Below are 56549 nucleotides of genomic sequence, written 5' to 3' on the forward strand. Positions count from 1 at the left end.
GGCCGCCTGCTCCAGCCCCGCGGCGTAGGTGTCGACGGCCTCGTCGCCGTACTCCTCGGCGACCGGGTAGGAGGCCAGCGCGGGCGGTGGATCCACGCCCCGCTCCACCGCGGCCGCGTGCAGCGCGTCGCGCAGCGCCTTGTGCTCGTGGGCGGTGCTTCCCGCGTGGTCGCGGCGGCCCTCGTCCTCGGCGGCCCCGCCGATGAACTCGTACCCGTACACGGCCGCGTGTTCGGCGCGCAGCGCCTCGGCCAGCGCCTGGGGGCCGGGGTCCGGCTCCTCACCGGTGGACGCGGGGCTCTCGCTCACCTTGCTACCTGCCTTCCGTCTGGGGGTGTGCGCCGCTACTGCTCCTGGGCCAGCAGGTGGGCGTGCCCCGCCTCGCACGCGCCGATCGCGCTGATCAGCTGCGCCAGCGCGGAGTCGGTGACGGCGCCCGCCTGGTCCAGCCGGGCACCGGTCGCCGCGGCCTCCAGCACGCGCAGCGCCGCGGTCCCCGGCGCCGCCTCCGGAACGGGGGCCTCCTCGGGGGAGGAGGGGTCTCCCGAGGGCTCGGGGGAGGGGGACGGGGCGTCCTCGGGGAGGGACTCCAGCAGCGCGTCCAGGTGGGACAGGTGGTGTTCCAGGAACCGCTCCAGCAGCTCCACCCGACCCGTCCCCTCGGCGACGGCGGCCTCGTAGCGCGCGATCATCCGCTCCTTCTCCCGGACCACCGCACGCAGCACGTACACGTCCGGGGTCACGTCGGAGGGGTACCACTCAGCACCGCCGCACCCGGCCAGGCCCACGGCTCCCACAGCGGCCGTCGCGCCCAGCACCGTGCGACGGCTGACACGGCCGATCCCCACGCGCTCTCCCTCCCGTGCGGTGCGGGCCGCTCCGCGGCGGCCCCCCGGCCCCCCATCCTTCCACGTCCCGTACCGCGCGGGGGACGCCGCCTCGTGGGCGCGTCCCGGAGGGCACTCGCCGACGCGCCCCGGCCACCGACGGCGACCTGGAGGGGTTCCGGGTGTGGATACCCTTGCAGCACAACCGCCGTCGCACGCGACGCGCGGTCGGCCCGCGTCCCCGCACCAGGGGGCGGGCAGCTGAAGTCGAAGACTACGTACAGAGCTGGACCGCCCCGTACACCGGCCCGACGGCCGCGCGGGCGGGATCTTCGCCGTTGGAGGAGCAGGACCACATGGGAGCGCAGGCGCGCGAGGAGCGCATCGCCGAGCTGCTGGAGCCGGTACTGGCCGAGGCCGGACTGGACCTGGAAGCCGTCGAACTCACACCGGCTGGCAAGCGACGGGTGCTGCGCGTGGTCGTGGACTCCGACAACGGGGTCGACCTGGACACGGTCGGCGAGGTCAGCCAGGAGGTGAACACCCTGCTGGACTCCTCCGACGTCATGGGCGCGCAGCCCTACGTCCTGGAGGTCACCTCGCCGGGGGTGGACCGCCCGCTGACCCAGCCGAGGCACTGGCGCCGCTCCCGAGGCCGCCTGGTGATCGCCTCCCTCACCGAGGGCGGCAAGGTCACCGGGCGCGTCACCGGCGCCGACGACGACGGGGTCACCCTGGACGTCGAGGGTCAGCCCCGCACCTTCACCCACGCCGAACTCGGCAAGGGCAGGGTCCAGGTGGAATTCCGCCACGATGCCGACACCGACGCGGCGGACTAGAGGGGGAGCCCCGTGGATATTGACATGAGCGTTCTGCGCAGCCTGGAACGCGAGAAGGACATCTCCGTCGAACTCGTGGCCAAGGCCATCGAGGACGCGCTTCTGATCGCCTACCACCGCGAGGAGGGCCCCGAGAAGCGGGCCCGCGTCGAGCTCAACCGCTCCACCGGCCACGTGACCGTGTGGGTGGCCGAGACCGACGAGGACGGCGAGTCCGTCGGCGAGTTCGACGGCACCCCCACCGGGTTCGGCCGCATCGCGACCTCCACCGCCAAGCAGGTCATCCTCCAGCGTCTGCGCGACGCCGAGGACGAGCTGACCCTGGGCGAGTTCGCCGGACGCGAGCACGACATCGTCTCCGGCATCATCCAGCAGGGCAAGGACCCCCGCAACGTGCTGGTGGACCTCGGCAGGATCGAGGCGGTCCTGCCCCCGCAGGAGCAGGTGCCCACCGAGACCTACACCCACGGCGAGCGCCTGCGCGCCTACGTCGTGCAGGTCCGCAAGGGCCACCGCGGCCCCTCGGTCACCCTCTCGCGCACGCACCCCAACCTGGTGCGCAAGCTCTTCGAGTTGGAGGTCCCCGAGATCGCCGACGGCACCGTCGAGATCGCGGCCATCGCCCGCGAGGCGGGCCACCGCACCAAGATGGCCGTCCACTCCAACCGCGGCGGGGTCAACGCCAAGGGCGCCTGCATCGGCCCGCTCGGCAGCCGCGTCCGCAACGTCATGGCCGAACTCCACGGGGAGAAGATCGACATCGTCGACTACTCCGAGGACCCGGCCGTGTTCGTCGCCAACGCCCTGTCCCCGGCGCGGGTCAACTCCGTGGAAATCCTCGACATGGCCTCCCGTGTCGCCCGCGTGGTCGTGCCCGACTACCAGCAGTCCCTCGCGATCGGCAAGGAGGGCCAGAACGCCCGTCTGGCCGCGCGTCTGACCGGCTGGCGCATCGACATCCGCTCCGACGCCGAGCCCGCGGGGGAACCGGACCGGGAGGACGCAGTCGAGGGCGACGACACCGCCGCGACGGGCTGATCGGGTCGCGCGCATGCCTCGACGCGATAGGGTGGCCCATGGCGGTCCCGACCGCCCCGTGCGTACGTGCGTGGGGTGTCGGTCGCGGGCAGTCCAGTCCGACCTCGTGCGGCTGGTGGCCGAGGGCACGGTCATCACGCCCGACACCCGGGGTCGTCTTCCGGGGCGCGGCGCCTACCTGCACCACGATCGGCGGTGCTTCGAGCTCGCCGAACGCCGCAGGGCCTGGTCACGCGCCTACCGGAGGGGAGCGGGCGCCAACGGGTGGGACGTCTCACCCGTGGCGGCCCTGATCGACGCCGCCCCGCGTGGCGGATCGGGTCAGCGTTCCCGATAGGGTTGGAATGTCTGGGCCGACTTCTGGGTTGTACAGACCGAGGTCGGCGTCCAGTGCTGTGTCGGCACGGAGAAGCCGGCCCATTGTTGTGTAGCGATGAGGAAGCAGGTCGAGATTGCGATGAGCGCCTGATGAGTACGCAGCGATGAGTAACTCGAGCTAACGACGGTCCGGCACAAGCCCATGTCCCGGACCGAAGCTGAAGGAGAGTAGTGGCGAAGGTCCGGGTATATGAACTCGCCAAGGAGTTCGGTGTAGAGAGCAAGGCCGTTCTGGCCAAGCTCAACGAGATGGGTGAATTCGTCCGTTCGGCGTCCTCGACCATAGAGGCCCCCGTCGTACGACGCCTCCAGGAAGCTTTCAACAACGGTTCCGACGGCGGTCGCAAGGGTTCGGCTCCCAAGCCCGGCCCGCGTCCCGCCGCGGAGAGCGGCGCCGCCCCGAAGCCGGGTCCGGCGCCCAAGCCCGGCCCCCGGCCGGCTCCCGCGCCCAAGCCCGCCCCGCAGGGCGAGGCTGCCCCGCAGAGCGAGCCCGCTCCGCGTGTGAACGCGCCCAAGCCCGGCCCCAAGGCTCCCCGCGGCGAGGCTGGCGCCCGCCCCGGCGGCGCCCCCAAGCCCGGTGCCCAGGCCGGCCCCGCTGGCCGTCCCGAGGGCGGACGCCCTGAGGGCGGACGTCCCGAGGGTGGTCGCGCCGAAGGCGGTCGCTCCGAGCGTCCGCAGCGCGGCGGCGACCGCCCCGAGCGCGGCGAGCGTCCGCAGCGCGGCGGCGACCGTCCCGAGCGCGGCGGGCCCCGTCCCGGTCCGCGTCCGTCCGGTCCCCGTCCGGGCAACAACCCGTTCGCGTCCAACGCCTCCGGCATGGGCTCCAAGCCGGCCGCCCCGCGGCCCGGTGGCGGCGCTCCGCGTCCGGGTCCGCGTCCCGGCCCGCAGGGCGGCGGCGACCAGCGCGCTCCCCGTCCGGGTGGCGGCGCTCCGCGTCCGGGTCCGCGTCCCGGCCCGCAGGGCGGCGGCGACCAGCGCGCCCCGCGTCCCGGCGGCGCAGCGGGCGCTCCGCGTCCGGGCGGTGCCGCGGGTCCCCCGCGTCCCGGTCCCCGGCCCGGCGGTCCGCGTCCCAGCCCGATGAACATGCCCTCGTCCCGTCCGGCGGCGCCCGCGGGTGGCGGTCGCGGCGGTGGCGGCGGTCGTCCCGGCGGCGGCGGTGGCCGCGGTCGCGGGGGAGCCCCCGCGGGTACCGGTCCGCGTCCCGGTGTCGGTGGCGGCGGTCGTCCGGGTGGCTTCGGTGGCCGTCCCGGCGGCGGTGGCCGCGGTCGCGGCGGCGGTACGGCCGGTGCGTTCGGACGCCCCGGTGGCCGTCCCGGACGTGCCCGCAAGTCCAAGAAGCAGCGGCGCCAGGAGTTCCACGACTTCCAGGCCCCGTCGTTCGGCGGCGTCAAGATCCCGAGCGGCAACGACCAGACCATCCGTCTGTCCCGCGGCGCCTCGCTGTCGGACTTCGGCGACAAGATCGACGTCAACCCGGCGTCGCTCGTCCAGGTGATGATGCACCTGGGTGAGATGGTCACCGCGACCCAGTCCCTTCCGGACGAGACCCTGATGCTGCTGGGCGAGGAGCTCAAGTACAGGATCGAGGTCGTCAGCCCGGAGGACGAGGACCGCGAGCTGCTGGAGTCCTTCTCCATCGAGTTCGGCGAGAACGAGGGCACCGCGGAGGACCTGCGTCCGCGTCCGCCGGTGGTCACCGTCATGGGTCACGTCGACCACGGTAAGACCCGACTGCTGGACACCATCCGCAAGACCAACGTCGTCAGCGGCGAGGCCGGCGGTATCACCCAGCACATCGGTGCCTACCAGGTCGCCACCGAGGTGGACGGCGAAGAGCGCAAGATCACCTTCATCGACACCCCGGGCCACGAGGCGTTCACCGCCATGCGTGCCCGCGGTGCGAAGGTCACCGACATCGCGGTGCTGGTCGTGGCGGCCGACGACGGCGTCAAGCCGCAGACGGCCGAGGCCATCGACCACGCCAAGGCGGCCGAGGTGCCGATCGTGGTCGCGGTCAACAAGATCGACGTCGAGGGCGCCGACCCGCAGCGGGTCCGCGCGCAGCTCACCGAGTACGGCCTGGTGGCCGAGGAGTACGGCGGCGACGTCCAGTTCGTGGACATCTCCGCGCTCAAGGGCGACAACATCGAGACCCTGCTCGAGTCGATCGTGCTGACCTCCGACGCAGCGCTCGATCTCCAGGCCAACCCGGAGATGGACGCGCAGGGTCTGGCCATCGAGGCCTACCTGGACCGCGGTCGCGGTTCCATGGCCACGGTGCTGGTCCAGCGCGGCACGCTCAACGTCGGTGACTCGATCGTCTGTGGTGACGCCTTCGGCCGCGTCCGCGCCATGCTCGACGAGCACGGCCAGAACGTGCAGAGTGCCGAGCCGTCCCGTCCGGTGCAGGTGCTGGGTCTGACCAACGTTCCCAGCGCCGGTGACAGCTTCCTGGTCGTCAAGGACGACCGGGTGGCGCGGCAGATCGCCCAGCAGCGTGAGGCGCGCGAGCGCTTCGCCCAGCAGGCGCGTTCGGCCCGCCGGGTCACCCTCGACAACTGGCAGAACGCCCTGAAGGAGGGCGAGCGCTCCGAGCTGCTCCTCCTCATCAAGGGCGACATGTCCGGTTCCGTCGAGGCGCTGGAGGAGTCCCTGCTCAAGATCGACGCCGGTGGCGACGAGGTGAGCATCCGGGTCATCGGGCGCGGTGTCGGTGCGATCACGCAGAACGACATCAACCTGGCGGCCTCCGCCGAGGCGATCATCGTCGGCTTCAACGTTCGGCCCGAGGGCAAGAACAGCGAGCTGGCCGACCGCATGGGCGTGGACATCCGGTACTACTCGGTGATCTACCAGGCCATCGACGAGGTCGAGGCCGCGGTCAAGGGTCTGCTCAAGCCGATCTACGAAGAGGTCCAGCTCGGCAGCGCGGAGATCCGCGAGGTCTTCAAGGTGCCCAGGATCGGCAACATCGCCGGTTCGATCGTCCGCAGCGGCCTGATCCGCCGCAACTCCAAGGCGCGGCTCATCCGCGACGGGGTCGTCATCTCCGAGAACCTCAACGTGGACTCCCTGCGTAGGTTCAAGGACGACGCGACCGAGGTCCGTGAGGGCTTCGAGTGCGGTATCGGTGTCGGCTACAACGACCTGCGTGTCGAGGACGTCATCGAGACGTACGAGATGCAGGAGAAGCCCCGCGACTGATCCTCGCGGAGCATGACCAGACGGGGCCCCGGCCGTGCGGCCGGGGCCCCGTGTTTCGCGCCGCAGCCAGCGGCACACGACTCCACACACCACAGGTGATCACTTGTACGTTGGGGCGCTGACCCTGGACGTCCTTCTCGGTGACGTCCACTCGCTCAAACAGAAGCGTTCGCTGGTCCGACCCGTCATCGCCGAGCTGCGCCGCAAGTTCTCGGTCTCGGTCTCCGAGGCGGGCGACCAGGACCTGTACCGCCGCGCCAAGATCGGTGTCGCGGTGGTCGCGCCGACGGCGGCGTACGCCCGGGAGCTGATGGACTCCTGCGAGAGCTTCGTCGCGGGCCGTCCCGAACTGGAGCTGCTCTCCGCCAGGCAGCGGCTCTTCAACGAAGAGGAAGACTGACGATGGTTGACGCCGCACGCGCGCGCAAGATCGCCGACCGCATCCAGCGCATCGTCGCCGAGATGCTGGACCGGCGCATCAAGGACCCGCGCCTGGGATTCGTCACCGTGACCGACGCGCGCATCACCGCCGACCTGCGGGACGCCACGGTGTACTACACGGTGTTCGGCACCCCGGACGAGAAGGCCGCCTCCGCCGCCGCCCTGGAGAGCGCCAAGGGCGTGATCCGCAGCGAGGTGGGACGCCAGACCGGCATCCGGCACACGCCGAGCCTGACCTTCGTCGTCGACGAGGTGCAGGAGAACGCCCAGCACATCGAGGAACTGCTGCTCAAGGCGCGCCAGTCGGACGCGGAGCTGGCCGAGAGGGCCAGCGGCGCCCAGCCCGCGGGCGAGGCCGACCCCTACCGGGCGCCCCGCGAGGACGAGCGCGACGAGGACGAGTAACACCCCCGGCGGCGGCGCGGACCGCGCCGCCGCCCTTCACCCCGAGGAGCACCATGGCCGAGAGCGGCGTCGTGGTCGTCGACAAGCCCGCCGACTGGACCTCGCACGACGTGGTCGCCAGGACGCGCGGTCTCGCGCGCACCCGCAGGGTCGGCCACGCGGGCACCCTGGACCCGATGGCCACCGGTGTCCTGGTGCTGGGCATCGAGAAGGGCACCAAGCTCCTGGGCCACCTGACCCTGACCGAGAAGGTCTACGAGGCCACGATCCGCCTCGGCCTGACGACCAACACCGACGACGCCGAGGGCGAGCCCCTCGTGCGCACGGACGCCTCCGGAGTCCGCGAGGAGGCCGTGCGCGCCGCCGTGGACAGGCTCACGGGGCAGATCCAACAGGTTCCGCCCCAGGTCAGCGCGATCAAGGTGGACGGCAAGCGCGCCTACAAGTCGGCGCGTGAGGGCAAGGAGGTGGCCCTCAAGGCCCGTACGGTCACCGTCGCGGAGTTCACGGTCACCGACGTGCGCCGGATCCCCGAGGCCGACGGGGGGTTCGTGGACGTGGACGCCGCCGTCACCTGCTCCAGCGGCACCTACATCCGTTCACTGGCCCGCGACATGGGCGCCGACCTGGGCGTGGGCGGGCACCTGACGGCGCTGCGGCGCACCAGGGTGGGCCCCTACGACCTGTCCCGGGCGCGCACGCTGGACGAGCTGGCCGAGGAGTTCACGCAGGTCCCGCTCGCCGAGGCCGTCGCCGCGGCCTTCCCCGCGCGCGCCCTGAGCGAGGACGAGGAGCAGCGGATCCGGCACGGCAACCGGATCGACCCGGACGGGTCCGGGCACGGCCCGGTCGGCCTCTTCGCCCCGGACGGCCGCGTCGTCGCCCTGGGGGAGAACCGCCGGGACCACATGAAGCCCGTGGTGGTCTTCGAACCCGCCTGACCCCGCGCGGACCCGCCCGGTCAGGCGGTTCCGAGGAACCGGGCGAGGGCCGCGGTCAGCTCGCCGGGGCGCTCCACGGACGGCAGGTGGCCGGTGTCGGGCATCTCCAGCAGCCGCGCCCCGGGCACGCCCTCGGCGTACAGGTCCGCGACCTCCCGCACCTGTGCGATCTCCGACAGCCCCTTCACCACCAGCGTCGGCACGGCGATCTCGCCCAGGCGGTCGTTGGCGGGCCGCTCCGGCCAGCGGGTGGTGCGGACCGGCCCGGACCACTCACGGGCGAACAGCTCGCGCAGCATGAGCAGCACCAGGTCCCAGGCCTCCGGCGAGACGTCCTCGGGCACCCGCCCGGGACCCAGCACCATGAATCGGGCCTGGGCCTCGGCCATCGCTGCCACGTCCCCGGGGTCGGGATCGGCGCGTCCCGCCCGGTACACCTCCAGACGCTCGTGGGGGACGGCGCCCAGCACCATCTTGCGCGCCTCGCGTACGAAGACCTCAGGCCACTCGTGTCCCGACATCCCCGGGCACACCAGGGCCAGGGCCTCCACCCGCTCCGGGGCGGCCAGCGCCGCGTCCGCGCAGTAGGCGCCGCCGAAGGAGGCGCCGACCAGGGTCGCCCGGTCGATCTCCAGGGCGTCCATGAGGGCCAGCAGGTCCTCGTGGTGGTCGGCGGGGCCCTCGTGGTCGGCTGAGCCGCCGTGGCCGCGCCAGTCGTAGCGGACCACCCGGTGGGTCCTCGCGAACTCGGTGAACTGGTGGTCCCACATGCGCCGGTCGGCCACACCGGCGTGCACGAAGACGATCGCGGGACCGGAACCGGCCTCGTCGTACGCCAGTCGGGTCGTACCCGTGTCGATCATCGCCATCGGTGCACGGTAACCGCCCCGCGGACGTGTGCCAACCCGGTCCCGCCGCGGGCGGAGCGGCCGGACGCGCGCCCGGGCCTCAGCCGCGGCGGAGCCCGGCGTCCTCCAGTTCCTCACGGACGACGCGGCTTCTCCCGGCCATCACACAGAGAGAACGAGCTGTCGTGAATTGTGTACAACCAACGATATTGTTGGCTAGAATTCAAGCCATGACAACGCTTCCGCTGGCCGAGGCCAGGAACAACCTGTCCAAGATCGTCGACGAGGTGGAGAGAACCCACGACGCGGTCACCATCACCCGTAACGGTCGGCCCAGCGCCGTGGTGATCTCCGTGGACGACTACGAGTCGATGACGGAGACCTTCGCCCTTCTGGACAGTCCGGAAGAGCAGGCGAGCCTGGCCCAGGCGAAGGAGGAGTACGAACGCGGAGACGTGGTCACCGGTGACGAGATGGCCGAGCTTATGCGCGAACGGACGCGCCGGGAGACAGGGACGTGAGCGAGCAGTACGAGATCGTCCTGACCCGTACCGCGCGTCGTGCCTTGTGCGAGACGTTGCCTGACAAGGTGGCGGCGGCAGCATGGGAGCTGCTCCGGGGAGATCTCAGAGAGAACCCTCGGAGGGTGGGGAAAAGACTCAACCCTCCCTACGGTCAGGACTGGGTCGCCCGCCGTGCCACCTACAGAATCCGGTTCGGCGTGGACGACAACAAGAACGTCATTGTCATCTATGACATTCGGGGACGGGCTGACGCCTACCACTACTCGAGAAGGCGCTGACCTTCGAGAGCTCCTGGGGTGGTGGCCCGACGTGTGCCGGGCCACACGCCCCTTGTGTCGGTGGGGGACCCGCGGACGTGGCACCCTTGGTTCGTGCGGAACCCGGACACGCTGGGCGTGGCGGGGTCCGCGCGGACCACGAGGAGCGACGAGCAGGGGAGCCGGACGTGCGGCGATGGGACGGGCTGGAGGGCGTGCCCTCCGGATGGGGACGCTCCGTGGTGGCGGTCGGCGTGTTCGACGGGGTGCACCGTGGCCACCAGGCCATCCTGGAGACCGCGGTCGGGCACGGGCGCGAGCTCGGCCTCCCGGTGGCCGTGGTGACCTTCGACCCCCACCCCCAGACGGTGCTGCGCGGGACCACGCCGCCGGTGCTCACCCCCCTGGAGCGGCGGGTGGAGCTGCTGGCCGGGTACGGCGCAGAGGCCGTGTGCGTCCTGCCCTTCACCAAGGACCTGTCCTCCCTGACCCCGGAGGAGTTCGTCCAGCGCGTCCTGGTCGACCGCCTGCACGCCGCGGCCGTGGTCGTGGGCGAGGACTTCCGTTTCGGCCACCGCGCCGCGGGCGACGTCGCCGCGCTGGCCGCGCTGGGCGCCGAGTACGGCTTCACCGCCGACGGGGTCGCTCTGGTCGCGGACGGCGACACCATCACCTCCACGCGCGTGCGCGGGCTGCTCGCCGAGGGCGACGTGGCCGGGGCCGCCGAGCTGCTGGGCCGCCCGCACCGGGTCGGGGGCGAGGTCGTGCACGGCGCCGCGCGCGGCCGCGAGCTGCTGGGCTTCCCCACCGCCAACATGGACCTGCTCCCCGACACCGCCGTCCCCGGTGACGGCGTCTACGCGGGCTGGCTCCACCGCTCCGAGCCCGTCGCCGGGCAGGAGTCGCGCTGGCCCGCCGCCATCTCCGTGGGCAGCAACCCCACGTTCGACGGCGCCGAGCGCACGGTGGAGGCCTACGCCCTGGACCGCGACGACCTGGACCTGTACGGACTGCGCATGACGGTGGACTTCACGGTGCACATCCGCGGTCAGGAGCGCTTCGACAGCATCGACGAGCTGATCGTCGCCATGCGCCGCGACGTCGACCGCTGCCGCGAGGTCCTGCGCGCCGGGTAGGGGGCGGGGGAGACCCGACCCACGCCCGGCCGCGGTCCGCCACCTCGCGGTCTGCGGTAGGCTGATCGTTGTCCACGTGTGCCCACGGCCGGTCGCCTCCGCGCGTACCGCCGCCGGGGGAGCGCGGCGCACCCACGCCGTCGGCGGCGGGCCGCGCACCACACGCGACGGTGACTGTTCGTACGCGCGGTCACCGCGTCTGATCCCGGCCGCGCAACCGGGTTCCACACCGCGTACCGACTTTCTAGCGAAGGAGCGTTGTGTCGATCGACACCGCCACCAAAGAGAAGATCATCGCCGAGTACGCCACCGGCGAGGGTGACACCGGTTCCCCCGAGGTCCAGGTCGCGCTGCTCACGCACCGCATCACCGAGCTGACCGAGCACCTCAAGGGCCACAAGCACGACCACCACAGCCGCCGCGGTCTGCTGCTGATGGTCGGTCGCCGCCGCCGCCTGCTCAAGTACATCGCCAAGCAGGACATCACCCGCTACCGCTCGCTCATCGAGCGCCTGGGTCTGCGCCGCTAGGTTGTCGGCGGGAGTGGCTTCGGCCGCTCCCGCTTTGTTAGTAAGGTGTGACGCGACGGTGGTCACACACCGCCGTCCACCCTAATTCCACAGTGAGAACCACCCGCTCCCACCCCGGCGCAGAGCCGGGGCCGGTCCTCGGTAGTGGTCCCCGGACATTCCCGCGAGGGCATGCCGTGGGCTTCGATCGATGACCGGCCGTCATCAACTCCGGGGCACGGACGCGGGAAAAGAACCACGAGCGCCGGCACACCTTCCGTGTCCGGCGCCACGAACGCGAACACGTGTAGTAGGAGGTCGCCCATGGAGGGCGTGTACTCGGCCGAAGCCGTCATCGACAACGGCTCCTTCGGCACCCGCACCATCCGCTTCGAGACCGGTCGCCTGGCCCGCCAGGCCGCCGGATCGGCCACGGTGTACCTGGACGACGAGACCGTCGTCCTGTCCGCCACCACCGCCTCGAAGCGCCCCAAGGACAACCTCGACTTCTTCCCCCTGACGGTGGACGTCGAGGAGCGCATGTACGCCGCGGGCCGCATCCCCGGCTCCTTCTTCCGGCGTGAGGGCCGTCCCTCCGAGGACGCCATCCTCACCTGCCGCCTGATCGACCGGCCGCTGCGCCCGTCGTTCCGCAAGGGCCTGCGCAACGAGATCCAGATCGTCGAGACGATCCTGGCCCTGCACCCCGAGCACCTGTACGACGTCGTGGCCATCAACGCGGCCTCGATGTCCACCCAGATCGCCGGGCTGCCCTTCTCCGGCCCGATCGGCGGCGTGCGCGTCGCCCTCATCGACGGCCAGTGGGTGGGCTTCCCGACCCACGCCGAGCTGGAGAACGCCACCTTCGACATGGTGGTCGCCGGTCGCGTCCTGGAGGACGGCGACGTCGCCATCATGATGGTGGAGGCCGAGTCCACGGTCCGCACCCTCAAGCTGGTCGCCGAGGGGGCCGTCGGCCCCAACGAGCAGACCGTCGCCGAGGGCCTGGAAGCCGCCAAGCCCTTCATCAAGGTCCTGTGCAAGGCCCAGCAGGCCGTCGCCGACCAGGCCAGCCGCGAGCAGGGCGAGTTCCCGATCTTCCTCGACTACGAGGACGACGCGTACGCCGCCGTCGAGGGCGCCGTCCGCGAGGAGCTGTCCAAGGCGCTCACCATCGCGGACAAGCAGGACCGCGAGGCCGAGCTGGACCGCGTCAAGGCCTCGGCCGCCGAGAGGCTCGCCGAGGACTTCGAGGGCCGCGAGAAGGAGATCGGCGCCGCCTTCCGCTCCCTGAGCAAGCAGCTCATGCGCGAGCGCGTGCTGCGCGACGGGATCCGCATCGACGGCCGCGGGCCCAAGGACATCCGCCAGCTGAGCGCCGAGGTCGGCATCCTGCCGCGGGTGCACGGCTCGGCCCTCTTCGAGCGCGGCGAGACCCAGATCATGGGTGTCACCACGCTCAACATGCTGCGCATGGAGCAGACGGTTGACACGCTCAACCCGGACAAGACCAAGCGCTACATGCACAACTACAACTTCCCGCCCTACTCCACCGGTGAGACCGGCCGGGTGGGCTCGCCCAAGCGGCGCGAGATCGGGCACGGCGCCCTCGCCGAGCGCGCCCTGCTCCCGGTCCTGCCCGCCCGCGAGGAGTTCCCCTACGCCATCCGGCAGGTGTCGGAGGCCCTGGGCTCCAACGGCTCCACCTCGATGGGCTCGGTCTGCGCCTCCACCATGTCCCTGATGGCGGCCGGCGTGCCCCTCAAGGAGATGGTGTCGGGCATCGCCATGGGCCTGATCAGCGAGGGCGACGAGTTCGTCACCCTCACCGACATCCTGGGCGCCGAGGACGCGTTCGGCGACATGGACTTCAAGGTCGCCGGTACCCGTGAGCTCATCACGGCCCTGCAGCTGGACACCAAGCTCGACGGCATCCCCGCCGAGCAGCTGGCGCTCGCGCTCCAGCAGGCCCGCGGCGCCCGCCTGGCCATCCTCGACGTCATGCAGGAGGCCATCGAGCGTCCGGCCGAGATGAGCCCGAACGCTCCGCGCATCCTCACCGTCAAGGTCCCGGTGGAGAAGATCGGCGAGGTCATCGGCCCCAAGGGCAAGATGATCAACTCGATCCAGGACGACACCGGCGCCGAGATCACCATCGAGGACGACGGCACGATCTACATCGGCGCCACCGACGGCCCCTCCGCCGAGGCCGCGCGGGACACGATCAACCAGATCGCCAACCCGACGATGCCCGAGGTCGGCGACCGCTACCTGGGCACCGTCGTCAAGACGACCACGTTCGGCGCGTTCGTGTCGCTGCTGCCCGGCAAGGACGGCCTGCTGCACATCTCGCAGATCCGCAAGCTGCACGGCGGCAAGCGGATCGAGAACCTCGACGACGTGATCAGCATCGGCGAGAAGATCCAGGTCGAGATCCGCGAGATCGACGACCGCGGCAAGCTTTCGCTGGCCCCGGTCGAGGTCGTGGAGGCCGAGGCGGCCCAGGCCGCCCCGGCGGCTCCCGCAGCCGAGGACGAGGACTCCTCGGCCGAGGACGACGGCGGTGACAAGAACGGCGGGGACGCCCCGCGCCGTCGCCGCCGCCGCAGCTCGGGCGGGCGCTCGGAGAACACCTGATCCTGACCGACGCCGGGGCGGTCGCACCTTGGGTGCGGCCGCCCCGGCGCGTATCCTCGGCCGGAACCGCCGGGTGGACCGGCCGCCGACGTCCCGACGAAGAAGAAGGATCCATGAGCTCTGTCCCCATCGCCGCCGAGCAGGACCCGGGCACGACCGTGACGCTGCTGGAGCCGGACGGCGGTACCGGACTGGTGCGCCGCACGGTGCTGCCCGGCGGCCTGCGCGTGGTCACCGAGGCCGTGCCGGGCGTGCGCTCCGCCGCGTTCGGGATCTCGGCGACCACGGGTTCCCGTGACGAGGACTCCGCGCACGCGGGTTCGGCGCACTTCCTGGAGCACCTGCTGTTCAAGGGGACCAAGGAGCGCTCGGCGCTGGAGATCTCCGCGCTGCTGGACGGTGTGGGCGCCGACCACAACGCCTACACGACCAAGGAGCACACCTGCTACTACGCGAAGGTGCTCGACCGCGACCTGCCGCTGGCCGTCGACGTCGTCGGTGACATGGTGGCCAACTCGGTGCTCGACGAGGGCGAGGTGGAGACCGAGCGGGGCGTGATCCTGGAGGAGATCGCCATGTACGAGGACGAGCCCGCCGACCTGGTGGACGACGTCTTCGCGGCGCACTTCTTCGGCGACACGCCGCTGGGCCGACCGATCCTGGGCACCACCGACACCATCGAGGCGCTCTCCCGCGACCGCATCGCCGAGCAGTACCGCGACGCCTACGTGCCCGGCGAGCTGATCGTGACCGCCGCGGGCAGCCTGGACCACGACCGGGTGGTGGAGCAGGTCCGCAGGCTGTTCGCCGAGCACTCGGCCGCCGCGGGGGACGCCCGCCCCGCGCGCCCCCGCATCGGCGGCTCCCCGGTCACCACCTACGGCGGCACGGTGGTGCAGCCGCGCGAGACCGAGCAGGCGCACATCATCCTGGGGTCGGAGGGGCTGCGGCGCACCGACCCGCGGTGGTACGCGCTGCGGCTGCTCAGCGCCGCCCTGGGCGGCGGGATGTCCTCCCGCCTGTTCCAGGAGGTGCGTGAGAAGCGCGGCCTGGCCTACGCGGTGCACGCCTACAACGCCGACTACGCCGACACCGGCAGCTTCCAGATCTACGCGGGCTGCCTGCCGGAGAAGGCCGACGAGGTCATCGGGGTGTGCCGCGAGGAGCTGGCGAAGGTGGCCGCCTCGGGCATCACCGAGGAGGAGTTGATCCGCGCCAAGGGCCAGATCCAGGGGTCTCTGGTGCTGGGCAGTGAGGGCACCAACGCGCGGATGGGGCGGCTGCTCTCGCACGAGCTGAACCGGCCCGGGCACTACTCCATCGACGAGAGCCTGGCGCTGTTCGACGCGGTGACCGGCGCGGAGGTGGCCGAGGTGGCCGCCGACCTGCTGTCGCGGCCGCGCGCGCTGGCCGTGATCGGCCCCTACGCGGCCGACCGGGTCTTCTGACCGGCTGGCCGGAAGCGTTGCCGTTGCGACGCATGAGGTTCTGACCTGCGATCGGTGTGTGGGGCGGGTTGTGGGCCCTCTCCGGCCACCGCGCTCTGGAGGTCCTCCCATCCGAGGCCCCGGGCCGCCCGCGCACGCGGGCGGCCCGGGGCCTCGGTGGGTTCCGCCCTCAGGCGGTGAGCCCGCGCACTAGGTCACCGCGGGCCCGGGCGACCCGCGAGCGGATCGTGCCCACGGGCACGTCCGCCAGCCGGGCGGCCTCGGCGTAGGACAGGCCCTCCACCTGGGTGAGGACGAACGCCTGCCGCCGTTCGGCCGCGAGCCCGTCCAGAAGGCAGAGCAGGGCCACGTGCTCGTCGAACCGGACGGTCCGCGCGGGCAGCAGCTCCCAGTCGGCGGGGTGCACGCAGTCGGGGCGGGCCGCGTCGCGGCGGTAGCGGTCGGCGACGGTGTTGCGGGCGATGGCCAGCAGCCAGGTCCGCGCCGGGGCGCGCCCGGCGAACCGCGGCAGGCCGCGCAGGGCCCGCAGGTAGGTCTCCTGGCTGAGCTCCTCGACGCGGTCGGGGTGGACCCTGCGGGCGATGTAGCGGGCGACGTCGGGGCGGGTGCGGCGGACGAACGCGTCGAGCGCCTCGGCCGAGCCCTCACGGGCGGCGAGCGCCAGCCGGTCGAGTTCGCCGTCCCGCTCCCGGTGGCGCTCGTCCGCGTGCGGGGACTCCTCCGAACGGGTCGGTCCCTCCGAACCGGACGGTCCCTGGGGGCGAGCGGACCCTGCTGAGCGGGCGGGCTCCTGCGGGAGGGCGGGCCCCTCCGCTTCGCCCGGCGCGGGGGACCGTTGCGGATCGGTGCGGTGGTCGCGCCACGAGCGGCGCGCCGGGCGGTCGGGGTGGGAACGTCGCGCCCGTGCCGGGCGCTGTTCCTGGAAGACGGTGTCGGTGGGCATCGGTGCTCCGGGTTCCGGCGTGCACCAGCGGCCCGGCGGCCGGTGGCCTCGGGCGGTGGTGCGCGCGGTGACGGGAGCGTGCGCGGCCGGTCCCCGGCAAGGGGGACCGGCCCGGGCACGCGGGGACCGGACGCGCCTCCGGATGCCCGCGCGGGGCGCGGCGGTGCGGAGGTCGCGGCGGGGAGGCGCCGACCCCGGTACCCGTGTCCGCCCAGGCGGAGCCGGGACCGCGCGGCCGGTTTCCCCCTGGGCACGGCGCGGCGTGAGGACAGCTCAGGGCTGGTCCTCGCGGACGTCACCGTCGCGGTGGGAGGCGGCCCGGGAGCGCGGGCGCGGGTAGGGCTCGGGTCAGCGGCCCGGGGCGTGTTCGTGGGCGCCGACCGCCGCGCGGCGGTGCGGGTGCCGGTCGAACACGGCCTGTGCCGCGGGCGGTCCCCTCAGAACCAGGCTGTGCCGGAGGTAGGGCGCGGCCGGGGCGGGCGTCCCGCGTTCGGGGAGCGGGGCCGGGGGAACCCGCTCGGGTACCAGCCTCGGGACCGCGAGCACCAGGACGGGCAGCAGCGCGGCGGCGGCCAGGCGCAGGTAGGCGAAGAGCGCCGCCTCGCCCTGGCGCAGCCACCAGGCGCACACGGCGCCCGCCACGAGGTGGGCGAGGAGCATCTCGGCGCCGCCCGATGCGGCCTCCACGGCGGCGGGGTCGGCCGCGTGGGCGCCGTGGGCGCCCGCCGCCTGGGCCATGGAGAACACCAGGTGCAGGGCCAGCTGGCCCCACGCCATCCATCCGGCGATCGCGCCGAGTCCGCGTTCGCGGCCGGTCGCGGCCCAGGCGGAGGCGTAGACCAGGGCGGCGCCGACGAGCAGTCCGCCCAGTGGGACGGCGTGCTCGGAGGACAGCGCGTGGCCGCCCACGGACACGGCGGAGCACACCGAGGCGAACACCCCGGCGCGGGCCGCGCGCAGGGGTGGCCGCTCCGTCATGGGTTCATCGTCGCATCCGTTCCGGATCCCCGCCCAGGGGGGTGGGTCGGCCCGCGGGCCGTGTTCGCGGGAGGAGGCGCTCCCCTCCCTCATGCGGCCCCGGCGGCCGGATCCGGCCGCCGGGGCCGAAACTTCACCCCTCCAGCAGGGCCTGCCCCACGTACCCTCCCTCCGGGCAGCCCGGCGGGACGGCGAACACCGCCGAGCCCACGGCGGTCACCCACTCGTTGAGCAGGTCCAACTCGTCCAGGCGCCGTTGGATGGGCACGAACTGGCGCAGCGGGTCGGCCTGGAAGGAGGCGAACAGCAGCCCCGCCTCCTCACCGCCGGAGCCGCGCTCGTCGTAGTTGTAGGCGCGCCGGAAGATCCGCTGCTCCGGGTCGTCGGTGCGGGCCCGCCGGATGTGGGCGAAGTCCGCGATGACGGTCAGCCCGGAGCCGTCCGTGGCCTCCAGGTCCGCCTCGTCGTGCTCCTCGGCGCCGGTCAGCGGCGCGCCGTTGTCCAGGCGGCGGCCGATGACCGCCTCCCGGGCGGGCCGGTCCAGTTCGTCCCAGGTGTCCAGGTGGGTGGCGATGCGGCGCAGCACCAGGCTCGTGCCTCCCCTGAGCCACCGCGGTGGGTCCCCGCCCCACACCAGCCGGTCGAAGTCCCCGGTTCCCGGTGCGGGGTTGACGGTCCCGTCCACCTGTCCCATCAGGTTGCGCATGCTGGTGCCCTCGGGCTGGGAGCCGTGGGCCCGGCGGAACCCGCTCTGCGTCCACCGCACCCGCGCGAAGGCCCGTGCGTCCTTGAGCATCATCCGCACCGCGTGGGAGACGGTCACGGGGTCGTCCGCGCACACCTGGAGCAGCAGGTCCGCCTCGCCCCAGGCCGGGTTGAGCCGGTCGTGCCCGAACTCGGGCAGGGGCCCCAGCCAGTCCGGCACCGCGTCGGGGTCCACCCGTTCCACCAGCCCCCGCCCGAACCCGAACGTGGTGGTGAGCCGGGCCGGAACCCGGGCGAGCTCGGGCTCGGTGTCGGCCAGGGCGGGCTCGCCCCGGGACAGGCGGGCCGCGTCGTCGCTGAGCAGCCGCAGGAGCCGACCGACCGCGTCCGCGTCGGCCGCCGGTTCCAGGTCCAGCGCGACGAAGGTGCCGTGGGTCTGCGGCGGGGTCTCCACGCCCGCCTGCCGCGCGCCGTGGAACGGCACGGTCAGCGTGCCGTTGAGTGGGGGAGCCACGGGGGACGCCGCCGGTTCCGCGGCCCACCGGTGGGCGAGCGCGCCCCCGGCCGCGCCGACACCGGCGGCCGCGCCGCCCAGGAGGAGCCCTCTGCGGCTGAGCCGGGCCTCGCCGCCCATCAGTGGTCCCCGTGCCCTTCGTCGCCGTGCGCCTGGTCGCCCCCGCCCTCGGCGTCCTCTTCCCCGGTGCCGTGCCCCCCGCCGTGGCCGCCCTCCGTGTCGCCCCCGTACTCCTCGTTGGCCCCGGCGTAGTCCTTGACCGCGGCGGTGAACTCGGTGGTGGAGCCGTCGGAGAACTCCACGGTGACGGTCGCCTCGGCTCCCGGCCGGAGGTCCTCGGCCAGCTCCATGAGCATGATGTGGTCGCCGCCGGGCTCCAGGGTGGCGCTGCCCCCGGCGGGGATGGGGAACCCGCCCTCCTTCTCGCGCATGGTGCCGTCGGTCCCCTCGGAGACGACCTCGTGCAGCTCGACCACTCCGGCCGCCTCGTAACTGGCCGAGACGACGGTGATCTCCTCGCCGGAGCCGTTGGCCAGCACACCGAAGACGCCGGTCATCCCCTCCTCGGCGGTGACGGCCTTGACCCAGGGATCGGTCACGGAGAAGGCGTCGGCGGCCTCCTCCGCCGGGGCGGCGCCGCCCTCGGCGGCCCCGCCGCAGGCGGTGAGGGCGAGGCCGAGGCAGAGCAGTGAGGCGGCCCATGCGGTACGGCTGGTGCGGACGCGGTCCATGTTCCCTCCGGGGGTACGAGCCGCGTTCTCGCGGCTGTTCCCCCTACGGGTCGGATCACGGGACCGTCCGGTTCCCGGCAGCTGTGGGTGCCCCGCGCCACATCCGTCCTGCGCCGCGTCCGTCCCGCGGACGCCGACGGGGCGGGCCCGGCCGTGCCGGACCCGCCCCGTCAGCGGTGTCTAGGACCTCTTCGGGGTCCGTTTGCGGATGGTGATGCGCCGGGGCCCGCGGGCGTTGGCGGCGCCGTGCACCACCACCTCCAGCAGCCCCTCGCCGTAGCTGGCCTCGATGTCCTCCTCGTCCACCGCCTCCGGGAGGCTGATCTCCCGGCGGAACGTGCCCATGAACCGCTCGGAGGAGTAGTAGACGACGTCGTCCCCGTCCCGGCGGCGTTCGCCGCTGATGGTGAGGATCCCGTTGTTGAGGCTCACGGACACGTCCTGCTCCTGGACCCCGGGGACCTCGCAGCGCACGACCAGGTCGTTGCCCCGGGCCAGGATGTCGGTGGGCGGGCTCCACGCGTCGGCGTGCCCGCGCTCTCGCTCACCGGCGTTGCCGGTCTCCATCGAGGACATGCTGTCGGAGATGCGGTTCATCTCGGTGATCATGTCCACCACACCGTGGAAGGGGTTGTGGAACTTCTTCGGCGCCACGGCCGCCTCCTTTCCTCGTGCTGACGGGAACTGCGGGAACTAGTCGCGCGCCTGCTTCCCCGGGGAGCGGTCGGACCTTGGGCGGTCCTCGGCGCGCTGCTCCCTCGGGCTTCCGGGCTTGGGTTCCTCCGACAGGGCCTTGAGCAGGCCCCACACCATGAGGATCAGGATGATCGCGAAGGGCAGCCCGGTGACCACGGACGCGGCCTGGAGCGCCGACAACGCGTTCTCCCCGCCCAGCACCAGCAGGATCAGGGTGACCGCGCCCTCGCTGATCGCCCAGAAGGCGCGGTGGGCCTTGACCGGCTTGAGGCTTCCGCCGCTGGCGAGCGTGTCCACCACCAGGGAGCCGGAGTCGGAGGAGGTGATGAAGAAGACCGCCACCACGATGATCAGCAGGACGGAGATGACGCCGCCGATGAGCGGTCCCCCGGGCAGCAGCTCCAGCAGGCGGAAGGACCGGTCCTCCTCGCTCAGCGCGCTCAGGTCGGCGTTCCCGAACAGCTCGTAGTACAGGCCGGAGCCGCCGAACACCCCGAACCACAGGATGGACACGGCGACGGGGGCGAACAGCGCTCCGATGACGAACTCGCGGATGGTGCGGCCGTAGGAGATCCGGGCCAGGAAGATGCCCACGAACGGCGCCCAGGAGATCCACCAGCCCCAGTAGAAGATGGGCCACGCGGTGGTCCAGGCCGCCGCCGTCTCGTCGACGAGCGGGCTCGGGAAGGCCAGGCTCCACTCGACGATGTTGCTCAGGTACTCGCCCGCGCCCGTGGTCATGATGCTGGCGATCCACAGCTTGGGTCCCAGGGCGAAGACGACCACCAGCAGCAGGAAGGCCAGCCACAGGTTGATCATCGACAGGCGGCGGATTCCCTTGTCGATGCCCGAGAGCACGCTGGCCAGCGCGACCGCGGTGATGAGGATGATGATGATCGCCTGCACGGTGGCGTTCGAGGGGATGCCGAAGACGTGGTTGAGCCCGCCGTTGATCTGGAGGGTGCCCAGGCCCAGGGAGGTGGCCAGGCCGAAGATCGTGCCGAAGATGGCGAGGATGTCCACCACGTTGCCCGGCCATCCGAAGGCCCGGTCGCCCAGGAGGGGGTAGAGCGCCGAGGCGGGACGCAGGGGGAGGCCCTTGCGGAAGGCGAAGTAGCCCAGTGACAGGCCGAGCGCGATGTAGATGGCCCAGGGGTGGAAGCTCCAGTGGAAGTAGCTCAGGGCCAGGGCCTCACCCGCCGCCTCGGGCGGGGGCGGCTCGCCCTCGGGGGTGACGAACTCGGCCGAGCGCGGCGAGGTCAGGTGGTGGATGGGCTCCGACACCCCCCAGAACACCAGGCCGATGCCCATGCCGGTGGTGAACAGCATGGCGAACCAGGGCAGCGTCCCGAACTCGGGCCGGGAGTCGGCCGGGCCCAGGCGGATCTTCCCGAACCGGCTCAGCATGAGGAAGATCGCCAGCCCGAGGAAGAAGGTGGTGGACAGGACGTAGACCCAGCCCAGCTTCTCCCCGATCCAGTCCCGCGTGGCGGTTGCCGCGTCGAGCATCGGCTCGGTGGCGACGATGCCGACGATGACGAAGGCGAGGATCACGACTCCGGAAACCCCGAAGACCGTGGGGTTGGTGTGTTCTCGGATGTACTCGCGTAGGGATGAGATGCTGGCTCCTTCCCAGCCCCGGAGGATCGCTGTCCCTGGTCGGGGGATGAGGGGCCGGTGCGGGCACCGGTCCACGGACATGTCCCGTGGGATGGTAGGTGCCAGAAGCCGTTTCGTGAAGCAACCGCACAACTGCGGAGTGTTGGCTTACGAGCGGCGAAATATCCTTCGTGGTGCTATGGGCCTTTTTCGGACACATGACGGCATATGTCCGCACGTATCGGGGTAGGAGTGGTCACCCTCGCTTCACTCGACCCCTGCGGGTTCCATGCTCACGGCTCCGACCGGCGTCCCTCCGGCCTCACGGCTCCGTCTTCGCGGACAGCCGGTCCAGGGTCGTGCCGATCCGGTCCAGCCAGTCCGTGATCGTGGCCAGCTCCTCCAGCGAGTAGTCGGCGTGCGCGGCCGTCATCGCCTCGCGCATCCCGGGCGCGGTGGAGGGGCCCAGGCGCGCGGCGTCGCCGGTCAGCCGGACGGCGACCTTGCGCCGGTCCTCGGGGTGGCGGGTGCGCTCGGCCAGGCCGTGCGCCTCCAGGCGGTCGATCACCCCGGTCACCGAACCGGTGGACAGGCACAGGCTGTCGGCGATCTCGCCCGGTGTCATGGAACCGCCCACGCGCAGCAGCGTGTAGCACTGGAAGTCGGTCGGGTTCATCCCCGAGCGCTCCGCCATCCGGTGCAGCAGGCGGATGAGCCGTACGGCGAGTCGCTGCCCGTCGGTCTGCAACGCGTCGTAGAGTTCGGCCCGCGACCTGGCCTCGGAATCCGCGGTCCCGGACCCTCCGAAGTCGGGGGGAGAGGATGCGGCCGACGCGGTGTCCATGGTTCCTCTCTCGCGTTCGTGGCCGGTGGCTCCGGCCGTTCTTGGAAGTCTAAGCGCCACCGGGACGCGCACACCCTCTCCGGGAGGCGCACACCCCTCCGCCAGCGAAGGGTTCGACCCTCGCAGAGGGGGAAGTAGTTCGGTTGCCAAGATTCATGGAAACCGAGTCGCATTGTCCGGATGCTACCCGGGGAGGACACCGTCAATCCCATCCTGAACACCCACAGGCACCCGCACCCGCCGGACGCAGGAGTCGCCGACGAGCGCGCGTCCCTGGAGGAGTCGCTCAAGGACTACCTGGAGCGCAGGCTCCGCGACTCGGAGGACCTCGACGGAGAGTTCGGCCGGGACCTGGCCGGGACGACCGTCCGCTTCACCCTGGACGGCGGCAAGCGGATGCGGCCCCTGCTCGCCTGGTGGGGGTGGATCGCGGGCGAAGGCGCACCCTCGGGGGAGACGGCCCGCGCCGCCCGCCAGGCCTGCGCCGCGGTCGAACTCGTCCAGACCTGCGCGCTCGTCCACGACGACGTCATGGACGGCTCGCCCACCCGCCGGGGCCGCCCCTCGGTGCACGCCGCGCACGCCCTCGAACACGAACGGGACGGCCACGTCGGCGACCCCCGCCGGTACGGGGAGGCTCTGGCCGTCCTCGTGGGCGACCTCGCCCTGGTCTGGGCCGACGACATGTTCAACGAGGCCCTGCCGGGCGTGCCCGAACCCGTCCGGGCACGGGCCGTGTGGCGGGACCTGCGCACCGAGATCATGGCCGGGCAGTTCCTCGACGTGCGCGCCCAGGCGCGCCGGGAGCGCTCGGAGGAGGCCGCCCTGCGCGTGGACATGCTCAAGACCGCCTCCTACAGCGTCGAACGCCCCCTGCACCTGGGCGCGGCGATGGCCGGGGCCGATCCGGCGGTGGTGCGGTCCCTGCGCGGCTACGGCAGGGACGTGGGGATCGCCTTCCAGCTCAGGGACGACCTGCTCGGCGTCTACGGGGACAGCTCCCGGACCGGCAAACCCGTGGGCGAGGACATCCGCGAGGGCAAGTGCACGCTGCTGCTCGTGACCGGCACCCGCCTGGCGCGCGAGCGCGGGGACGGCGCCGCGCTGCGGCTGTTCGACCGCATCGGCCTTCCCGACGAGGACGTGGACCCCGCGGAGGCGGCCGACGCGCTGGACCGCATCGGCGCACGCGACCTGGTCGGCGCCAGGTGCCGTGAGCTCGCCGAACAGGGGCGGGCGCACCTGGAGGGGCTCGACGCGCCCGCGCACGTGCTGGAGGGGCTGGGCGGCCTGGCCTCCCGGATCGCGCGTGACCGTGTGTGACCCATCAGGCGGGGAAGCTGTCCGCGACACCGGAGAGGAGCACCACCGTGCCTGAGGAGACCTCCGAGCCGCCGACCCCGCCCCGGGCCGGAGCCGGGCCGCGCGGACGCGGCCCCGTGGTCGTCGTGGGCGCAGGGCTGTCCGGTCTGGCCTGCGCCCTGCACCTGCTGGGCGCGGGGCGCGAGGTCACCGTGGTCGAGCGCGAGGGGCACCCGGGCGGGCGCGCGGGGCGGCTCGACCTGGACGGCTTCCAGATCGACACCGGTCCCACCGTGCTCACCATGCCCGAACTCCTGGACGAGGCCCTGGGCGCGGTCGGCGAGACCGTGGCCGACCGGCTGGACCTGGTGCCGCTCAGCCCCGCCTACCGCGCCTCCTTCGCCGACGGCTCGGTGATCGACGTGCACACCGAGCGCGAGGCGATGGCCGCCGAGGTCGCCAGGGTGGCCGGGCAGCGCGAGGCCGACGGCTACCTGCGGCTGCGCGACTGGCTCACCCGGCTGTACCGGGTGGAGATGCGCTCGTTCATCGACGCCCGGTTCCGCTCCCCGCTGGACCTGGTCCGGCCCGACCTGTTCCGGCTCGCCGCGATGGGCGGCTTCGGCAGGCTGGCCCCGGCCGTGGGCCGCCACGTGCGCGACGAGCGGCTGCGCCGGATCTTCTCCTTCCAGTCGCTGTACGCCGGGGTGGCGCCGGAGAGCGCCCTGGCCGCCTACGCCGTCATCGCCTACATGGACACCGTCGCCGGGGTGTACTTCCCCCGGGGAGGGATGCGCGCCCTGGGCGACGCCCTCGCGGGAGCGGTCGCCAAGGCCGGGGGGACCGTCCGCTACGGGCAGGAGGTCGTGCGCCTGGAGCGCGCGGGCGACCGCGTCAGCGCCGTCGTCACCGGGGACGGGGAGCGCCTGGCCTGCGACCAGGTGGTGCTCACCGCGGACCTGCCCGCCGCCCACCGGCTGCTCGGCCACACGCCCCGGCGCCCCGTGGCCACGCGCTACTCGCCCTCGGCGGTCGTGCTGCACCTGGGCACCGACCGCACCTGGGAGCGGCTGGGCCACCACACCATCTCCTTCGGCGCCGCGTGGAAGCGCACCTTCACCGAGATCATCCGCGAGGGCCGCACCATGAGCGACCCCTCCCTGCTGGTCACCCAGCCCACCCTCACCGACCCGTCGCTGGCCCCGGAGGGGCGCCACCTGCTGTACGTGCTCGCCCCGGCGCCCAACCTGGCCGCGGGCCGCGTCGACTGGGACCGCGAGGGGCCGCGCTACCGGGACCGCCTGGTCGGGGTCCTGGAGGAGCGCGGACTGGACGGGCTGGACGCCTCCGTGCGGGCCGAGCACCTGGTCACCCCGGCGGACTGGGCGCGGCAGGGGCTCGCGCACGGCACGCCGTTCTCGCTGTCGCACACCTTCGCCCAGACGGGGCCGTTCCGTCCGCGCAACACCGTCCCCGGCACCTCCAACGCCGTCCTGGCCGGGTGCGGGACCACACCGGGGGTCGGCCTGCCGACCGTGCTGATCTCGGGGAAGCTCGCCGCGGCAGAGGTGGTCCGCAGAACCGGAGGAGGCCGATGAACGCGGGAACCGCGGAACTCGACGCCGCCGGGATCACCGGCGAGCCGCTGCGGGAGGCCTACCTCAGGTGCCGGGCCCTGCACGCCCGCCACGGGCGCACCTACTACACGGCCACGCGGGTGCTGCCGCCCGAGCACCGGCCCGGGGTGCACGCCCTGTACGGCTTCGCGCGGTGGGTGGACGACATCGTCGACGAACCGCCGCCGGGCGCCACGGTGGCGGACCAGACCGCCCGCCTGGACGTCATCGACGCCGACCTGGCCCGGGTCCTGGACGGGGAACCCGCGCGGGACCCCGAGACGGCGACCGTGCTGTCCGCCCTGGCGCACACGGTCCACCGGTACGCGCTGCCGCACGCCTACTTCACCGCGTTCATGGCCTCCATGCGCATGGACCTGACCGTGACCGGCTACCGCGACCTGGAGCACCTGCGCGAGTACATGTACGGCTCGGCCGCGGTGATCGGTCTCCAGGTGCTGCCGGTCCTGGGGACGGTGGCCCCGCGCGAGGAGGCGGCCCCGCACGCCGCCGCGCTGGGCGAGGCCTTCCAGCTGACCAACTTCCTGCGGGACGTGTCCGAGGACCTGCGGCGCGGCCGCGTCTACCTGCCGGAGGAGGCCCTGGCCGCGCACGGCGTGGACCGTGAGCTGCTGGAGCAGTGCGCGCGGGCCAGGGAGCCGCACCCGCGCGTACGGGAGGCCCTCGCCGACCTGGTGGAGGTCAACCAGGGCTTCTACCGGCGGGCCGAACCGGGCATTGCGATGCTCTCCCCCGTGGCGCGCCCGTGTGTCGCCACCGCCTTCCGGCTCTACCGCGCGATCCTGGACGAGGTGCGTGCGGCCGACTACGACGTGTGGAGCGTCCGGCACCGCGTCTCGGACACCCGCAAGGCGGCCGCCGCCGTACCCGCCCTCGCGCGGTCGCTGATCGCGCGCTCCCTGCGCGGCCGGGTGCCGCGCCCGCGGACCGGCTGAGGAGACGCGCGGTCCGCCCCGCCCCCCGACCGACGTACCTGGAGGACCCCGTGACACTGCCCGACCCGCGACCGCGGCGGCTCCCCCTGCGCCGCATGCCCGCCACCACGTGGAACACGCAGCAGCCGACCTGGCGGGAGGGCTCGCCCTCCGTCATCGGGTCGGCGCTCAAACGCGCGCTCGCCCGGCCCGCGGGGAACTGGTTCGTGCTGGCCGCGAGCACCGAGGTCCGCGCGGACCGGCCGTTCGGGCGCGTCGTGGCCGGAACCGAGCTGGTGGCCTGGCGCACCCCGGACGGGACCGCGCACGCGGGGCCGGGCGCCTGCCCGCACCTGGGCGCGCCGCTGTGCCGGGGCGCGGTGGACTCCGGGCGCCTGGTGTGCCGGTGGCACGGGCTGTCGCTGGACAGCGGCGGCTTCCCCGGGTGGGACCCCTACCCGGTGCACGACGACGGCGTCCTGGTGTGGGTGCGCCTGGACCGGGAGGGCGGGGAGGAGCCCCTGGACGCGCCGGTGGTCCCCGAGCGCCCCGCGCTGTCCGGGAGCCTGGTGGCGGTGGAGAGCCTGGCGGGTCGGTGCGAACCCGAGGACGTGGTGGCCAACCGGCTCGACCCCTGGCACGGCTCGTGGTTCCACCCCTACTCGTTCGTGGGGCTGAAGGTGACCGAGGTGCCCAAGGGAGCCGATCCCGACCCGGACCGCATGGTCGTGGACGTGGGCTTCCGGGTGGCGGGCCGGTGGGGCGTGCCGGTGCGCGCGGAGTTCCGCTGCCCGGACCCGCGCACGGTGGTCATGCGCATCATCGAGGGCGAGGGCCTGGGCAGCGTGGTGGAGACGCACGCCACCCCGCTGGGCGTGGACGACAGGGGCGTGCCGCGCACGGCGGTCATCGAGGCGACCGTGGCCAGCTCGGAGCGGATCGGCTTCCTGCTGGCCCGCAGGCTGGCGGGGCCGGTGGTGCGCCCCGTGATGCGGATGGCCGCCCGGCGCCTGTGGAAGGACGACCTGGACTACGCGGAGCGCCGGTACCTGCTCAGGAGCACCGGCCGCTGGCCCGGCTGAGCCCTCCCAAGAAGACTGGTGTCGCATCCCTGCAGTCGGAGGATCCGCCCCGTAGGGGGTCGAGCCCTCCGCAAGACCCAGCCGTGCACCCGTAGAGCTGACAGCGGCGGCCCGCCCCAGGGGGTGACCCTTTCCAGGCGACCCCACCCAGGCACCCGTAGAGCCCGGGCTGGCGGTGCGCCGCAGGGGTTGTTCCTTTCCAGGTGACCTCAGCCGGGCACCCGTAGAGGGTGCGGGTTCCCCGTCCGCCCGTGGGGGGTGGGCGGTCGTGGTGGGCACTGGCTCCAAGGTTCAGTGCTGGGGGCGGGGACCGACTGAGGGCAAGTTCGCCTAGCGAACTTGGCGAAGGAGATCCCTTGACTCCGGTCACTCCAGGGGCCTGGTGGGCGTCACGAAGGCGTTCGGAAGAGTGCCGGGTGGAACGCCCACCGGGAGTGACCCCTCAGCCATCCGGGGGCGGAGGTATACGGTTCAGACCAACATCAGCCACCAAGCCCCGCACGTGACCGCGCGTCGTAGGGGGCCCGCACGTTGTAGAGCGTCGCTGCGTCAGCAACCAGGCACCCGTAGAACCCGGGCTGACGCTGGAGACAGCGGGGTCGGCGTAGAACGGTCAGCACACCCCAGCCACGCACCCCTAGAACCCAGGCTGACGCTGGATTGATGGGACCAGCCGCCCTCCCACGGGGTCCGCCGGGACCGCCGGGACCGCCGGGTCCGCCGGGACCGCCGGGACCGCTAGGACCCCCGGGACCAGCGGGCGAGCGCCCGCAGGGGCGCCGACCGTCCCTGCCGGGGCACGGTCCACACCGTGTGCCCCGGCCGCCCCCACCGCGACAGCAGGGCGTTGGCCGCGAGCAGGCCGCTGGTGGCGGCGCGTTCCATGAGGGCCACGGGCAGATCGGTGCGCACGTGGTCGCCCGCGACCGTCACGAACGGGTCGGGCGTGGTCACACCGCACCGGTCCCGGTGGCTGCCGGGGGCGAACAGCGGACAGTCCGCGCGCAGTTCGTGCCGGGCGTCCACCGCGCGGGCCCCGCGCAGCTCCGGGTAGACGGACTCGGCCTGCTCCCGGAGCCGCTGCCGCTCGTACTCGGGGCTGCACCCCTCCTCCAGCGCGTAGGCGTGCAGCTCCACCACCGACCCGCCGGTGCGCCGGGCCCACGCGTGGGCCTCGTCCTCGTAGCGCTCCAGCACGCTGATGTTGTCCAGGGTGGGGTAGCCCGCCGTGCCCAGGAAGGCGGGACGGTGCGGGCGCACGGGCCGGTCCAGCCAGTAGCGCGACACCAGGAACGGGGGAGCCGTGCGAACCCGGGCCATCCGGTCGCGCCAGGCCGCCCCGCCCGGCTCCGCCCTGCCCGGCTCCGCCCTGCCCGGCTCCGGTGCGCCCAGCTCCGGCGAGGCCGCCACCAGGTCGCGGGTTCCGGCGGGGTCGGCGGCGAGCACCACGGCGTCCGCGTCCTCCGTGAAGGCCCCGCCCTCGTGTGTGCGCCCGCGCAGCGTGAACCGTCGCTCCTGTCCCCGGAGCTCCTCATCTCGGTGCTCCCGGCCCCGGCTCACCTCCTCGACCCGCACGCCGGTCCGCAGCCGGACCCCGCGCTTGGCCAGGTAGCGCTCCAGGGGATCCCACAGGGCCTGCGGGAACGGCGAGCCAGGCACGTCGAACACCAGGCCCTCGGACGAACCGAGGAAGTACACGTGGAACATCAGCGCGAGTTCGGCGGCCGACAGCACGCCGGGGTCGGCGAAGAAGCTGCGGGTGAACACCTCGAAGGCCAGGTGCCGCGCCGTGGGCGGGAAGCGCACCGCGTCCAGCAGGTCGCGGGCGCTGAGGTGGTCGAGCCGCTCGTACACGCCGGGCACGTCCACGTCGAGCAGTTGCAGGGCCGCGGGCACGTTGACCCGCGCCAGGTCGCGCGGGGGGAAGCTCGGGCTGGTCGCCGCCAGGACGGCCGCGTTCCACGGCGGGGTCGCGGGCAGCCCCGAGAAGCGGTCGCGCGGTCCGTCCCTGTGCACCAGCGGGTAGTCGGTGAGCGGGACCAGCGCGCCGAGTCCGGGGTCGCCGCGGCGCAGCAGGGCGCGCAGGTTGTAGTACTGCCGGAAGAACGCGTGGAACCCGCGGGTCATGGTCGCGGGCGAGCCGTCGGAGAGCGTCGTGGCCCAGCCGCGCAGTCGCCCCCCGAGCGAGGGCTCGCGCTCCAGCACCGTCACGTCCACGTCCCGCTCGGCCAGTGCGCAGGCCGCCGCCAGTCCGGCGATGCCGCCGCCGACCACGACGGCGCGGGGCCTCCCTTCGGTCGCGGGGCCGGTCGGCGGCGCGGGCGGGACAGCCTCGGCCAGGGGGTCGCGGGCGCCGGGGGGACGGCCGGGCCCGGCGGAGAGGACGCGTGCTCCGGAGCGTCCGTCGCCGTCAGCGCTCATCGGCGCGGCCCTTCCGGAGCGTCGTCCGGGAGGCCTGCCGGAACACCCTCCGAAGCTCCCCCCGGAACACCTCCCAGGGCGCCGATCGAAGCGCCGTTCGGGCGTCGTCCCACGAAGGTGTGCGTGACCCCGTACTGCCAGCCCGGCAGCGGCGCGCTGGCCACCGACTCCAGGCCCGCGCGGCGCATCCGCTCCAGCAGCGCCGTGCGGCCGTCGAACTCCAGAACGCTGCGCCACAGGTAGCGGAACAGGTCTGCGCGGCCGGTCAGCGCCTTGCCCGCAGGGATCACCACCCCCCAGCACACCGCCGACCACACCGCCCGGGCCGACACCGAGTCGGCCACGGAGTACTCGTGCAGGACGATCCGGCCGCCGGGTCTCAGCAGCGCGCGCACGGACGCGAGCAGGGCGTCGGGGTCGGGGGAGTTGCGGATGAGGTAGGCGCCGAACACCGCGTCCGCCGGACCCCCCAGGCACCCTCGGACCCACTCGGGGGTCAGGTCCTCGGCCCTGGCCTGGTGGAAGGAGACCGAGTCCGGCCACCGCTTGGCGCGGGCCGCCTCCAGCATCCCGGGCGAGGCGTCCACGCCCGCGATCCGGGCCCGGGGCAGGGCGCGCAGCAGGGCGGCGGTGGAGGCACCCGTACCGCACCCGAGGTCGAGCAGGCGCAGCCCCGTGCCGTCCCAGGGCAGGCCCAGCCGCCTGGCGGAGACGCGCAGGTGCGCGTGGTAGCCGGGGTTGGCGGACACGAGCCGGTCGTAGGCTCCGGCGGCGTGGTCGAACTCGCCGGTGACCGCGCCGTCCTTCATCGCGTGCGTCGTGGTGTCCACGTTCTCCTCCCGGGGGGTGTTCGCGTGCGGGCGCGGCCGTCCCCGTGCATGCTGGGGGCATGGCCGACTACGACGTGGCGATCATCGGCGGGGGAGCCGCTGGACTCACCCTGACCCACCAGCTCCGCGGGGTCAATGACCGACGTGGCCGACCGCTGCGGGTCGCCCTCGTGGAACCGCCCCCGGGGCCGCACACCCCTCCACCGCGCACCTGGTGCTTCTGGGAGCCCGACGGCGGGCCGTGGGACCACCTGCTGGCCGCCCGCTGGTCGGACCTGTCCGTGGTGGGGCCGGACGGGGCCGCCCACGCCTCCTCGGCGGCGCCCTACGCGTACAAGATGCTGCGGTCGGCCGACGTGGACGCGCACGTGCGCGCCTCGGCCGGTGAACACGTGGACCAGCTCCCGCTTCTGGTCAGCGAGGTCGTCGACGGCGCCCGGCACGCCGTGGTGCGGGGCGCCGGGCCGGGCGGAGCGGATCGGGAGCTGACCGCCTCGTGGGTGTTCGACTCGCGTCCGCCCCGGCCCGCCCCGCGCGGGCGCACGCACCTGCTCCAGCACTTCCGCGGCTGGTTCGTGCGCGCGCCCGACGATGCCTTCGACCCTTCCTCGGCCGTGCTCATGGACCTGCGCCCTCCCCAGCCCGCCAACGGCGTGGCCTTCGGTTACGTGCTGCCGCTGTCACCGCGCGAGGCGCTGGTGGAGTACACCGAGTTCGGCCGCGAGGCGCTCACGACCCCCGAGTACGAGCGCGCGCTCAAGGACTACTGCGGCCTGCTGGGGCTGGGGGACGTGGAGGTGACCGCGGCCGAACAGGGCGTCATCCCGATGACCGACGCGCGGTTCCGACCCCGCGCGGGACGGCGCGTGTTCCGGGTGGGGACGGCTGGCGGCGCCACCCGGCCCTCGACCGGGTACACGTTCAGCGGTGTGCGTCGCCAGACGGCCGCCGTGGCGCGGTCGCTGGCCCGGGGGCGGGTCCCGGTGCCGCCGGTGCCCCACCGGCGCCGCCACCTGGCGATGGACGCGGTCATGCTGCGGGCCCTGGACACGGGGCGGGTGCGGGGAGCGGAGTTCTTCGCCGGGCTGTTCGCGGCCAACCGCCTCGGGGACGTGCTGGCCTTCCTGGACGGGGGCTCGCGCCTGTCCCGGGAGCTGGCGATGGGCCTGAGCACGCCGGTCGCGGCCATGTCGCTGACCAGTCTGGACCAGGCGTGGCACTACGCGCTGCGCGGGGGCGTGGGGAGAAGCCTCAGCCGGGGACCAGGGCCCGCACGGCGTCGGTGAGCGAGCCCAGGTGCCCGGCGGCCAGCCCCGGCGCCGCGCCCAGCGTCCGCCAGCCCGGCCCGGCCGTGTACACGGCCGTGGCCTGCACCGACCCGGCTGCCTCGCGCACCACCGCCCGCAGCGCCGCGACGTCGTCGGCGTTCCCCGCGTGGGACCACAGGACCACCGCGCGCGGACCCGTGCGGCGCACCGCCCGCACCGTCGCCGCCACGGGCGTGCACGGGCCCAGCACCCGGCGCGGCACGCCCCGTTCGCGCAGCGCGGCGGCCAGCGCCTCCATCGGAAGACTGTGCATCTGGCCGGGGCCGCAGGCCAGGACCGCGGGACGGCCCGTCGCGTCCGCGGGGGCGGCCACGCGGCGCAGCGCCGAGGACACGCACCACGACAGAAGGTGCTCCACCTCCACGTAGCGCCGGGTGTCCTCCCACTTGCGGCCCATCCCGTACAGCAGCGGCATCGCCAGGTCCTCCCAGGCCGCCACCACGCCGTACCCGTCCAGCGCCTCCTCCAGCAGGCGCTCCACGAGTTCGGCGTCCATGCGCATGGCGGCGCGGGCGATCCCCTGGAGGGCGGGCCCGGCCGCACCCAGCGGCAGGGTGTCCCCGCCGGGACGCCAACGGGACCGCGCGCCCTCCCCGGCGCCCCGCTGCCGGGGAACGACCGGCGAGGCGGGAGCGGGCGCGCGGCCCCCGGGAACCGGGTCGAGCACGCGCTCCGCCGCCGAGGCGGGCGGCAGGCCCTCGCCGACCAGGCGGCACAGTTCCCGCAGCCGCGCCACGTCGGCGGGGGAGTAGCGGCGGTGCCCGCCCGGACTGCGCTCGCGCGGCCCCACGCCGTAGCGCCGGTCCCAGCTGCGCAGCGTGGAGGGCGAGACTCCGAGCAGGCGCGCGGTCGCCCCGGGAGTCAGTGCGTCGGCCATGGCGCCCCAAGCGTTGCGAAAGCGGTGCGTCTTGTGTCGCGCACCACACGCGTAGAACTCTAGCTGGGAGAACACCGGAAGGGGCAGCACCATGGACCTGGACACCAGGCGTCCGGCCGACCGCCGTCTCAGCGTGGTCTACCGCGTCGGCGCAGGACTCACCGGACTCGTGCTCATGTGCTTCGGCATCGCGGGGCTGGTGCTCAGGCTCCCGCTCTTCGACACCCAGGGGGAGGTCGTCGCGGGCCTGTCCACCAACGGTGCACTGAGCTTCGTGTCCGGTGCGACCAGTGTGACCGGTGCGACCGGATGAGGCCGTCCGTCCTGGTCACCGGTGCGACCGGCTACATCGGCGGACGTCTGGTGCCCGAGCTGCTCGCGGCCGGGTACCGCGTCCGCTGCCTGGCGCGCACCCCGGACAAGCTGCGCGACCAGCCCTGGCGCGACCGCGTGGAGGTGGTCCGGGGTGACGTGGTGAGCGGCGAGGGCCTCGACGAGGCGTTCACGAGTGTCGACACCGCCTACTACCTGGTCCACTCGATGTCGGGCGGGCGCGACTTCGCGGGCACCGACGCCCGTGCCGCCCGCAACGTCGCCCGCGCGGCGGAGACGGCGGGCACGACCCGCCTGGTCTACCTGGGCGGGCTCGCGCCGCACGGGAACGGCCTGTCGGCGCACATGGCCTCGCGCGAGGAGGTCGGCCGGATCCTGCTGGAGTCGGGCGTGCCCACCGCAGTGCTGCGCGCCGCGGTGATCCTCGGCTCCGGCTCGGCCTCCTTCGAGATGCTGCGCCACCTCACCGAGCGCCTGCCGGTGATGACCACACCCCGATGGGTGCGCAGCCGCGTCCAGCCGATCGCCGTGCGCGACGTGCTGCGGTTGCTGGTCGGGTGCGCCGAACTCCCCGAGGGGACCAACCGGACCTTCGACATCGGCGGTCCCGAGGTGCTCTCCTACGCCCGGATGATCCAGCGCTTCGCCGGGGCGGCGGGGATCGCCGGGAGGCTGATCATCCCCGTCCCCGTGCTCTCGCCGGGCCTGTCCAGCCTGTGGGTCGGCCTGGTCACGCCGGTGCCGCCCGCGATCGCCCGGCCGCTGGTGGAGTCGCTGCGCCACGACGCGGTGGTCGGCGAGGACGACCTGTCCGACCTGCTGGGCGACCACGACCGGGTCGGCTTCGACCGGGCCGTGGAACTGGCCCTGCGCCGCGTCGACGAGTCGCGCGTGGACACCCGCTGGTCCTCGGCCGCCTGGCCGAGCGCCCCGTCCGACCCCCTGCCGAGTGATCCCGCCTGGGCGGGCGGCAGCCTCTACACCGACGTGCGCGCGCGGTACGTCGACGCCGGAAGGGAGGCGGTGTGGAGGGTCGTCGAGGGGATCGGCGGCGAGCACGGCTGGTACTCCTGGCCCCTGGCCTGGGCCGCGCGCGGCTGGATCGACCTGGCCGTGGGCGGGGTGGGCCTGCGCCGTGGGCGGCGCGACCCGGAGAGGCTGCGGGTGGGCGACTCCCTGGACTTCTGGCGGGTGGAGGAGGTCGTCCCCGGCGCGCTGCTGCGGCTGCGGGCGGAGATGCGCCTGCCCGGACCGGCCTGGCTCGAACTGGGGGTGACCCGCGTGCGCGGACGCACGGTCTACCACCAGCGCGCGCTCTTCCACCCGCGCGGCCTGCTGGGACACCTGTACTGGAAGGCCGTCACACCCTTCCACGGGTTCGTGTTCGGCGCCATGGCCGACAACATCGTCACGGCCGCGGAGCAGGAGGCCCGGGACCAGGCGAGCCCGGAGCAGGCGGCTCCGGGGGAGGCTTCCGAGCCCCGCTGACGTCCGGCCTTCCGGCCCCGGTCCGCGCGGACCGGGGCCGACGGCGTTCGCGCCTGTCCACACCCCCGGTGGACGGTGACGGAGGGCACGGCGCCGCTCGTCAGGGGCCGACGCATGGCGGGATCGTGCTGGGGTAGGGTCATGCCCGCAAGTAACTCGAAAAACAAGATGCTTTAATTTCGAGCAAGCTGTCGGTGTGAGAGGGATCCCGAACGTGGACAAGGACAACGGCAGACCGCCTGCCAGGCGGTCGCGCTGGTGGATCGGAGCGGCCCTGCTCGTCGCCCTGGTGTGGCTGGTGGGCGCCGGGCCCCTGGGCATGTTCCTGGGCAGACTCGGCGAGGTGCAGACCAACGACCCCGGCGCGTTCCTGCCCGTGGGCGCCGAGTCCACCGAGGTCAGCGAGATCGCCGAGGAGTTCGACCGCGAGGAGGCGGTCCCGGCGATCGTCGTGTACTCGCGCGAGGACGCCGGGGACAGCGGGGGCGGTGGGAGCAACGAGGCGCTCGGAGAGGGCGAACTCGCCGACATCGCAGCGGTCGCCGAGCGCGTGGGCGGGGAGCCCTGGGTCTCCGGAACCGTCGTCGGCCCCTTCCCCGGGACGGAGGACCCCTCCGTCGCCCAGTTCGTGGTGCCGCTCGACTCGGCCACCGACACCGGCGACGCGGTCGAGGACCTGCGCGCGGTGCTGGCCGACGATCCCGTGACGGGGCTCCAGGTCCAGGTCACCGGCCCCGCCGGTTTCGCGGCCGACCTCGTCGCGGCCTTCGGCGGCATCGACTCCACGCTGCTGATCGTTGCCGTCACCGCCGTGCTGATCATCCTCGTGGCCGTCTACCGCTCACCGCTGCTGCCGGTGCTGGTCGTCCTCGCCTGCCTGCTCGCGCTCGGCCTGTCCGGCGCGCTGGTCTACCTGGCCGCCGACGCCGGTCTGGTCAGCCTCAACGGGCAGAGCCAGGGCATCCTCTTCATTCTGGTCGTGGGCGCCTGCACCGACTACGCGCTGTTGCTCGTGGCCCGCTACCGCGAGGAACTGGTCGTCCGCGAACGCGTGCCCGAGGCGGTCATGGCCGCCGTGCGCGGCGTGACCGGACCGGTCCTGGCCTCCGGCGGAACCGTCATCCTCGGCCTGCTCTGCCTGCTCGCCGCCGACCTGGCCTCCACCCGCAGCCTCGGCCCCGTGGTGGCCATCGGCGTCGTCGCGGCCCTGCTCTCGGCGATGACCTTCCTGCCCGCCGTGCTCGCCCTGTGCGGACGCGCCGCCTTCTGGCCCGTGGCCCCGCACAGCGGCGGCCGGACGGACGGAACCCTGGACGAGGTCGTGGTCAGCCACCGGTTCTGGGGACGCCTGGCGACCACCGTCTCGCGCAGGCCGCGCCTGTACTGGATCGTCACCACCGCCGTCCTGGCCTCCGCCGCCGTGTTCGCGCCCCAGTTCGACGCCGGGGGCACCGGCCAGGCCGAGGTCTTCCGCACCGAGGTGGAGGCGGTCGACGCCCAGGAGGCGCTCGACCGGGGCTTCGGCTCCGACGCCAGCGCGGCCCCCGCCCTGGTGGTCGCCGACGCCGACCACCTGGACGAGGTCGTCCGGGCCGCCGAACGCCTGCCGGTGGTGGACGGGGCCACGCCGGTGACCGAGCCCGGCCCGCCCGGCGCCGACCTTCCGCCCCTGGTGGAGGACGGCCGGGTGCTGGTCGAGGTCGTCCTCACCGTCGGCCCCGAGTCGGCCGAGGCGGTGGACGCGGTGCGCGACCTGCGCGCCGAGCTGGACACCGTCGAGGGTGCCGACGCCATGGTCGGCGGGGTGAGCGCCACCGATCTGGACACCCTGGACACCGCCCAGCGCGACTTCACGGTCGTGGTGCCGCTGGTGCTCGTGGTGGTCTTCCTCGTGCTCATCCCGCTGCTGCGCTCCCTGGTGGCGCCGCTGCTGCTGATGGTCGTGAACGTGCTGTCCTTCGCCGCCGCGCTGGGAGTGGGAACGCTGCTGTTCGACCACGTGCTCGGCCTGCCCGGCGCGGACCCGGTGGTGCCGCTGTTCGCGTTCGTGTTCCTGGTGGCGCTGGGGATCGACTACAGCATCTTCCTCATGTCCCGGGCGCGTGAGGAGACGCTGCTGCACGGGCACCGCGAGGGCGTGCTGCGCGCGCTGACCGTCACCGGCGGGGTGATCACCTCCGCCGGGGTGGTGCTGGCCGTGACCTTCGCGGCGCTGGCGGTGATCCCGCTGCTGTTCCTGCTCCAGCTGGCGTTCCTGGTGGCGTTCGGCGTGCTGGTGGACGCGTTGCTCGTGCGGACGGTGCTGGTGCCCGCGCTGTCCCTGGACGTCGGGTCGCGCGTGTGGTGGCCCGGGCGCGCGGGCCGGACCCCGAAGCGCGCGGAGGAGGGCGGACCCGCCGAGCGCGCGTAGCGCCCGGCGGCGGAGCCGCGCGGCGCGGACGGGCGCGTGCCCGGTGGGAGCCGCCCGTCGCGCGGCGGAACGCGTGTTTGCCGAAGCCGTCCTACAGGGGGTCTCCCCGCAGGTCCGCGTAGGCGGCGGAGAACTTGCGCACCAGCGCGGCCTGCGGCAGGTGGACGCCGTCGATGGCGGCCACCTGCCGCACGCCCGTGGTGGCGTTGGTGGTGAACGCGCCCGCCGTGCGGGTGCTCGCCGCCGAGGCGATCGGCCGGGTGGTCACCGGGACGCCGAGGTTCTCGGCGGCCTGGCTGATGAGCGCCGTGGTCACCCCCGGCAGGCAGGGCGCCTGCGGCCAGACCAGGCCGCCGCCGTCCAGGAAGCCGATGTTCCAGGTGGGGCCCTCCGAGACGCGGCCGTCCACGCCCATGAACAGGGCGTCGTCGTAGCCGTCCAGTTGGGCGGCGCGGCGCTGGCGGATCGCTCCGAACAGGCCCGTGCTCTTGACCTGCGGAGTGTCGCGGGTGAAGAGGCGGGTGCCCAGGCGGACCGGGGGAGGGGAGGTGTTCGCCGGTGCGGGGCGGGTGCTGACGAGGATGTGGGGGAGCTGGCGGGCGGAGGGTCGGCCCAGGTCCATGTGGGGGTCGAAGACGGTGACGCGGACCACCGAGGGGGAGGGATGGGCGCGCGCGGAGCGCCGGGCGAGTTCGCGGACCCGGGGGATGTCGAGTTCCACGCCGAAGAGGGTGTGGCAGTCGCGGCTCAGGCGTTCCATGTGCAAGTCGAGTCCGCGGACGCGCAGGTCGGTGACGAGCATGGTGGTGAAGTGGCCGTAGCCGTACAGGGCGAGGCCCGCGAGTTCCCCGGTGCTGACGGGGCGTCCGTTCAGTTCCATGAGGTTTCCATCATGGCATTCCGGGATCTGTGCCATCGGGGTTTCCTCCACCGGAACCGGGGTGATGGGTACCCCGCGCCGGTCGGGTCGGGGACCCGGTCTCCGGGGCTCGTGCCATCCAGCGGTACGGCTCATTCGGCGGTACGGCGGAACCGGTACCACTGCGGCGAGGTCTTGTTCATCGGCCATCCCAGGCCGCTGGTCTCCGCGTCCTCGGCCGTGAGGAGTTCCCATCCCGGGAACGCGGCCTCGATCTCCGCCTGTGCGACGCCCTCGACGAGCCGCCGGTACCGCGACGGGCCGAAGGCGAGCATCAGCAGGGTGGCCCCAGGTGCGGCGAGGGCTGTCACTCCCCGTCCCTCCGCGGCCCGCTGGTTCGTGTCCAGGCCCTGGAAGCAGCCGATGTCGACGAAGAGGTCGAAGGCGCCCAGGCCGGAGGATTCGAGGTCGGTCGCGTCGCCGACGACGTAGGCGACCTCCGCCGGGCCCTTGCGGCGGGCGGCCTCGACCGCCTCCGGCACGATGTCGACGCCCACCGCCTCCCATCCGCGCCGGGCCAGCTCGGGGGTGAACTGTCCGCGCCCGCAGCCGATGTCCAGCGCCCGCCCGGGTCCGGTCGAACGCGACTGCGCCTCGCGGTCGAGCAGAACGCCGAGCTGCGCTGTCCCGCCCGCTGCGCCGTAGCGCTCCCAGGGGGTGAGGCCGAGACGGTACATCCGCGCGTATTTCGTCATGGATTCAAGGTAGGGCGGCCTCTCAGGAGGAGCTTTTCGCCCCCCTCTGGCGGCGTCTAGGCGGTGGTTTCGCTGGTCAGGAGAGCGGCCCATTCGGCTGCGGGAAAGGAGAGGGTCGCCGCGTCGCGGTTCTGCGTGTCGCGCACAAGGGTGTCGCGACCTTCCCGGACCTCGACACAATGGGGCCCGTCGTTGCTGTAGGAAAACTTGTGAAAACCGTCCGTCATCGAAGCAGTCCTTCCAACAGCGTTGCGGACTCACCGCGAGGGGAAGCGAGCCCGATCAGGTCCCGTACCAGCGACTCTACCGCTTCGGTGTCTCCCGGCTTCTCCAGTACCACATTGCCCTGTGCGTGGTCGGATGCGGCGACGGTTGCGCCGTCCCGAAGGCGGTACAGCTGCGCTGATGAGGGTGTGCACAGGATCGGAGCGCTCTCCGGGATGAGGTACACGACAAGCCGTCCACGCTGAAGATGGCGGAGGAGATAGTCGACCTGGTCCTCCTTGACATCGCGGGGCAGGTGCCTGAGTGACTGCATCGGAAAAAGTGCAGTTATCAGCGGATCGTTCCGTTTGGTGAGCGACGCGTATCGGGAAACGCGAAGCTGGGCAAGCCTCTCCAGTTCTCCTATGGTCGCTGTCGGATGCCCTGCGGCGAACACCATGCGTGCGTACTTGGGGGACTGGATCAGTCCCGGAACCACCGACACGGACACGGTGTCGATGGCGACCGCGTGCTCCTCCAACGCCCCGGGCGAGCGCATCCACGGGGGAATTCCATCGCTGGTTGCGGCCTCCCATCCAGCGAGGCCGTCTCGACCTCCTCGTGGAGAGCGTCGTCGAGGACCGCGCGGGCTTTCGCCCCCCGCTTCCGCGCAGGGGCGAGCACACGTCCTGACCGCCAGCCCCGGAGACCGGGCCCCAGCGACCGGGTTCCAGCGACCGGGTTCCAGCGACCCAGCGGCCTCCACCCGAACACCCGCACCGAACATCCGCGACCGAGGGCAGGGGGACCGCGGGGCCGGGCGTCTCGTGGTCCTCATCGGCTCCTGAACTGCGGTGATCTTGTACTTATAGCCGATGTCGGCGCTCGAACCCCGCTATAGGTACAAGATCACGGCGGGGGAGCGGGCCACGGAGGGCGGCGGGCCGGTGGACCTCTCCGGTCAGCGCGTCAGCCCCGCTGCTGTTCCATGGCGGTGAACGCGGTGACCAGCTGGTTCTCCGAGGTCTCCAGGTAGGTCGTCAACTCGTCCGCCGCCCCGGCCGCGTCCCCCGAGGCCAGCAGGGTGTGGATCCTCCGGTTCCAGTCCAGGTACGGGACGTGGAACTCCCGCGGCGCGTCCATCACGTGGAACACCAGCCGGGTCTCGGCCAGCACCTGGCTCATGAACTCGTTCACCCGCGCGCTCTCGGCCAGCCCTGCCACGGCCTGGTGGAAGCGCATGTTCGCCGTCCCCATCCGCCACCAGTCCTCGCGTCCGCGCGCGGCCTCGCCCTCGTCCACGGCCGCCCCGACCAGCCGCACCGCCTCCTCGTCCGGGTCCACCGCGCCCCGCAGCGCGGGAAGCTCCAGGGACCGCCGCGCCTTGAACAGGTCGCGGACGTCCTCGCTGGTCGGCAGGCCGACGAACACGCCCCGGTGCATATGGTGCACCAGCAGCCGCTCGCGCACCAGCAGCCGGAACGCTTCGCGCAGGGTGTTGCGGGAGACCCCGAGTTCCTCGCACAGCCGTTCCTCCGACATGCGCTGTCCCGGCGGGTACACGCCGTCGATGAGGGACTCGCGGAGCAGCTCCGCGACCCGCTCGGCCTGCGTCGGCTGTGGAGGGAGGAGGCGCGTGCGGCCGCGGGGCCGGTCGGTGCGGGCGTCCGTGGCCGTCACAGGTGCTCCTTAAGGGGGCTGGCGTCTGTTACTTCATTGTCACCGACGCGGAGCACTCCCGGGAGAGCGGGGAGCCGACAGAAGTCGGTTCATCGGACCAGTGCGCCGTGGCGCGGCCCCCGCACGGGTTCTTCACCGCACCGCTCCTGCGATCACGGCGCGTCCGCTTCACCCGCCACGGTGCGGTTTCCATGTGGCTTCCGCGCGGCTTCCGTGCGGCTTGCGCACGGGCCTCCCGCACGGCTGTCCCGGCTTCCGAAGGCTCCCGGGCGAGGCGGCGAGCAGCTCCACCACGGGGGCTCTAGGACACCCCTTTCCGGGGTTCCTCCAACGGCGCTTCTGGGCAGGGTGGGGCGAAGAAACGCTCCTGCAACACAGGTGACCTGGGTTTTTTGCATACCGGCTCTTTACCCGTCTTGTTGGATTGAAGTATCGTTCAACAATCCAACGATGGCGCGGTCGGTTATCGCGTCACCGACCCACATCGGACCCCTTGGAGTGACCCATGGGTGACACACCCCCCGCGCCCCCGAAGGTGCGCCCCCGTGTCGGGCGGATCGCGATCAGCAGCAGCCTGCTCGGTGCGATGTTCCTCATGGCCACCAGTGCCATCGGCCCCGGCTTCATCACCCAGACCACCACGTTCACCGCCGAGCTGGGCGCGACCTTCGCGGTCGCGATCCTCATCTCGATCCTGGTCGACATCGCGGTCCAGCTGAACATCTGGCGGGTCGTCGGCGTCGCCAACACGCGTGCCCAGGACCTGGCCAACAAGGTCCTCCCCGGCGCGGGCTACCTGCTGGCCGCGCTCATCGTCTTCGGCGGCCTGATCTTCAACGTCGGCAACCTCGCGGGCACCGGGCTGGGCCTGAACGCCATGACCGGGTTCGACACCCAGCTCGGCGCCGTCCTGTCCGCGGTGCTGGCCGTGGCCATCCTGGGCGTCAAGAAGCTGGGCGTGGCCCTGGACCGCATCCTGGTCGTGCTGGGCCTGGCCATGATCGTGCTGACCGTCTACGTGGCCTTCGTGTCCCAGCCCCCGGTCGGCGAGGCCCTGCGCCAGGCCGTCCTGCCCGAGCGGTTCGGCGCGGACGTCTTCCTGGCCACCGTCACCATCATCGGCGGCACCGTCGGCGGCTACATCACCTACGCGGGCGTGCACCGCCTCGTCGAGGCGGGCCAGGGCGGACGCGAGAACGTCCGCGCCATCACGCAGACCTCCGTGACCGGCATCATCGTCACCGGCGTCATGCGCGTGGTCCTGTTCCTGGCCATCCTCGGCGTCGTCGCGGGCGGCGCCGACATCCTGGCGTCCGCCAACCCCTCCGCCGAGGCCTTCCGCCAGGCCGCGGGCGAGGTCGGCCAGCGCCTGTTCGGCGTGATCCTGTGGGCCGCGGCGGTCAGCTCCGTCATCGGCGCCTCCTACACCTCGATCTCCTTCGTCACGACCTTCCACCCGTGGCTGGAGAAGCGCCGGGGCCTCCTGGTCACCGTCTTCATCGGCGTCTCGCTGGCGATCCTGCTGCTGTCCGGGCAGGCCCCGAACACGCTGCTGATCCTGGCCGGAGCCCTCAACGGCGTGATCCTGCCGGTCGGCCTCGGCATCCTGCTGTGGGTCGCGGCCCGCCGCTCCGGCGACCTCCTGGGCGGGTACCGCTACCCGCGCTGGCTGATCGTCATCGGCGTCGCCGCCTGGGCGCTCACCGCGTACATGGCCATCGGCTCCCTGGGCGGCATCGCCGACCTCTGGCAGTAGCCCGCCGGGCGCGCGCCCTCCCACCGCATCCCGCCCCCGCCCCGCCCGGACCGCCACCCGGGCGGGGTAGGTAACCCCGCAAGGGGCAACACGAAAGAACGAGGAGCACCGACGTTGCGCATCGACCTCAACTCCGACCTCGGCGAGAGCTTCGGCCGCTGGGAGCTCGGCGACGACAAGGCCCTGCTGTCCATCGTCACCAGCGCCAACGTCGCCTGCGGCTTCCACGCCGGTGACCCGTCCGTGCTGCGGCGCACCACGCTCGACGCCGCGGCCGGGGGAGTGGCCGTCGGCGCGCACGTGGGCTACCGCGACCTGGCCGGGTTCGGCCGCCGCTTCCTCGACGTGCCGCCCGCCGAGCTGACCGACGAGGTGGTCTACCAGATGGGCGCGCTGTCGGCGTTCACCCGCCTGGCGGGGGACCGCGTCCGCTACGTCAAGCCGCACGGCGCCCTCTACAACACGATCGTGCACCACGAGAAGCAGGCCGCCGCGGTCGTCGCCGCGGTGCGCGAGTTCGACCCCGCCATGCCCGTGCTGGGCCTGCCCGGATCGCGGTTCCTGCGCCTGGCCGAGGAGGCCGGGCTGCCCACCCACCGCGAGGCCTTCGCCGACCGCGCCTACACCCCGGAGGGCACGCTGGTCTCGCGCCGCGAGCCCGGCGCCGTCCTGCACGACCCGGCCGCCATCGCCGAGCGCTGCCTGCGCATCGCCCACGGCGAGCCGGTCGAGGCGGTCGACGGCACCCCGATCGTCATCGAGGCCGACTCCCTGTGCGTGCACGGCGACAGCCCCGGCGCGGTGGACATCGCCCGGGCCGTGGCCGACCGGCTGCGCGCCGAGGGCGTCACCCTCGCGCCGTTCACCGGGGAGGCCGCGTGATCCCTGCCTGGAGGAGGGGGCTCCCGACCCCCGCCGAGGAGGCGCCGTGCGTGTCCTGACGTGCGCGGACACCGGCGTTCTCGTGGAGGTCGCCGACCTCGCCGAGGTGATCGCGCTGCGCGCCGCGCTCCGGGCGCGGCCGGTCCCCGGGGTCACCGACGTCGTTCCGGCCGCCCGCACGCTGCTGCTGCGGATCGGACCCGGCACCGACCCCTGCGGGGTCGCCGCCGCGGTCACCGGGCTGCCGCTGGCCACCGGGACCGGGCCGGAGTCCGGCGACACCGTCACCATCCCGGTGTTCTACGACGGCGAGGACCTCGACGACGTCGCCGAGCTGACCGGCCTGACCCGGCGCGGGGTGGTCGAGGCGCACACCAGCGCCACCTGGACGGTCGCGTTCTGCGGCTTCGCGCCCGGGTTCGGCTACATGGTCGGAGACGACCCGCGCCTGCACGTGCCCCGGCGCGGCGAGGCGCGCACACGCGTGCCCGCCGGTTCGGTGGCCCTGGCGGGGGAGTTCACGGGGGTGTACCCGCGCAGCTCTCCCGGGGGGTGGCAGCTGCTGGGCCGCACCGAGGCCCCGATCTGGGACCTGGACCGCGAACCGCCCGGCCTGCTCCGGCCGGGTGTGCGCGTGCGCTTCACCGACGCGGAGGCCTCATGAGTACGCGTGTCGGACGGGCCCGGACGGGACCGGCCCGGGAACAGGGACAGGAACGGGCGCAGGGGCGGGAACGGGGAAGGAACGCGGTGGCGGGTCGCGGAACGGCGTCGGAACCGCGCGAGGGGAACGCGGCGCACGCCCCGGTCCCCGGGAAGGGGCGTTCGGCCCTGGAGGTCGTGGCCGCCGGACCCATGACCACGGTCCAGGACGCGGGCCGCTTCGGCCACGCCGACCTGGGCGTGGGCCGCTCCGGCGCGGCCGACGCCGACTCCTACGCCCTGGCCAACCGTCTGCTCGCCAACCCCCCGGGGTCCGCCGCCCTGGAGGTCACCCTGGGCGGGCTGCGCGTGCGGGCCCGCGGGCCGGTGACCGTCGCCGTCACCGGGGCCGATGCCCCGCTGCGGGTGGACGGACGGGGCGCCGCCGTCAACACGGTGCTGCACCTGCCCGACGGGGCGGAGCTGGCCATGGGCGTGCCCGCCCGCGGGCTCCGCTCCTACCTGGGCGTACGCGGCGGGGTGGACGTCCCGCCGGTCCTGGGCTCGCGCAGCACCGATGTCCTGGCCGGACTGGGACCCGACCTGCCCGTGCCCGGGGCGCTGCTCCCGGTCGGGCCCGCGCCCGCGGACCTCCCGAACGTGGACCACGCCCCCGCTCCGCCCGTCGGCGGACCCGAGGAGGTCCTGCGGGTGGTCCTCGGCCCGCGTGAGGACTGGTTCACCGACGAGGCCGTCCGGACACTGCTGTCGTCCGCGTACGAGGTCACCCCGCGCAGCGACAGGGTCGGCGCCCGCCTGTCCGGCCCCGTCCTGGAACGCGCCCGCTCCGGCGAGCTGCCCAGCGAGGGCATGGTCGCGGGGTCGCTCCAGGTGCCGCCGGGCGGAGAGCCCGTGCTGTTCCTGGCCGACCACCCCGTGACCGGCGGCTACCCGGTGGTGGCCGTCGTGTGTTCGGCGGACCTGCCCAGGGCCGCCCAGGCGCGCCCCGGGACCCGCCTGCGCTTCACCCTCTGACCGGCCGGGTTCCGCCGGGTGCGGCGGGACCCGACACGGCGGCGGACCGGCCCACCGGTCCGCCGCCCGGCACGGACCGATCCGTCCCGGCAGCCACGGGAACACCGACCGTCCGCCCCACCCGGAACGAAAGGCAGAACCGATGACCTCTCCGGCCGACCTCTCCCCGTCCCAGGCCCGCGCGCTGTTCCGCGACGGCCTGCGCGTCCCCACCTCCGGCTACAGCGCGGGCTACGCGCAGGCCAACCTCATCGCACTGCCCCGCGAGGCGGCCTTCGACTTCCTGCTGTTCGCCCAGCGCAACCCCAAGTCCTGCCCGGTCCTGGACGTCACCGAGCCGGGCCGGGTGGGCGCCTCGGTCTTCGACGGCGACCTGCGCACGGACCTGCCCGCCTACCGGGTCTACCGCGACGGGAGGATGGTCGAGGAGCGCACCGACGTCACCGACCTGTGGCGCGACGACCTGGTGGCCTTCCTCATCGGGTGCAGCTTCACCTTCGAGACGCCCCTGCTGGAGGCCGGTGTTCCGGTCCGCCACATCGAGGCGGGCAGCAACGTGGCCATGTACGCGACCAACCGGCCGTGCCGCCCCGCGGGCCGTTTCAGCGGTCCGCTGGTGGTGTCCATGCGGCCGATCCCCGCCGACCGGGTGGCCGACGCGGTGCGCATCACCTCGCGCTATCCGGCGGTCCACGGCGCCCCGGTGCACGTGGGCGACCCCGCCGCGCTGGGCATCGAGGACCTGGACCGGCCCGACTACGGCGACGCGGTGGAGGTGCGCCCCGGCGAGGTCCCGGTCTTCTGGGCGTGCGGGGTCACCCCGCAGGCGGCCGTGACGGCCTCCGCCCCGGAGTTCGCCATCGGCCACGCTCCCGGACACATGGCCATCACCGACGTGCGCGACTCCTCCTACCAGGTGCCCTGACGTTTGTCGCCGAATCCCCGGGGGTAGTCGCGGCCCCAGGCCCGGGTGACACGACGAACGAAGGGGAACGGTGTGAACAGCCGCGAGCAGCTGATCGACTGGCTCAACGACGCCTACTCGATGGAGAAGTCCCTGGAGGAGACTCTGGAGAGCCACGCCAAGGACGCGGAGAAGGACCCCGAGGTCCACGCCCGCATCACGCGGCACATCGAGGAGACGCGCGAGCAGGCCGAGACGGTCAAGGGATGTATCGAGTCCCTGGGCGGCAGCGTGTCCAAGGTCAAGAGCGCCCTGGCCGGGATGATGGGTTCCGTGCAGGGCGTCGCGAACAGGCCCGCGGGCGACACCATGGTCAAGAACGCCCTCTCCGACTACGCCGCCGAGCACTTCGAGATCGCCTCCTACCGCGCGCTGATCGAGGGTGCCCGCGCGCTCGGCGAGGAGCAGATCGCGCTCAAGCTGACCGCCATCCTCCACCAGGAGGAGGACATGGCCCGCTTCCTGGAGCAGAAGCTCCCGGGCGCGGTGCGCACCGCGCTGGCCGACGCCGAGCGCTAGTCGTGTCGCGGGAGACGCCCCGAGCGACGGCACCCGGACGCCCCGGGGAGGCACTGCCTCCCCGGGGCGTCCGCCTGTCGGGCGCCGCCTTGGTCGCGGTCCCCGGCTGGCTTCCCCGGCCGCGTCCGGAATCCGCACGGGGCCGCCTCAGGAATCCTGCGGGGGCGCGTCCCGGTCGGGGGTGGGGCGTCCGCCGTCGGTCTGCTGACCCCGGATGAGGCGCCTGGGGACACCGCGGCCGGAGCCCCGGCCGGGATCGCGGTCGTCGCCCCGGGTACCTCGACCGGAGCCTCGGGAACCCCGGCCGGAACCGGGGCCGCCGTCCCGGGCCCCGCGTCCACCGTCCCCGGACCGGTTCCCGTCCTCCCCGACCTGGTTCCCGTCCTCCTCGGCCCGGTGCCCGCCGTCCTGTGCGGTTCCCGACCGCTGGCGGCCGCTCTTGCGCGAGTAACCCGACTGGCTCGCGTACAGCGACTTGGAGACCCGGGAGGCGTCGCCGGTCCGGGTCATCCCCGCCATACGCCGCAGCTCCTCCATCTGCGCGCGCACCTCCGGGGGCGGAGCCGCCGCCTGTGCCCCGTACCGGGCGGCACCGGCGGGCGCCACCGGCGGCATGTGGTCGGCCAGATCCGTCCGCGCGTCCTCCAGCAGGCCCGCGGCGCCGAAGCGGTCGCCCCGGCGCATGGCCTCGCTGGCCTTCCTCTTGGCGGTCTGCGCCCGCTGTAGGACCTCCTCGGCGCGCACCTCCGGCCGGGGCACCCGCCCGTCGGCCGCGCCCTCCGCGACCACGCCGAGTTCGACGGGCAGGGACACGGTGCGGCTGGCCAGCGTGACCGGGTCGGCGTAGGTGACCTCCAGCGCGGCGACGGTGCCCGGCGCGGACAACCCGGAGACCTCCAGGCGCAGCAGCAGGCGGCGCCGCTCCCCGGAGTGGAAGTCACCCAGTTCGACCACCACGGACCCGTCCGCGAGCTGGTGGGAGGGCATCTCGCCCACCACGGAGACGGTGCGCAGGAGCGGACCGGAGGGAACCCGCAGCGACACGGCCTGAGCGGTCTTGGCCAGCAGGTACTCGGCCTCCTGGGCGATGAGGCCGCCCGCGGTGTCGGGGTCCTCGGCGAACAGGGCGCTGCCCGCGCCGCCGTCGGCCACCGCGCCGAGCAGTTCCTCGTCGTAGCCCAGACCGTATCCCAGGGTCGTGGTGGTGACCCCGTGGGAGTAGGCGTCGGCCGCCACCTGCCGGAGCAGGTCGTGGTCGGTGACGCCCTGGTTGGCGTGCCCGTCGGAGATCAGCAGCAGGGTGGCGCCCCGGTCGGCTCCGGCGCGGCGGGCCTCCTGCACCCCGCGCAGCAGTCCGCTGGACAGGTCGGTGCCCCCCGACGCGTGCAGTCCGGAGATCAGACGGCGCACCCGCGCCCTGTCCTCCAGCGGTCCGCAGGGCACCTCGACACGGGCCTGTCCGTTGAAGGACACGAGCCCGAAGTTGTCGGAGGGCGCGAGCCGCTCCACCAGCGAGAGCAGGGCGCGCACCGCGCCGTCCAGGCGTCCTCCGCCCATGGACCCGCTGCGGTCCAGCACGACCTGGAGGGTCGCGGGCGGGCGCTCGGTGTCCTCCTCGCGTTCGGGTGCGGTGATGTCGACCAGGACGGACACGGCGTCGTCGGTGTCCCGGGGGACGGCGTCGAAGTCCAACAGCGCTGAAAGGTGCATGCGGTCTCCGGAAGAGTGCTCGGGGGGCCTGGCCCTCCAGCCTAGGAAGCGGCGACGACGTTCGCGCGGTCCGGAGCGGCCGGATGGGGCCGCCTCCGAGGCGACCGTCGTCGGCACGGGTCCGGGGCGGGGCCTCAGACCCGGCGCAGACCCAGGCGGTGCAGCTCCAGCGCGGCCAGCGCCTCCACGGTTCTCCGGTCGCCGGAGTGCCAGGCGCCCGCCGGGTCCTCGTGCGTACCGGCCAGCCGGGACGGGGAAGCCGAGGTCAGGGCGCGCAGGGCCAGCAGCCGGGACCGCGCCTCGGGCGCGAGCCCGCGCAGCCGCCTGGCGGCGCTGGCGCGGCGCACCCACCGGGCGCGCACGGGCAGCCAGGTGGAGGCGAGCAGCAGCAGCGGGAGCACGGCGGTCAGCAGCGGCAGGGCCAGCGCGAGCGAGGCCACCGTCTCCTGGAAGGAGACCCCGGCGGCGGTGAGGGACCCACCGGTCTCGCTCATGTTGGTGAACGGCGCGGCCAGGGCCTCCCCTGCCAGGGGCACCTGCCGGGCCTGCTCGGCCGCGGCGTCCATGTGCTCGCTGAAGCCCTCGCCCGTGCTCACCATGAGTTCTCCGGGGCGGTTGAGGGCCATGAGGGTCTCGCGCAGCGCCAGCGCCGCGCTGACCCACGCGTACGTCCAGGCGGCGGCGAGCAGGTCGGAGGCGAACTGGAGGAACGCGCGCACGGGGTACTCGGCGTAGAGCTTCACGGGGCCTCCCGGGGGTGAGGGGTGGGCGTGGGCGGAGACCCACGGTTCCCCGTTACCCGTTCCGGGCCCCCTCACGCCGCGAACCGCGCAGCCGCGGGCGGTCCCGCACCCGTGGCCCGCTCTCCCGCGCCCCGGTACCGTCCGGGGCCGATCCGGACCGTGCGCCGTACCGAACGCTCTGCCGGGACGTCCCCGCCGGGGAGCCCGCCGCCCGCGGCACCGGTCGGGAACCCCGGATCCCGGACGGGCTCAGGTCGCGTCCGGCGCGCCCCGGAAGGTACGCCGGTAGGCGCTGGGGGACACCCCCAGTTCGGCGTGCATGTGCTGGCGCAGTGACGCGGCCGTGCCGAAACCCGCCTCGTGCGCGATCCTGTCCACCGGCAGGTCCGACTCCTCCAGCAGCTGCCGGGCCCGGTCCAGGCGCTGTCGGGCTACCCACTGGCCGGGCGAGAGCCCCACCTCGTCGCGGAACCGCCGGGTGAAGGTGCGCACGCTCACGGCCTCCTGGAGGGCCATCTCCCGCAGGCCCGGCTGGAGGTGGAGGTGTTCCAGGGCCCAGGCGCGCGCCCGCCCCGTCGCGGCCCGTTCCGGTGCGGGCACCGGATGGCGGATGTACTGGGCCTGGCCGCCGTCGCGGTGGGGCGGGACGACGGTGCTGCGCGCCACCTCGTTGGCCACGGCGGCGCCGTGGTCGACGCGGATCATGTGCAGGCCCAGGTCGATGCCCGAGGCGACCCCGGCGGCGGTCAGCACCCGCCCGTTGTCGGTGTACAGCACGTCCGGGTCCAGGTCGATGCCGGGGTACATGGCGCGGAAGTAGCCCGCGGACTTCCAGTGGGTGGTCACGCGGCACCCGTCCAGGAGCCCGGCCGCGGCGAGCACGAACGCACCGGTGCAGATCGAGGCCACGCGCGCGGTCGGCGGGATGCGCGCGACGGCCGCGGCCAGAGCCGGTGCGAGGGGGGCGTGCGGGCGTTCGCCGTAGTCCTCGTCGGCGGCGGGCAGGATCACCGTGTCGGCCTCGTCGAGGGCCTCCGGCCCGTGGGCCACGTTGATCGTGAAGTCGGTGTCGGTGCTGACCTCCCCCGGTTCCAGCGCGCAGGTGACGACCTCGTAGAGCAGCTCCCCGTCGGTGCCCCGGGCCTGGCCGAACAGGCGGTGGACGATGCCCGACTCGATGGGCAGCAGGCCGTGCCGGACGAGCACGGCCACGCGGTGGCGGCCGGACCGCGAAAAAATCCTCATGGCCCGATTCTTGCGCATGTTGGCTTTCAGGACACTGTCGGGGGAGGGGCCCGCGAAGGAAGCTGAGGCCATGGTCGAGAACCCCGCTTCCGCACAAGAGCCCGCACGCACCCCGTTCCACCGCGCGTGGCTGATCGCCCTCGTCGCGTGCCTGACCATCGTGGCCGCGGCGGCCTTCGCCGCGATGCCCGGGATCCTGACCGACCCCCTGCACACCGAGTACGGGTGGTCCCGCGGGGCGATCGGTACGGCGGCCTCGGTCAACATGCTCGTCTACGGCCTGATCGCCCCCTTCGCCGCGGCGCTGATGGACCGGTTCGGTATCCGCCGCATCGCCCTGGTGGCCCTGGGCACCGTCGTGGTGGGGGCCGGACTGACCCTTGTCATGACCACCGCCTGGCAGCTGACCCTCTACTGGGGGCTGCTCATCGGCGCGGGCACCGGGTCACTGGCGATGACGTTCGCCGCCACCGTGGCCAACAACTGGTTCGTCGAACGCCGTGGGCTGGTCATCGGCGCCCTGACCGGAGCCAGCGCCTTCGGCCAGTTGGTGTTCCTGCCCGCGCTGGCCTGGATCGTCGACAACCAGGGATGGCGTCCGGCCATCGTGACCCTGGCGCTGACGGCGGGAGTGATGATCGTCCTCATCGCCCTGGTGCTCCGAGACCACCCTGCCGACCTGGGACAGCGCCCCTACGGTTCCCCGGCCTTCGTGGAACGGCCCCGGGCGGACCGGGGCGCGGCGCGCCGGACCGTGGAGGTCCTGTTCTCCTCGGTGCGCAGCCGCCGGTTCTGGCTCCTGGGCGGAACGTTCGCGGTGTGCGGAGCGACCACCAACGGCATCATGTGGACCCATTTCGTGCCCGCCGCCCAGGAGCACGGGATGGCCGTCACGGCCGCCGCGGCGCTGGTGTCGACGATCGGCGTCTTCTCCCTGGTGGGGACGATCCTGTCCGGATGGCTCACCGACCGGGTGGACCCGCGTCTGCTCCTGGTCGTCTACTACGTGGGGCGGGGCGTGCTCCTGGCCGCGCTGCCCGCGCTGTTCGGTCCCAGCGCCGGAGCGGCGATGGTGGCCTTCGTCGTGGTGTTCGGCCTGCTCGACGTCGCGACGGTACCCCCGACCATCCTGCTGTGCCGCCGACTCTTCGGCGCCGACGGAGCCATCGTCTTCGGGTGGGTCAACGCCGTCCACCAGGTCGGGGCGGGGGCCATGGCGGTCTTCGGCGGCTTCACCCGTGACGTGGGCGGAAGCTACGGGCCGGTGTGGCTGATGGCCGCCGCCCTGTGCGGTGTCGCCGCGATGCTGGCCTTCAGGGTGCCGCGCGGCACGGACGTGTCCGACCTCGCGGACGAGGGGTCCGGAGAGGCCCGTGACGACGAGCGGGAGAGGGTGTGAGCGCGATGAGGGACACTGACATGCAGGACGGAGCCGAGGTTCCCGCGGACGCCCGCGCGGGAGTCGGCTCCGGCGCGGCCCGCGGGGCCGGGCGCCCGTCACCGCAGTTCTCCGTCGTGCTGGTGGTCCTCGCCGCCCTGGTGGCCTACGTGGGGTTCGCCGGACTGGAGCAGGGACTGCGCGCGGCGCGCGGCGAGGGCGCACCGGGCGTGTTCACTGTGACGGGCGTCACCTGCGTCCAGCACCCCGGGCACGAGTCGTGCACCTGCAACGGGACCTTCACCGGTGCGGGGGGAGGGGAACCGCGCGGGGTCTACCTGCACGCGGCCGGGCGCGACACCTGCCGGGAGGGCGCGCGGATCCCGGCTGTGGACGCCGGGGCCTCCAACCGCGTCTACGGCCCCGACGGTTCCCGGGAGTGGATCCTGTCCTCGTTCGTCCTCGCGGCGTGCCTGGCCCTGGTCGGCGGCGTCGCGGCGAACTGGGTGCGCTACCTGCGGCGGGTGGTCCGGACGAGGTGATCCGGACCGTGCCTGCCTTCGCGGACCCGCCCTCGCGCTGACCCGCGTCCGCGGCGAGGCGACGAGCCGGTCGGCATGGACCCGTCCCCGGACCCGGTCACCACCATCCGCGCGGAGCTCGCCGCGCCGGACTCACGTACCGACGAACTCCAGCGCCGCCGCGGAGCCCTCTCCCGGCAGTTCGCGGGCTGCTGACCCCGGACGCGGGCCGCCCCGGACGGAGCGCTAGGTCCGCGCCCGGGGCGGTGGGAACCGGTGCCCGTACGAGGGACGGGAGGCGTGCGGACACTGGGCACGGGCCGGGGACGGGCTGGGAGTGTCCGGCCCGCGGTTCGATCGGCGGTAACGGAGGGCGGCCGTTCCGGGAGCGGGCTCACCACGGGAGCGAGCCCCGGAGGGGGCGGGGAGGGGACCCCGTTCTCCAGTCAACCGCGTCGCGCACGGGAGGCGCCAGAGCGGGTTCGCCCTGCGGACATCCCCTGCCCGGCGCCCCCGATCCGGCGCCTCCGCCACGGCTACTCCGGGAGGCGACCGGTCCGCGCGAGGTCCCCGTACCAGCGCGCGCTCGGTTTCACCGTGCGCGCGAAGGTCTCCCGGTCCACCGCCACCAGGCCGAACGTGGGCGCCCACGACCCCCACTCGTAGTTGTCCAGCAGTGACCAGTGCAGGTACCCGCGCACGTCCACGCCGTCGGCCACGGCGCGCCCGAGACCGGCCAGGGCGTCCCGGGTGTAGGCGATCCGCTCGGCGTCGTCGGCGGTCGCGATACCGTTCTCGGTCACCAGCACCGGCACGCCGCCCGTCCGCTCGGCCGTGTGCCGGACCGCGCCCTCCAGCGCCTGGGGGTGGAACTCCCAGCCGGTGATGGTGCGGCGCACGTCCGGGGCCGGATCCACCGGACCGTCCGGACCGATCACCACCCGCGTGTAGGCCTGCACCCCCACGAAGTCGTCGTCCTTCGCGGCGTCCAGGAACTGGTCCTCACGCGTGTACGCCCACTCCGCGGCCAGATCCTCGGCACCGTCCACCGCCTGGAAGTTCTGGTTCGCGACGGTCCACCCGCTGCGCGTCCCCGCCAGGCCGGACAACTCCTCGCGGGCGGCGCGGTGCGCGGCCATGAGCGCCTCGGAGGTCTCCTGGTCCGGGGGCGGCATCGCCCCGGCCACGTTCTCCTTACGCTCACCCCCGCGGCGCATGCTCGTGATCATCGCGAGCATGTTCGGCTCGTTGATCGTGCACACCCACGGCACACCGTCCAGGATCGCCCGCACCTGCCGAACGTAGCGGCGGAACGGGTCGATCCCGTCCGGGCCGGTCCATCCGCCCGCGGCGCTGAACCACCTCGGGCACGTGAAGTGGTGCAGGGTGACCACGGGCGTCAGCCCGCGCTCGGCGCACCCCTCGATCATCCGCCGGTAGTGCGCCAGCTCCGCCAGCGAGAACCGGCCCGGCTCGGGCTCGATCCGCGCCCACTCCACACCGAACCGGTACGCGTTCAGCCCCAGGTCGCGGACGATGTCCATGTCCTCGCGCCAGCGGTGGTAGCTGTCGCAGGCGTCGCCGCTGCGTTCGGGCAGGATCGACTCCGGCGCGTTCTCCAGCGCCCAGACGTCACTGCCGGTGTTGTTGCCCTCGATCTGGTGCGCGGCGGTGGCCGCTCCCCACAGGAAGCCCTCGGTCAGCATCGGATACCCCTCTCAACCAGTGATCTCGCCGCGTGCGATCGCGGCCCGTCGCCGTTTCTCCACGTCCTCGACCAGCAGGTCGACCATCTCCGGGGTCACGCCCAGTCCGAACGTGTGCAGCGTGACCAGCGGCAGGGAGTCGGCCATGCGCAGCAGCTCCTCGGGCACCTCGGAGAGCCCGGGCAGGCCCGCGCGCAGTTCGGCCATGACCGGTCCGCCGACCGGGTGCGCGCGCCACTCGCCGACGGTGGAACGCGCGGTCAGCGGCGCGACGAACCGGTCGCCGGGGGTGCTCACCTCCCCGGTCAGCCGGATGTCGCGGGAGGACGCGCCCACCGCGACGGTGTACGTCCCACCGGCCAGAGACCACCGCTGGTGCTCGGGGTCCCACGTGGACAGGTCGCGTCCGGTCAGAGCCAGCTCGACCCGCTCGCCGTGCCCGGGCTCCAGGAACACCTTCGCGAAACCGCGCAGCTCGCGGCGCGGCCGGGTCGGGTACTCCTGCTCCACGCCCGCGTACAGCTGGGCGACCTCGGCGGCGGCCCGTTCCCCGGTGTTGGTGACGGTGAAGGCCACCCGCCAGGAGTCCTCCCCGGCGGGGGCCACCTCCAGGTCGGAGTACGTGAACTCCGTGTAGGTGAGCCCGTGCCCGAAGGGGTGGGCGACCGGCCGGTCCAGGGTGTCGAAGTACCGGTAGCCGACGAACACGCCCTCCCCGTACACCGAACTCCCGTGCCCGCCGGGAAAAGCCAGGTAGGAGGCGTGGTCACTGAGCCGCAGCGGGACGGTCTCGGTGAGCCTGCCGGACGGGGAGACCGCCCCGGTGAGGACGTCGGCGACGGCCGCGCCCCCGGCCTGTCCGAGCAGCCACCCCTCCAGGACGGCGTCGGCGTCGTGCTCCCAGTCGGCCACCGACACCACGCCCCCGTTGGACAGCACGACCACCACGCGCTCGCTGGCCTCCCGGACCCGGGCCAGCAGGGCGAGCTGGTCGGCGGGCAGGTCCAGGGCGGTGCGGTCGTAGCCCTCGGACTCGGCGGCGCCGGGCAGGCCCAGGAACACCACGGCCGTGCGGGCTTCGGAGGCGGCCGCCACCGCCTCCTCCACCAGCGCGGGATCGGCCGTGCCGTCGAGCCGGAACCCGGGCGCGAACACCACCCCGCCCGGAACGGCCGAGGTGAGCGCGTCCAGGGCGCTGTGCACCCGGGTGGGCACCACGTGCGAGGAACCGCCGCCCTGGTAGCGGGGGGTACGGGCGAACTCGCCGATGACCGCGACCGGACGGGACGGGTCCAGCGGCAGCGCGCCGCCGTCGTTCTTCAGCAGGACGAGCGCCTCGCGGGCGGCCTCGCGGGCCAGCGCGTCGTGCGCCTCGTGCTCCGGCGACCGGGAGGTGTCGGTGGACACCCGCTCCTGGAGCCGCCACAGCCGCTCCACGACCGTGTCCAGCACGGACTCGTCCAGCTCACCCCGCTCGACGGCGTCGACGACCTCCTGGTCGGTGCCACTGGGTGGCATCTCCAGGTCCAGGCCGGCGCGTACCGCCGCGACCCGGTCCACCACGGCGCCCCAGTCGGAGACCACGACCCCGTCGAACCCCCACTCGCCGCGCAGCACCTCGGTGAGCAGCCACGGGTCCTGACTGGCGTACACGCCGTTGATCCGGTTGTAGGAGCACATCACCATCGCGGGCCTGGCGGTGGTGACGACCTCCTCGAACGCCCTGAGGTAGATCTCGCGCAGGGTGCGCTCGTCCACGTCGGCGCTGACCCGCATGCGGTCGGTCTCCTGGTTGTTGGCGGCGAGGTGCTTGACGCACGCGCCCACCCCCCGGGACTGGATCCCCTCCACCAGCGCCGCGGCGATCCGCGCCGTCACGTGCGGGTCCTCGGAGACGTACTCGAAGTTGCGGCCGCACAGCGGCGACCGCTTGATGTTCATGCCGGGGCCCAGGAGCACGTCCACGCCCATGGCGGCGGCCTCGGTGCCCAGCGCCTCGCCGACCCGGCGCACGAGGGCGGGGTTCCAGGTGGCGCCCAGGCCGACGGCGGGCGGGAAACAGGTGGCGGGCAGGCTGTCGCCGATTCCCAGGTGGTCGCCCTTCTCCGACTGTTTCCGCAGGCCGTGGGGGCCGTCGGCCAGGTGCAGCGAGCGTAGTCGGGAGTCGACGGCTGTGGTGTGCCAGGTGCCGGACCCTGAGGTGGCGGAGGCCTTGGCGGCCAGGTCGGGGGTACTCATCGGGGGGCCTTTCAGGGGTGGTCGGTTGGTGCGGGTTGCTCCGGTTCGGGGTGTTCTGCCTCGGAGTGTTCCGGTCCGGTCAGCCCGAGGATCTCGGTGAAGGACACGATCGCCGCGCGCATGTCGACGGAGTCGGGGTCCAGGAGCCACTGGATCTGGAGTCCGTCCATGAGCGCCAGGAACTGCTGGGCCGCCACGGCGGGGGAGAGGCCGGGGCGGTCGGCGAGCAGCACGGTGAACGCCTCGGTGAACCGTTCGCGGAGGATGTGGTAGCGGCCGGCGAAGTACGCATGGGCGGGGTGGTCGGGGTCGGTGGCCTCGGCGGAGAGCTTGGCGTAGAGCGCCACCAGGCCGGGGGTGCCGGTGTTGCGTTCGGCGATCGCGACGAGGTTGTCGACCAGCAGCCGGGGGGTCACCCTCGGGCCCAGCACCAGCGGCGCGTTGATCTCGTCCCGCCGGCCCAGGACACGCAGGAGCATCGCCTCCTTGTTCGGGAAGTGGTGGAGCACCCCGGCGTGGGTGAGCCCCGCGTGGGTCGCGATATCGCGCAGGGAGACCGCGAGGTAGCCCGACTTGGCGAAGAGCTCGCTCGCGGAGTCGATGATGCGCTGCCGGGTTCGCTCTCCCTTGGTCATGCGCGGCTTGGCG

52 protein-coding genes and 1 pseudogene (2 of these 53 only partly in view) are annotated in these 56549 nt (G+C 73.4%); 29 read left to right on the top strand and 24 right to left on the bottom strand.

Translation table 11 applies throughout. The annotated features are described in order from the left end of the window. Both FYW99_RS12450 and FYW99_RS12455 read right to left on the bottom strand, forming a co-directional pair. A protein-coding gene (locus tag FYW99_RS12450) for a ferritin-like domain-containing protein (RefSeq protein ID WP_150252157.1) crosses the window boundary here: on the bottom strand, positions 1-309 show its 5' portion. 144 nt of this gene lie to the left of the window's left edge; 309 of the gene's 453 nt are visible here — the first part of the coding sequence; its start codon is at positions 307-309; the stop codon falls past the left edge of the window. 35 nt (positions 310-344) lie between these two features. After that, entirely contained in the window at positions 345-848 is a 504-nt protein-coding gene (locus tag FYW99_RS12455) for a ferritin-like domain-containing protein (RefSeq protein ID WP_150252158.1), read from the bottom strand. Positions 849-1183: 335 nt separating this feature from the next. On the opposite strand from FYW99_RS12455, the gene rimP reads away from it, so the two are divergent. The 7 genes from rimP (at position 1184) to truB (ending at position 8073) form a co-directional block, all read left to right on the top strand. Then, positions 1184-1666: a ribosome maturation factor RimP gene (gene rimP / locus FYW99_RS12460; RefSeq protein ID WP_017566203.1), complete on the top strand. Its 483-nt coding sequence runs from the start codon at positions 1184-1186 to the stop codon at positions 1664-1666. A 24-nt stretch (positions 1667-1690) separates the two neighbouring features. Further along, on the top strand, positions 1691-2704 hold the full coding sequence (nusA, locus tag FYW99_RS12465) for a transcription termination factor NusA (protein ID WP_061079868.1): 1014 nt from the start codon (positions 1691-1693) through the stop codon (positions 2702-2704). A 13-nt stretch (positions 2705-2717) separates the two neighbouring features. Then, positions 2718-3041 carry a YlxR family protein gene (locus tag FYW99_RS12470; RefSeq protein WP_082768287.1) on the top strand — a complete coding sequence of 108 codons (324 nt, stop codon included), beginning with the start codon at positions 2718-2720 and terminating at the stop codon, positions 3039-3041. A 212-nt stretch (positions 3042-3253) separates the two neighbouring features. Then, positions 3254-6286, top strand: coding sequence for a translation initiation factor IF-2 (gene infB / locus FYW99_RS12475; RefSeq protein WP_150252159.1), 3033 nt, complete (start codon positions 3254-3256; stop codon positions 6284-6286). A gap of 103 nt (positions 6287-6389) precedes the next feature. Further along, complete coding sequence (locus tag FYW99_RS12480; protein WP_150252160.1) at positions 6390-6686, top strand: DUF503 domain-containing protein; 297 nt, start codon at positions 6390-6392, stop codon at positions 6684-6686. A 2-nt stretch (positions 6687-6688) separates the two neighbouring features. Continuing rightward, on the top strand, positions 6689-7132 hold the full coding sequence (gene rbfA, locus FYW99_RS12485; RefSeq protein WP_061079864.1) for a 30S ribosome-binding factor RbfA: 444 nt from the start codon (positions 6689-6691) through the stop codon (positions 7130-7132). Positions 7133-7185: 53 nt separating this feature from the next. After that, a complete protein-coding gene (gene truB / locus FYW99_RS12490; RefSeq protein WP_150252161.1) occupies positions 7186-8073 on the top strand; it encodes a tRNA pseudouridine(55) synthase TruB in 888 nt (295 codons plus the stop codon). A 20-nt stretch (positions 8074-8093) separates the two neighbouring features. On the opposite strand, the gene FYW99_RS12495 is transcribed toward truB, so the two are convergent. Next, complete coding sequence (locus FYW99_RS12495; protein WP_150252162.1) at positions 8094-8942, bottom strand: alpha/beta fold hydrolase; 849 nt, start codon at positions 8940-8942, stop codon at positions 8094-8096. 209 nt (positions 8943-9151) lie between these two features. Between FYW99_RS12495 and FYW99_RS12500 the strand changes: the two genes are divergently transcribed. The 6 genes from FYW99_RS12500 (at position 9152) to FYW99_RS12525 (ending at position 15432) form a co-directional block, all read left to right on the top strand. Beyond that, the gene (locus FYW99_RS12500; protein ID WP_150252163.1) at positions 9152-9442 is read left to right on the top strand and encodes a type II toxin-antitoxin system Phd/YefM family antitoxin; all 291 of its coding nucleotides are present in this window, start codon (positions 9152-9154) and stop codon (positions 9440-9442) included. Then, on the top strand, positions 9439-9723 hold the full coding sequence (locus FYW99_RS12505) for a type II toxin-antitoxin system RelE family toxin (RefSeq protein WP_150252164.1): 285 nt from the start codon (positions 9439-9441) through the stop codon (positions 9721-9723). Before FYW99_RS12500 ends, FYW99_RS12505 begins: the two co-directional genes overlap by 4 nt. Before the next feature lie 167 nt (positions 9724-9890). Then, positions 9891-10838 (top strand): bifunctional riboflavin kinase/FAD synthetase, encoded by a 948-nt coding sequence (locus tag FYW99_RS12510; protein ID WP_150252165.1) that lies wholly within the window; start codon positions 9891-9893, stop codon positions 10836-10838. Between the two features lie 260 nt (positions 10839-11098). Then, the gene (gene rpsO, locus FYW99_RS12515; protein WP_013154592.1) at positions 11099-11368 is read left to right on the top strand and encodes a 30S ribosomal protein S15; all 270 of its coding nucleotides are present in this window, start codon (positions 11099-11101) and stop codon (positions 11366-11368) included. A gap of 303 nt (positions 11369-11671) precedes the next feature. Further along, positions 11672-13984 (top strand): polyribonucleotide nucleotidyltransferase, encoded by a 2313-nt coding sequence (locus FYW99_RS12520; RefSeq protein ID WP_150252166.1) that lies wholly within the window; start codon positions 11672-11674, stop codon positions 13982-13984. Between the two features lie 113 nt (positions 13985-14097). After that, a complete protein-coding gene (locus FYW99_RS12525) occupies positions 14098-15432 on the top strand; it encodes a M16 family metallopeptidase (RefSeq protein WP_150252167.1) in 1335 nt (444 codons plus the stop codon). Between the two features lie 169 nt (positions 15433-15601). On the opposite strand, the gene FYW99_RS12530 is transcribed toward FYW99_RS12525, so the two are convergent. The 7 genes from FYW99_RS12530 to FYW99_RS12560 form a co-directional block, all read right to left on the bottom strand. Continuing rightward, positions 15602-16375: a sigma-70 family RNA polymerase sigma factor gene (locus FYW99_RS12530; protein WP_150252168.1), complete on the bottom strand. Its 774-nt coding sequence runs from the start codon at positions 16373-16375 to the stop codon at positions 15602-15604. Positions 16376-16723: 348 nt separating this feature from the next. Further along, positions 16724-17353 carry a hypothetical protein gene (locus tag FYW99_RS12535; RefSeq protein WP_223838942.1) on the bottom strand — a complete coding sequence of 210 codons (630 nt, stop codon included), beginning with the start codon at positions 17351-17353 and terminating at the stop codon, positions 16724-16726. A gap of 133 nt (positions 17354-17486) precedes the next feature. After that, entirely contained in the window at positions 17487-18692 is a 1206-nt protein-coding gene (locus FYW99_RS12540) for a Dyp-type peroxidase (RefSeq protein WP_150252169.1), read from the bottom strand. Then, complete coding sequence (locus tag FYW99_RS12545) at positions 18692-19303, bottom strand: copper chaperone PCu(A)C (RefSeq protein WP_150252170.1); 612 nt, start codon at positions 19301-19303, stop codon at positions 18692-18694. Before FYW99_RS12545 ends, FYW99_RS12540 begins: the two co-directional genes overlap by 1 nt. Positions 19304-19483: 180 nt before the next feature. Continuing rightward, positions 19484-19957, bottom strand: a complete 474-nt coding sequence (locus FYW99_RS12550; protein ID WP_061079853.1) for an Hsp20/alpha crystallin family protein — start codon at positions 19955-19957, stop codon at positions 19484-19486. 39 nt (positions 19958-19996) lie between these two features. After that, positions 19997-21700 carry a BCCT family transporter gene (locus tag FYW99_RS12555; RefSeq protein WP_223838943.1) on the bottom strand — a complete coding sequence of 568 codons (1704 nt, stop codon included), beginning with the start codon at positions 21698-21700 and terminating at the stop codon, positions 19997-19999. A gap of 220 nt (positions 21701-21920) precedes the next feature. Further along, positions 21921-22442 (bottom strand): MarR family winged helix-turn-helix transcriptional regulator, encoded by a 522-nt coding sequence (locus tag FYW99_RS12560; protein ID WP_150252171.1) that lies wholly within the window; start codon positions 22440-22442, stop codon positions 21921-21923. 180 nt (positions 22443-22622) lie between these two features. On the opposite strand from FYW99_RS12560, the gene FYW99_RS12565 reads away from it, so the two are divergent. From FYW99_RS12565 to FYW99_RS12580, 4 genes are all read left to right on the top strand, one after another. Next, a complete protein-coding gene (locus FYW99_RS12565; protein ID WP_150252172.1) occupies positions 22623-23765 on the top strand; it encodes a polyprenyl synthetase family protein in 1143 nt (380 codons plus the stop codon). A gap of 116 nt (positions 23766-23881) precedes the next feature. Beyond that, positions 23882-25342 carry a phytoene desaturase family protein gene (gene crtI, locus FYW99_RS12570; protein WP_150252279.1) on the top strand — a complete coding sequence of 487 codons (1461 nt, stop codon included), beginning with the start codon at positions 23882-23884 and terminating at the stop codon, positions 25340-25342. Next, positions 25339-26316: a phytoene/squalene synthase family protein gene (locus FYW99_RS12575; RefSeq protein WP_150252173.1), complete on the top strand. Its 978-nt coding sequence runs from the start codon at positions 25339-25341 to the stop codon at positions 26314-26316. The genes crtI and FYW99_RS12575 overlap by 4 nt, the downstream gene beginning before the upstream one ends. A gap of 50 nt (positions 26317-26366) precedes the next feature. Next, a complete protein-coding gene (locus FYW99_RS12580) occupies positions 26367-27377 on the top strand; it encodes a DUF5914 domain-containing protein (RefSeq protein WP_150252174.1) in 1011 nt (336 codons plus the stop codon). Between the two features lie 738 nt (positions 27378-28115). Here FYW99_RS12580 and FYW99_RS12585 read toward each other — a convergent pair. Then, positions 28116-29798, bottom strand: a complete 1683-nt coding sequence (locus FYW99_RS12585; RefSeq protein ID WP_150252175.1) for an FAD-dependent oxidoreductase — start codon at positions 29796-29798, stop codon at positions 28116-28118. After that, positions 29795-30628, bottom strand: a complete 834-nt coding sequence (locus FYW99_RS12590) for a class I SAM-dependent methyltransferase (RefSeq protein ID WP_223838953.1) — start codon at positions 30626-30628, stop codon at positions 29795-29797. Before FYW99_RS12590 ends, FYW99_RS12585 begins: the two co-directional genes overlap by 4 nt. 59 nt (positions 30629-30687) lie before the next feature. Between FYW99_RS12590 and FYW99_RS12595 the strand changes: the two genes are divergently transcribed. Then, on the top strand, positions 30688-31914 hold the full coding sequence (locus tag FYW99_RS12595) for a lycopene cyclase family protein (RefSeq protein ID WP_150252176.1): 1227 nt from the start codon (positions 30688-30690) through the stop codon (positions 31912-31914). Here the strand turns inward: FYW99_RS12595 and FYW99_RS12600 are convergent. After that, the gene (locus FYW99_RS12600; RefSeq protein WP_150252177.1) at positions 31880-32833 is read right to left on the bottom strand and encodes a MerR family transcriptional regulator; all 954 of its coding nucleotides are present in this window, start codon (positions 32831-32833) and stop codon (positions 31880-31882) included. The genes FYW99_RS12595 and FYW99_RS12600 overlap by 35 nt on opposite strands. A gap of 91 nt (positions 32834-32924) precedes the next feature. On the opposite strand from FYW99_RS12600, the pseudogene FYW99_RS12605 reads away from it, so the two are divergent. The 3 genes and pseudogenes from FYW99_RS12605 to FYW99_RS12615 form a co-directional block, all read left to right on the top strand. Beyond that, positions 32925-33119: pseudogene (locus FYW99_RS12605) on the top strand (DUF4383 domain-containing protein); the annotation flags it as partial. A 23-nt stretch (positions 33120-33142) separates the two neighbouring features. Then, positions 33143-34654, top strand: coding sequence for an SDR family oxidoreductase (locus FYW99_RS12610; protein WP_150252178.1), 1512 nt, complete (start codon positions 33143-33145; stop codon positions 34652-34654). A gap of 214 nt (positions 34655-34868) precedes the next feature. Then, positions 34869-37064, top strand: coding sequence for an MMPL family transporter (locus FYW99_RS12615; RefSeq protein ID WP_150252179.1), 2196 nt, complete (start codon positions 34869-34871; stop codon positions 37062-37064). A 91-nt stretch (positions 37065-37155) separates the two neighbouring features. Here the strand turns inward: FYW99_RS12615 and FYW99_RS12620 are convergent, their stop codons facing one another. The 5 genes from FYW99_RS12620 to FYW99_RS12640 form a co-directional block, all read right to left on the bottom strand. Continuing rightward, positions 37156-37944 (bottom strand): aminotransferase class IV family protein, encoded by a 789-nt coding sequence (locus FYW99_RS12620; protein WP_150252180.1) that lies wholly within the window; start codon positions 37942-37944, stop codon positions 37156-37158. Between the two features lie 131 nt (positions 37945-38075). Beyond that, positions 38076-38660, bottom strand: a complete 585-nt coding sequence (locus tag FYW99_RS12625; RefSeq protein ID WP_150252280.1) for a class I SAM-dependent methyltransferase — start codon at positions 38658-38660, stop codon at positions 38076-38078. A gap of 74 nt (positions 38661-38734) precedes the next feature. After that, complete coding sequence (locus FYW99_RS12630) at positions 38735-38905, bottom strand: DUF397 domain-containing protein (RefSeq protein WP_150252181.1); 171 nt, start codon at positions 38903-38905, stop codon at positions 38735-38737. Further along, positions 38902-39441 carry a DUF5753 domain-containing protein gene (locus FYW99_RS12635; protein WP_150252182.1) on the bottom strand — a complete coding sequence of 180 codons (540 nt, stop codon included), beginning with the start codon at positions 39439-39441 and terminating at the stop codon, positions 38902-38904. The genes FYW99_RS12630 and FYW99_RS12635 overlap by 4 nt, the downstream gene beginning before the upstream one ends. 410 nt (positions 39442-39851) lie before the next feature. After that, positions 39852-40562 (bottom strand): GntR family transcriptional regulator, encoded by a 711-nt coding sequence (locus tag FYW99_RS12640; protein WP_150252183.1) that lies wholly within the window; start codon positions 40560-40562, stop codon positions 39852-39854. A 505-nt stretch (positions 40563-41067) separates the two neighbouring features. Between FYW99_RS12640 and FYW99_RS12645 the strand changes: the two genes are divergently transcribed. From FYW99_RS12645 to FYW99_RS12670, 6 genes are all read left to right on the top strand, one after another. Then, positions 41068-42318, top strand: a complete 1251-nt coding sequence (locus FYW99_RS12645; protein WP_150252184.1) for an NRAMP family divalent metal transporter — start codon at positions 41068-41070, stop codon at positions 42316-42318. Positions 42319-42432: 114 nt separating this feature from the next. Next, positions 42433-43200 carry a LamB/YcsF family protein gene (locus FYW99_RS12650; RefSeq protein ID WP_150252185.1) on the top strand — a complete coding sequence of 256 codons (768 nt, stop codon included), beginning with the start codon at positions 42433-42435 and terminating at the stop codon, positions 43198-43200. Positions 43201-43246: 46 nt separating this feature from the next. Beyond that, on the top strand, positions 43247-43864 hold the full coding sequence (locus FYW99_RS12655; RefSeq protein WP_150252186.1) for a 5-oxoprolinase subunit B family protein: 618 nt from the start codon (positions 43247-43249) through the stop codon (positions 43862-43864). A gap of 86 nt (positions 43865-43950) precedes the next feature. Next, positions 43951-44877 carry a 5-oxoprolinase subunit C family protein gene (locus FYW99_RS12660; RefSeq protein WP_150252187.1) on the top strand — a complete coding sequence of 309 codons (927 nt, stop codon included), beginning with the start codon at positions 43951-43953 and terminating at the stop codon, positions 44875-44877. A gap of 142 nt (positions 44878-45019) precedes the next feature. Beyond that, positions 45020-45802, top strand: a complete 783-nt coding sequence (locus FYW99_RS12665; RefSeq protein WP_150252188.1) for a putative hydro-lyase — start codon at positions 45020-45022, stop codon at positions 45800-45802. 72 nt (positions 45803-45874) lie between these two features. Beyond that, entirely contained in the window at positions 45875-46360 is a 486-nt protein-coding gene (locus FYW99_RS12670; protein WP_150252189.1) for a ferritin-like domain-containing protein, read from the top strand. Positions 46361-46507: 147 nt separating this feature from the next. On the opposite strand, the gene FYW99_RS12675 is transcribed toward FYW99_RS12670, so the two are convergent. From FYW99_RS12675 to FYW99_RS12685, 3 genes are all read right to left on the bottom strand, one after another. Next, complete coding sequence (locus FYW99_RS12675) at positions 46508-48070, bottom strand: vWA domain-containing protein (protein ID WP_150252190.1); 1563 nt, start codon at positions 48068-48070, stop codon at positions 46508-46510. Between the two features lie 134 nt (positions 48071-48204). Beyond that, positions 48205-48813, bottom strand: a complete 609-nt coding sequence (locus tag FYW99_RS12680; RefSeq protein ID WP_150252191.1) for a hypothetical protein — start codon at positions 48811-48813, stop codon at positions 48205-48207. Positions 48814-49062: 249 nt separating this feature from the next. Next, the gene (locus FYW99_RS12685; protein WP_150252192.1) at positions 49063-50058 is read right to left on the bottom strand and encodes a GlxA family transcriptional regulator; all 996 of its coding nucleotides are present in this window, start codon (positions 50056-50058) and stop codon (positions 49063-49065) included. A gap of 70 nt (positions 50059-50128) precedes the next feature. On the opposite strand from FYW99_RS12685, the gene FYW99_RS12690 reads away from it, so the two are divergent. Beyond that, the gene (locus tag FYW99_RS12690; protein WP_150252193.1) at positions 50129-51457 is read left to right on the top strand and encodes an MFS transporter; all 1329 of its coding nucleotides are present in this window, start codon (positions 50129-50131) and stop codon (positions 51455-51457) included. Between the two features lie 5 nt (positions 51458-51462). Further along, complete coding sequence (locus tag FYW99_RS12695) at positions 51463-51978, top strand: hypothetical protein (protein ID WP_150252194.1); 516 nt, start codon at positions 51463-51465, stop codon at positions 51976-51978. 515 nt (positions 51979-52493) lie between these two features. Here FYW99_RS12695 and FYW99_RS12705 read toward each other — a convergent pair. The 3 genes in view from FYW99_RS12705 to FYW99_RS12715 are tightly spaced (at most 12 nt apart) and all read right to left on the bottom strand, a layout consistent with a single transcriptional unit that may run on beyond the window. Continuing rightward, positions 52494-53663, bottom strand: a complete 1170-nt coding sequence (locus tag FYW99_RS12705) for a glycoside hydrolase family 1 protein (protein ID WP_150252195.1) — start codon at positions 53661-53663, stop codon at positions 52494-52496. Positions 53664-53675: 12 nt separating this feature from the next. Next, on the bottom strand, positions 53676-55901 hold the full coding sequence (locus FYW99_RS12710; RefSeq protein WP_150252196.1) for a glycoside hydrolase family 3 C-terminal domain-containing protein: 2226 nt from the start codon (positions 55899-55901) through the stop codon (positions 53676-53678). 11 nt (positions 55902-55912) lie between these two features. Beyond that, positions 55913-56549, bottom strand: the 3' portion of a protein-coding gene (locus tag FYW99_RS12715; protein WP_150252197.1) for a TetR/AcrR family transcriptional regulator. Its footprint extends 17 nt past the window's final position; the window shows 637 of its 654 coding nt (coding positions 18-654); its start codon lies off the right edge, out of view — the gene reads right to left on this strand; its stop codon occupies positions 55913-55915.

It is taken from the genome of Nocardiopsis deserti (genome assembly GCF_008638355.1).
GTDB lineage: Bacteria > Actinomycetota > Actinomycetes > Streptosporangiales > Streptosporangiaceae > Nocardiopsis > Nocardiopsis alborubida.

Excerpts from the sequence above, each read along its gene's own strand:
- rimP (WP_017566203.1), top strand. The coding sequence starts at position 1,184 with ATGGGAGCGCAGGCGCGCGAGGAGCGCATCGCCGAGCTGCTGGAGCCG.
- nusA (WP_061079868.1), top strand. The coding sequence starts at position 1,691 with ATGAGCGTTCTGCGCAGCCTGGAACGCGAGAAGGACATCTCCGTCGAA.
- FYW99_RS12470 (WP_082768287.1), top strand. The coding sequence starts at position 2,718 with ATGCCTCGACGCGATAGGGTGGCCCATGGCGGTCCCGACCGCCCCGTG.
- rbfA (WP_061079864.1), top strand. The coding sequence starts at position 6,689 with ATGGTTGACGCCGCACGCGCGCGCAAGATCGCCGACCGCATCCAGCGC.
- truB (WP_150252161.1), top strand. The coding sequence starts at position 7,186 with ATGGCCGAGAGCGGCGTCGTGGTCGTCGACAAGCCCGCCGACTGGACC.
- FYW99_RS12495 (WP_150252162.1), bottom strand. The coding sequence starts at position 8,942 with ATGGCGATGATCGACACGGGTACGACCCGACTGGCGTACGACGAGGCC.
- FYW99_RS12500 (WP_150252163.1), top strand. The coding sequence starts at position 9,152 with ATGACAACGCTTCCGCTGGCCGAGGCCAGGAACAACCTGTCCAAGATC.
- FYW99_RS12520 (WP_150252166.1), top strand. The coding sequence starts at position 11,672 with ATGGAGGGCGTGTACTCGGCCGAAGCCGTCATCGACAACGGCTCCTTC.
- FYW99_RS12525 (WP_150252167.1), top strand. The coding sequence starts at position 14,098 with ATGAGCTCTGTCCCCATCGCCGCCGAGCAGGACCCGGGCACGACCGTG.
- FYW99_RS12530 (WP_150252168.1), bottom strand. The coding sequence starts at position 16,375 with ATGCCCACCGACACCGTCTTCCAGGAACAGCGCCCGGCACGGGCGCGA.
- FYW99_RS12535 (WP_223838942.1), bottom strand. The coding sequence starts at position 17,353 with ATGACGGAGCGGCCACCCCTGCGCGCGGCCCGCGCCGGGGTGTTCGCC.
- FYW99_RS12540 (WP_150252169.1), bottom strand. The coding sequence starts at position 18,692 with ATGGGCGGCGAGGCCCGGCTCAGCCGCAGAGGGCTCCTCCTGGGCGGC.
- FYW99_RS12545 (WP_150252170.1), bottom strand. The coding sequence starts at position 19,303 with ATGGACCGCGTCCGCACCAGCCGTACCGCATGGGCCGCCTCACTGCTC.
- FYW99_RS12555 (WP_223838943.1), bottom strand. The coding sequence starts at position 21,700 with ATGTCCGTGGACCGGTGCCCGCACCGGCCCCTCATCCCCCGACCAGGG.
- FYW99_RS12560 (WP_150252171.1), bottom strand. The coding sequence starts at position 22,442 with ATGGACACCGCGTCGGCCGCATCCTCTCCCCCCGACTTCGGAGGGTCC.
- FYW99_RS12565 (WP_150252172.1), top strand. The coding sequence starts at position 22,623 with ATGCTACCCGGGGAGGACACCGTCAATCCCATCCTGAACACCCACAGG.
- FYW99_RS12575 (WP_150252173.1), top strand. The coding sequence starts at position 25,339 with ATGAACGCGGGAACCGCGGAACTCGACGCCGCCGGGATCACCGGCGAG.
- FYW99_RS12585 (WP_150252175.1), bottom strand. The coding sequence starts at position 29,798 with ATGAGCGCTGACGGCGACGGACGCTCCGGAGCACGCGTCCTCTCCGCC.
- FYW99_RS12595 (WP_150252176.1), top strand. The coding sequence starts at position 30,688 with ATGGCCGACTACGACGTGGCGATCATCGGCGGGGGAGCCGCTGGACTC.
- FYW99_RS12600 (WP_150252177.1), bottom strand. The coding sequence starts at position 32,833 with ATGGCCGACGCACTGACTCCCGGGGCGACCGCGCGCCTGCTCGGAGTC.
- FYW99_RS12610 (WP_150252178.1), top strand. The coding sequence starts at position 33,143 with ATGAGGCCGTCCGTCCTGGTCACCGGTGCGACCGGCTACATCGGCGGA.
- FYW99_RS12620 (WP_150252180.1), bottom strand. The coding sequence starts at position 37,944 with ATGGAACTGAACGGACGCCCCGTCAGCACCGGGGAACTCGCGGGCCTC.
- FYW99_RS12625 (WP_150252280.1), bottom strand. The coding sequence starts at position 38,660 with ATGTACCGTCTCGGCCTCACCCCCTGGGAGCGCTACGGCGCAGCGGGC.
- FYW99_RS12630 (WP_150252181.1), bottom strand. The coding sequence starts at position 38,905 with ATGACGGACGGTTTTCACAAGTTTTCCTACAGCAACGACGGGCCCCAT.
- FYW99_RS12635 (WP_150252182.1), bottom strand. The coding sequence starts at position 39,441 with ATGCGCTCGCCCGGGGCGTTGGAGGAGCACGCGGTCGCCATCGACACC.
- FYW99_RS12645 (WP_150252184.1), top strand. The coding sequence starts at position 41,068 with ATGGGTGACACACCCCCCGCGCCCCCGAAGGTGCGCCCCCGTGTCGGG.
- FYW99_RS12665 (WP_150252188.1), top strand. The coding sequence starts at position 45,020 with ATGACCTCTCCGGCCGACCTCTCCCCGTCCCAGGCCCGCGCGCTGTTC.
- FYW99_RS12675 (WP_150252190.1), bottom strand. The coding sequence starts at position 48,070 with ATGCACCTTTCAGCGCTGTTGGACTTCGACGCCGTCCCCCGGGACACC.
- FYW99_RS12685 (WP_150252192.1), bottom strand. The coding sequence starts at position 50,058 with ATGAGGATTTTTTCGCGGTCCGGCCGCCACCGCGTGGCCGTGCTCGTC.
- FYW99_RS12690 (WP_150252193.1), top strand. The coding sequence starts at position 50,129 with ATGGTCGAGAACCCCGCTTCCGCACAAGAGCCCGCACGCACCCCGTTC.
- FYW99_RS12695 (WP_150252194.1), top strand. The coding sequence starts at position 51,463 with ATGAGGGACACTGACATGCAGGACGGAGCCGAGGTTCCCGCGGACGCC.
- FYW99_RS12705 (WP_150252195.1), bottom strand. The coding sequence starts at position 53,663 with ATGCTGACCGAGGGCTTCCTGTGGGGAGCGGCCACCGCCGCGCACCAG.
- FYW99_RS12710 (WP_150252196.1), bottom strand. The coding sequence starts at position 55,901 with ATGAGTACCCCCGACCTGGCCGCCAAGGCCTCCGCCACCTCAGGGTCC.